A 57,671-nucleotide genomic window follows, 5' to 3' on the forward strand; every position below is an offset into this window, starting at 1 on the left:
AATGTTTTATCAGCAAATGCAAGATCCGAAAAATAAAGAAACGATTCTATAGAAAAAAAGCGCCTTCTGCTCAGAAGGTGCTTTTTATTTTTACAGAAAGGAGGCTGATTACCAGTGGCAACAATGTCTGGTGCGCTTCAATTGTACGACGGAGCATCCAATGCGTTACAAATGTATGACGAGTTGTCTTCGCGGGCCCAAAGTTATTCCCGGGAAGTGAGTCAGGCGTCGTCATCAATCAATGTAAACATTATGCGCACAACACAGCTTTTCCTGGCCATCGTGCCTATGCAGATGCGGGTTGCATCGGCGCAGACAGAGATTCAAAAAAGCACGGAAGGTGCGGTAGAGGCGCAGAACAGTTTCGGCGATAAAATCAAGAAAATGGGGATCAACGTCGTCGATGTTTTCAAAAAGGCCAAATCGGCCGTCGAGCAGTTGAAACCGGCAATGGATTTTAGCGACGCCTATGTAAATACCTTTTACCGTCTGGATTCCGTGAACGATAAGCTGCAAACCTCAAAGCAATTGCATGATAAGGTGTTTGCTGCGGCCCAGCGAAGCAGAGGCGATTATATGAGCATGGCTTCCAGTGTCGCCGAAATGGGAAAAGCGGCTCCAAATGCCTTCAAATCGAATGATGAAATGATTGCGTTCCAGGAACTGCTGAACAAGTCGTATAAAATCGAAGGGACAAGCGAATCCGATCAAAAAGGCGGAACAGGTAAGCTGACCCAGGTCATGGCCGCCGGGAAATTTGAGGGCAGCGATTTTAGTTCCATGATGGAATATGCTCCGATGCTGGCCGATGCCGTATCGAAATACACCGGGAAATCCAAACAGGAGCTTCAGGCTTTGTCAGGAAGTGGTGCTCTGTCATCGGATGTGATCAAGAATGCGATGTTTTCCGCAACAGAAGAGATTAACGGCAAGTTTTCTCAGGTGCCTAAGACGTTCGCCGACCATTTTACGAGCTTGAAGAACACGGCCATTCGCAACCTGGATCCGATCATTAGCAAGGTAAGCGAGATTTTGAACAGCCCGGCGGTCGCTTCTTTCATGTCGGGGTTGGAAACCGGACTGAATATGGTGTTCTCCTTATTTGATCCGTTAATCGCGGGAGCGGAGCAGTTTGCTGCCGTGCTGCAAAATAATTTACCTCTTGCGGCAGGGCTGCTGTCCGGGATTTCGGCATTATTAATTGGAATGGCTATGAAACATATTCCTAATTTAATACTAGGCTTGTGGCAAATGATTCCTCCATTGATTACGTCAGCAGTAAGTTGGCTTGCCTTAAATTGGCCAATACTGCTTGTCGCAGCAGTGATTGGAATATTAGTCGCTGCCTTGATGTACTTCGGTGTTTCTGCCCAAGAAATAGTCGGGTTTGTATTCGCGGTGTTTTTTGCGCTTTATGCAATATAGTTGCTTTATTGTATAACTTGTTTGTTTCCTATGCGGAATTCTTGATTAATTTGTTTATTGATCCGGTATATGCCATAAAAAAGTTGATTTATGATCTGGCAATGACTTTCGGAAATTATATGTACAATATGCTAAGGTCAGCTGAGGATTTTGCCGGGGGATTTATGAAGACAATTTTATCAGCAATTAATGGAGCGTTAAAAGGCGTAAACTGGTTGGTTGAAAAGATAAACGGCATGTTCGGAACAAAAATACCTACTGCTAAGTTATTTGACGAAACCAATATTCATGCCGTCAGCGATTCATTAAAGGGTATGATGGACAAGCTTGAGGAGCCGGTTAGCGATAAGAATGTCGTCCACCTGGAGCGGATGGAATATAAAAATATCAACGAATTCTCAAAAAAAGGTTACTCGGGTGGTTTGGAATTTTCAGACAAGATGATAAATGGTGCAGGCAAATTCGTAGACAAATTCAAAAATCCGTCTGACGAGCTCAACGTGGGTGCAAGTCCGTTTGCGGGCAACTCCTTCGGCGCCGGTTCAGGGTCCAATATCCCAAATGTAGGGAAGGTGGATCGTATCGGGGGCGTGGATGAAGAAGTGGCTATCAGCAGCGAGGATTTGAAAATGATGCGGGAGCTTACCGAGATGAAGTCGATTCAGAATTTCGTGTCCTTGACACCTACCGTACAAGTAACGACAGGGCCGGTTACCAATGGGGCGGACATCGATATGATCGTGGCAAAAATCGAACAGTCGCTGGATGAAGAGATCGCTTCGTCGGCTGCGGGGGTGTATGCATGAGCGAGTATTCGTTGACGTTGTCCGTGAATCAAGACGCGGAAGAAATTCTGCTTCCGGTCCTCCCGGAAAAAATCGAGTTTTCCGAAGCCGGGAACAGCAAAACCTATGAGATTTCCGGCCTGGGAGAAATCAATTTCATAAAAAACAAGAAGCTGACGGAGATTTCCTTCGAGGGGCTACTCCCTGCGAGCTGGTTTCCCGGAGCAAGCGTGCCACGAGACAACACTTGGCTCCCGCCTTCCCACTACCTCATCACGATTCGGGAGTGGCGCCGCCGCAAGCTGCCTGTCAAGCTTGTCGTCAATTTGTCAGCCATGGAAATCAGCCAGCACGTGAGCATTGAAAAATTCACCTGGTCCGAAAGCGGCGGCGCAGTGGGGGATATCCAGTACCAAATCTCATTCAAAGAATACAAATTCTATTCCGCCAAAAAAGTGCAGGTTTCCGAACCAAAAAAACAGCAAGCCGAAGGTACGGGAAACAACACCCCAGCCAATGCGGCCAGCAATGCTCCTCCCCGTCCGGATACTCGAATACCTCCGAAGACCTACACTTTAGTCGCCGGAGATTCGTTATGGAAGGTCGCCAAGCGATTTTTGGGAGACGGCTCTAAATACAAGCAAATTCAAAGTCTTAACGGGATCAAAGACAGCGAACTCAAAAAGCTGCCCGTTGGCAAAGTCATTAAATTGCCGGGATAAGGGGGATTCAGATGCTGGAAGTTTTACTAGACAACAAAGACGGAACCGTATGGGATATCTCCGAGCTGGTAAGTGATGCATCCTGGAAAACGTCCCGGATCGGCAAGCCGGGCAGTTTTGATTTTTCACTGATTGTCGATGATAACCTGAAGATCGGGAACGGGGATGTGATCCGGGCCAAATGGGACGGGGCGCCGATTTTTTATGGCTATGTTTTTACGATTAGCAGCAGTCAGGAAGAGAAGATCAGCGTGAAATGCTACGATCAGATCCGATATTTGTCCTCCAGCGAAACATATGTGCTGAAAAATATAACCGCTGCCGCGGTCATTAAACGGATTGCCGACGATTTCGGGCTAAAATGGGGCCATATAGTCGATACGAAGTACAAGATTGGGTCCCTAATCGAGGATCAGAAATTGATTGATACGATCTGCAAGGCATTGGACCATACGGTAGTCAACACGGGTATTATTTATAACTTCTATGACGATTTTGGCGCTTTAACTCTGCGCGATGCCAGGGAGATGAAGCTTGAGCTTATCATCGGCGACGAAAGCCTGATGTATGGATATTCGTACGAAAAAAGCATCGATAACGACACGTATAACCGCATCAAGCTGGTTAAGGAAAATCAGGAAACCGGGAGCAAGGACATCTATATAGCCCAGGACAGCGCCAATATTGCAAAATGGGGACGGCTCCAGTTGCTGCAAAAAGTAGATGCCAACAAAAATGAGGCGCAGATCGCGCAATTGCTCGACACGCTCAGCAAGTTAAAGAACCGGGAAACCAAAAAGCTTAAGCTGGATGCGCTAGGGAATCCTGCGGTCCGCGCCGGTTCCTATCTCAGGGTTCATATCTCGGCACTCGGCATCGATCAGTATTTTCTGGTGGACGAATGCTCGCACAGTTTTAGCGGCGAAGAATACACGATTAGCATGGAATTGAAGGTGATATGATGGCGCTTGGCGATAAAATACGTAAGCTCGGCAGTGAAGCGGTTGGGGCCGGCAATCCGGTGGCCGTCCTGTTTGGGACAGTAACTAATATCCATCCTCTCGAAGTGAACGTGGATCAGCGGTTCACACTCGATGAGGATTTTTTGATTTTAACGGAATCGTTGCAGAGGATTGAACTGGACTTGAAGCACACACATCTTCTACCGGGCAGTGAAGTGACGAAAGACGCTTTGATGGACAAAATCGTAGTCCGATCCGGTTTGCAAATAGGGGATATCGTGCTGTTGCTTCGTGTCCAGGGCGGTCAGAAATACGTCGTATGGGACAAGGTGGTGAAACCATGATTCCGATCGGCGGCAGTCTGACCGGCGAGACGCAGATTGTCCGGGAAACCAGCCGGACCTATCAATTTGATTTTCAGCGGAGCAAGATCGTCGGATTTACCGATGGCTTGGACGCAGTCAAGCAAGCGTGCATGAAAATCTTTCAGACTGAAAGATTTGCTCATTTGATTTATGAAAATAATTACGGATTCGAGAGCCGGGGCTTAATTGGACGGCCTCCGGGTTATGTTCGGGCCGAGCTTAAGCGGCGAATTACCGAGGCTCTGCTACAGGATGACCGGATATCCGAAGTTTCGGACTTTGAAATGATCATCCATGGGGATGAAGCCGTCGCCGGCTTCACGGTGCATACGATTTTCGGCGACTTTAGATCGGAGGTGAACAGCCATGGCTGAACATGGAACATATGAAGACATCTTGTCCCGCATGCTGGGGAGGGTTCCGAATTCGATAGATAGACGTCCGGGCAGCATTATTTATGATGCTCTGGCTCCTGCGGCCGCGGAATTGGCACAAATGTACATCGAACTGGAGAGTAATCAAAGTCTCTCTTTTGCCGATACGGCTACGGGCGAATATCTGGATCGCCGCACGCGAGAGTTCGGAATCCAGCGGGGGCCGGCTACGAAAGCGAAGCGCAAAGGCCTTTTTTTTGCATCGGGAAGTGTAAGCTTGGATGTGCCGGTGGGCACCCGTTTCTCATTGAATGACGTGAATTATTCGGTGATCGGTAAAATATCGCCCGGGGAATGGATGCTAGAATGCGAGACGGCCGGTACGCTGGGAAATCGCGATTTCGGCACGCTGCTGCCGGTCGACTATGTGGAAGGGTTGGCTCGTGCGGAGCTCTCCGAATTGCTGGTTCCGGGGGAGGATGCCGAAACCGACGAAGCATTGCGCCAGCGTTATTTTGAATACGTGAATGAACAGCCCTTTGGCGGCAATATTGCCGATTACAAGCAAAAGCTGAATGCGATCGACGGGGTGGGCGGCGTCAAAATATATCCGGCGTGGAACGGTGGAGGTACCGTGAAGGCAACTATCATTACGACCGACTATGCATCGCCTTCCGCAGCGCTGATCGCTGAAGTGCAGACCGCGATCGACCCGGAAGCGAACGGAGGCCAAGGCATCGGCCTAGCTCCGATCGGGCACCGGGTCACAATCACCGGCGCCCAAGGGCTAAGCGTGGCGGTTTCTGCCGTAATCACGCTGGCTGCCGGGACAACCCTTGGTCAGGTACGCGGTGACCTCGAAGCTTCCATGGCTTCGTACCTGCTCCAGCTCCGCCAAAATTGGGCGAACGAGTCGGCGCTTGTCATACGCGTCGCACAGTTGGAGGCACGGATGTTGACCGTTCCCGGCGTAGTCGATGTATCCCAAACAACGTTGAACGGATCCTCCGGGAATCTTGTCTTGGGCAGCGAGCAAATCCCTGTTCTCGGGGAGGTTGTACTCAGTGAATAGACTGATGGAGTATTTGCCGGAGTTTTATCATGACATTGTGGATTTCGTTGAGCTGACGAAGACAGAATCGCAGGAATTGATGCAGGTGCAGGAGGCCATGGACCATTTGTTGGATGATCAGTTTGTGATGTCCGCCTCAGAACAAGCCATCAAGCGCCGCGAAAAAATGCTCGGCATTCAGGCCGATCCGCAAAAGGAAAGCCTCGATTTCCGGCGGAAGCGCCTCATTAATCGTTATTCCACCAAGCCGCCGTTCACGATGCGTTATTTGCAGCAACGGCTCGATTTTTTGGTGGGTAGCGGGATGACTTTGGTCGGCGTCGATCATGCCAATTATGTACTGACAGTCACGGCAAAAATCGATAACGCGAATGTCTTCAAGGAAGTGGAACGAACCGTAAGCGTCATTAAGCCGGCGAACCTGATCTACCGGCAAAAGACTTCGCTTAACGATGATATTGCCTTTCAAGAGAAGATTTCCGCGCGGCCGATTACTTGGGTTTATAAATTGGACGGAACTTGGAAACTGGGCGACAAAGCCTTTACCGAGCTGGGTCCGGAGGTGACGGTTAGATGATAAGCCAAACTTTTTTTCATGAAATCGCAGACTATACCAAAGGCAGAATCGCTAAAGTTATTCTGAACGATACCGTAGAAATCACCGATTTCACACTCAAGCAGGTGACCGATTCGACCATCGGGATGCAGTACTTAATTTCCGCGTCCCAAATCGAGACCGTGACCAAGATCCAACTGGTCGATGCCTCGGGTCACCCGATCAGCACGAACGAAGTCTTCGTGCCGATCGCCTCGGACACCCTGCTGCTCCACACCATTCAAGTAAAGGAGGTTGCTTCCTAAATGGCAAAAATCGATTGGAACCTGCACGACACCGTGCTGCCGGAGGATATGAACGCGCTGGGAAGCGAAATCAATAGACAAGGTACGGGAATCTCCAAGTTGGAGGACCGCCTAAATATCGCAGAATATGAAGATATCACCCTGCAGCCCGGGCTGCAGGTGGTCAACGCCAAACGGGACTCCCGGTTCCGGCTGGGGGAGATTAAGGGGCGGACGTTGATTAATTTGTTGGGAAACTCGGGGAGTTGCGATACGTTGCAAGGATGGCCTAATAACGGACGGTTTACACTCGACTCGGCGAATAAGGTTGAGGGATCCGCAAGTATTAAGGGTACTATACTGACGGGGGATGCCTACGTCGATCTAAATCAGATTATTCGCTATGATCCCAGAAAATGTTACGTAGCTGTCGGGGAGATAAGGGCTTCTAGCGGATTACAGGCTAGGCTCCGGATGATCGAGTCACAAAGGCCGGGGTCTGAACGAGCATCCGAAGTTATTATATCGTCGACAGAAGGCAAGTTTAAAAAACTGTTTTTTACAGTTCCCCAAAACGCCTTTACCACGTCGGGAACTGTTTATTTTGGGGCCGTTCTTGTTGGGGCACAGGGGATATCCGGCAACGTTGACGCGCTGAGGTTGTATGAGATTTCAGTGAACGAGTACAACTCGCTTAACGGATTAACGGCGGAACAAGTCGCGGCAAAATACCCGTTCGTCCCTTCCGGAATCGTCGGCGTAGAAAATCCATATGCCATCGGCTACGGTGAAAACTTGTTGCCTCCGTTGCATGCGTGGACACCATTCGGAACAACAGTACAAAAGGTTATTTCGCCTTATGAAGTGGTTATACCGCAAACGGCCGCAGACAGTTATAGGTATACTACTTACATGCTCCAAGTTGCTCCGCATACAGATTATTGTCTTAGTGCGGATCATAATATGTTAATGTCAGTTGCCAGTGAAAACGGGCATACTTCTGGTGTCATTGTTTCCGATTACACCACAGCACAATCTATTAAATTCAACAGTGGTCCGCATAGTGAAATTTCCGTTTGGTTCAGAAGTCCGTCCATTGGACAGGCGGCGGAATACAGGATTAAGAATCCGATGCTCGTCATAGGTTCCGAGCCGAAACCATTCAAGCCGTTGCGGAATACGATGCTCGCGCTGCAAACGGAATTACACGCTAATCCAAATGACGGCAGCGAACCTGATGTATTGTTCGAGAAAGAGGGTCAATATTTCAAGCTGGCAAAGTGGGGAAAGAGGAATTTAGATTCTTCATACGCCCCTGCTTTGGGAGTCGCTCCTGCTGGATATAAAGTAGTTAGGTTAGATTATCCCGGTAAAGGCGGCATAGGAAATACGGGATTTATAACGAAGTACGAAGGTAAGCTACTAACAAGACTGAACTACGGAGCAAGCACAACGGCCGCAGATCAATTTGTTAGTGGTTCTAACGGCGACGTTCATATCGCAGTATCCAACGCAGACAGCGGATGGGGAGATTCTTACACGCCGACAGAGGACGAGATCAAGGCGTATTTTATGGGCTGGAAGATGTATGAATACGGTACACAGGCATCTAAAACGTCCGTATATAGCAGATCTGATGGAGCTAACAAAGGTTGGACGGCCGTAAATGGTGACTATACGGTAGGCTATAACGCACTACCAGCGAGTGTTGCTCCCGGATACTCGCCATACAACCTCCTCTATCGTCTCGCAAAGGAAACCGTAGAACCTGTCGTTTCCGAAGGTGCGCTGACGTTGCACGAAGGGGGCAACGTGGTTGAAGTTGGTACGGGGATTGTGTTACGTGAACGTGCAAATCCAAAACAACACACAAATACGAACTGGATAATTAATAGTATAGGGTCTGCCTATGGTCCATTACTCAATAAGGTTGAATATCTAAAATTTATTTATCGCAATTCAAATCGTGATTACGGCTGGTGTATTGAGTCTTCGGCTGGTGTATTTGGGAATCAATACGCGTATATCCCCAACTCTAACTTTGACCAATATGCAGCTTACAGCGTCACCTACACCAAACTCGACAAATTCCCGATCCGGCCGATCACTGGCACCTTGGCCGTGAATGAAAAGGCACTGCTCAGCGACCTAACGTCAGGAGTAGCCGAGGCGTTACAGCGGGTAAGTGTGGTCGAGCAGAAAAAGGTGGAACGTAATGCTCCGGGGTGGATTACGCCGACATTTTTGAATGGTTCTTCTCAATTTCCTGATGGTAGCTATGGACTTGTTGGTTATAGAAAATATGATGATTACCTTGAATTTAGAGGTCTGTTAAGCTCCCCAAATGCCGGAGTAGCTTTCAGACTACCCAAGGAATATTGCCCCAAAACTCCCGCCATTGTAAGTACCACAATTAGTAATGGAGTGACCGAAATCAGAATCGGTGGAGATGGGGCGTTTTTGGTTATGAACCCCGTTGCTGCTGGTGCATGGTTATCTCTTAGTGGCATCCGTATCCCATTAAATTAAGGAGTGATCACTTTGAAAGCAGTACCTAAAGTAAATGTAGACGGCTTTTATATCGAGGACACACTCGTGGACGATGCCTTTTCTGGTGTTGTCCCTTTTTATTCTGAGCAAGAGTATGGGTTTCTTAACAATGAGCTTGATCAAGAAAACACAGGATCAACTAAATCGGAGATTTCAGGATATACCGTAGGGATTCCGGTTATTCCTGGTTTGTTCATTCCACGTTTTGATATTAAGGCATGGAATGATTACCAGGATGCTATAAAAGAAGCTCAGGAGGCCTACCGAGAGCTATATTCTGATTGGTCTGCGAAGCCCGAAGACAAAAGAGGGGAGCCACCGAAAGCTAGCAATCCGATACAACCGACACTATGGGTTGAGGGTCTCTCGCCGGAAGAAATTGAGGAACTAACCAAACCGATTCCCCAAGAACCAACCGAACTTGACCGCATCGGTGCTGAGTTGGTGGCGCGCGAACTTGAAGCACTAGAGCTTAAACATCAGAACGAAGCGCTCGGAGCGCAGATTGTTGGTTTGGAACTGCGTTTATTAAGCGTAGAAAATCAAGGAGGGACGACGAATGTTTGATAATGATTTTGAGCGTTTGAAGTACTACTATGAGAAAAAATGGGCGAAGGAGCCTCAGCTCCGGCAATATGTTTCGTTCGGAGTAATTACTCCAACAGAATTTGAACTCATCACCGGTATTTCTTACTAATTGTTTGTTTGAATTTTGGGTTTTCATCTAGCCTATAGATGGCCGCTCATTTGTCCTTTTTCGGCCCGATGCCTGTCCATCTGTCAGGCTAGTGATGTGTTAAATTTATATTGTGGAAAACAAGTGAGAAATACACGATTTGATATAGCTGCTCAATAAGACAAAGTCGCAGATTATCTGGCGGCTTTTTTTGTTGACTGGAATAGTCAAAGGATTTCTCACAACCTCGCCACATCCCGGTGAAAGGAGGTGAAACATCATTCTAGACAAGACGATAACTGTCATTCGAACCAAACTGCTTGAATCAATTCCGGAGTTGAAAGAGGTTTACTATCTGGCTGCTCCGGATGGAGTTAATACCATCAAACCCTATGCAGTTCTGTCCCTTGAGGGAGACAGTGGGGGTAATCCCTGGAAGGGACTGAGGTATCTTTTTCAGATCGGCCTCTACGTTTCCATGATCGATGCTCCTACCAGTGAATTGGATTCATTGACCACGTCCATTGCTAATGCGTTGGACAAGCAGTTATTGGAAGATGAAGTGATAAGCAGTTGTGTTGCACTATTTCAAGGTCAAATCGGTATAGACATCATCGATGATCAACGCGATACGGTCCAACGGAATTTGCAACTTTCGGTACTATACCCAAAGCCTTTGGCTGAGGTCGTTCCAATCACCAGCGATCCGTGGCTAACGGCGCTCACGGCTTGGACACAGCAAGCATTAGGGGCGGATTGGTCCGTGTACAGCGGCAACTGGCCACCAGAGCCGAAGACCAATTCGATCCTATGGCGGATTACCGAAATGAATGCAACTCCTAGAGGGTCGTCGGCCTATGAGTTGCAAAAGAAAGCAACGGCTTTTATTCAAGCTAAAGATTCAAACCAGAAGCATGCGGCTTTAATGCAGTTGGTTGAGAGCTTGGCGGCGGCGGTAAAAATCCCGATCGGGGCGGATGACCGGAAATTTGCAAGGGTGATCACCCCACAGGTGAATACCAGAACCAGCGCGGATGGTTACGCCGCAACCGGCGAAGGGCCGCTTACCGTAACTTTAAGCCGGAGAGTTAGTTCTTTGGCCGAAGAAGCGGCGGCGCCACTTATGCAGTTTGTCCATTATGAATCCCATATTTGAGGTGAGAAACTTTGAAGGCTACCAAGAAAGGATCTATTAAATCCAAGACGGCTCCGGTAACGACTCCGGTTTATTCTCTTAATGAATTGGCGGAAAATAGCCAGTCTATCTTGGGCGTAAAGCCCGAAGTACTGACAGGAGCCGTTCACGGGACCACGCAAGAGTCCTTTGATGTTCAAGAGGCAAAACAGCTAGTCCAACAATTTTTGAAAAGGAAGGTGCTTTAAGATGGCAGGAGGAAATTGGAGTTTGACGAATCAGCCGGTGCTTCCCGGCCTGTACATGAATTTCGTAAGCGCGGCGGGATCGGCGATTCAGCCGGGTGCGCGCGGCGTCGTGGTTGCCCCGGTAAAATCCCATTGGGGACCGGTCAATCAATTTGTCGAGGTGGCGAATGAAGCCGCGATCAAGGAATTGTTTTCGGATGATGAGTCTGATGGTGCATCCGCTTTAACGACCTTGTATTTTGCATTGCTTGGCGGACCGAAAAAACTGCTTGCTTACCGGATCGCCGACAGCTCGGCGGCCGCGGCGGAATTGACGCTGAAATCTACGGTGGCAGCGGAGAGCATTGTTCAACTTAAGGCCGTTTACCCTGGCAAACGCGGCAATGGCTTCAAAGTAACGATTCAACCGAGCCTGTCCGTAGCGAACGCCAAAGAACTGAAGCTCTACGAGGGCGGAACATTGCTTCGTACGATTGCGATCGGTGACGGAGAAGCCGCCACGGCTGTCGAGGCTATTAACAACGATTCGGCAAACAAGTGGATTACAGCAGAAAAAATCGCCGACGGCGTACTCGCGGATGTATCCGGTGAGCCTTTTGCCGGCGGGGAGAGCGGTATTTCCGGCATCACGAATGCGGATTACGTGAAAGCGACCGAGGCGTTTGAAACGCAGGATTTCCACGTGCTTACGCTGGACGGCGTGACCGATGCTGCGCTCCGGACAAGCATTGTAGCCTGGTTGAAGCGTGTCCGCAATGAGGGCAAAGGTATTATCGCTACGTTGGGCGGTACCGCAGCCGAAGATACGGGTGCTGATGCCGTAAATAAGGCTGTCACACGAAGCACGGCCATCGATTATGAAGGTATTGTAAACGTTGGTACGGGTGCCAAAATGAACGGCAAGTCCTATTCCTCGGCTCAAGTGGCGGCTTGGGTTGCCGGGCTGATTGCAGGTCAGTCACTGAAGGAATCTTCCACCTATGCGGCTTCGCCTTTTGAAGATGTGACCCGCCGTTGGACCCGGTCCGAGCAGGAATCCGGCGTACAAAACGGCGTCTTTTTGCTGGTGCATGATGGACGGAAGGTAAAAGTTCTGCGGGGCGTGAACAGTTTGGTTACGCTGCGGGAAGGCCAGAACAAAGGCTGGAAGAAAATCCGCAAAATCCGGGTGCTGGACCAAATCAACGCCGATTTGCAGCGTACCGCCGAGGACAATTATATCGGCAAGGTGAACAACACCGAAGAGGGACGACTTGCCTTGATCAGTGCCGGGAAGCAGTATTTGCAATCCCTTGCGCTTGAAAACGTCATCGAATCCACCGGATTCGATGTAACGCTGGATCCGCGTTTTTACGGCAGCGCGCCGCAATTCCAACCGGAAGACGATCAGGTATTCCTTTCGTGGACGGCGGACGACACCGATGTGATGGAACAAATTTTCGGCACGTTTTACGTGCAAAAATTTTGAGGAGGAATAGCAAATGGCACAATATCTTGATCCGGGACGCATCATTATGGGGACGTTCGGCCAGATTTTTATCGATGGAGTTTGGCAGTCGAACCTGAACCATCTGGAAGCTAACGTTGAGGCGGAGAAACGCGAATTGAATCTTGTCGGCACGGATTACACCGTCTTTAAATTGGGACGCAAAAAAGGAACCGGCACCATGAGCGGCTACAAAATCTCGTCCGATATGATTGCGCGGGGATTCCAGAAATTTTCGATTATTCATAAGCTCGATGATCCGGAAGCTTACGGTTTTGAACGAATCGAGTTAGTCAACTGCATGGTTGACAAAATTCAGCTTGCGAATTGGACTGCAGGTGAAGAAGTGACGGAAGAAACGGCGTTTACTTTTGAATCGTATATCCTGAAAGACCCGATTGTGGCAACACTTTAAGGAGGATTTATCATATGAGTACTGAACAACTGAATGAACAGGATATTTTGGACGGTCTCTTCGAGACGGCAGCAAATTTGCCGGAAGAGGCCGTTTTTATTGGCCGCCTAAGCTTGCGGATTACCTTGCGGGGGCTGACCTCCAGCAAAGTCGATTCGATTCGTGAACGTTGCACGGTCCGCAAGACTACGAAAGGCCAGGTTTCGGAAAAGATCGACAGCGAGCTGTTTAACGCGGCATTGATCAAGGAAGCGACCGCAGCGTTGGAGGTTGTTAAAAAGCTGGAGCAAGGCGGGGAGCAAAGCGTCAAACTCAGCGGCTGGGGCGATGATCGGCTCATTAGCCGTTTGAAGCTGTCCGGCGGCGAAGAAGCAGTCCGCCGATTGCTGTTAGCCGGGGAACTGGATGCCGTGGGTGACAAGGTGCTTGAAATCTCCGGCTTTGGGGTGGACATCGACGACGTAAAAAACTGATCGACTCCGGTGGCATGACGACGCTGCTATACCATCTGTGGACGCGGCATCATCTTCGCCCCGGGGTGTTCTGGTCTCTCCCCAAAGGAGAGCGCCTGCTGCTGCGAGCTTTTTCGGAGAGGGAGCTGGAGATGATGTCTCCGCCTCCTTCGCCTTAAGGCTTTTAAAGTGGTGGCGCTGTACGGTGAAAGGAGGTGGCATATGGCTAAAAAAGAAATTTTGGGATTGGAAATCGAAGTCGACAGCGCTGAGGTCGACAAGACGGATAAGAAGCTTCGCAGCTTGGATAAGCTCCTTCAACAAACTCAGCGACGGGCCGCTGTTTTAGGCAAAACCAAGATTGCTCCGAAAATCACGTTAGACGATCGCTTTACTTCCGCCGCCGAAAAGGTGAAGCGTACATTGATTCAGATTCAACGGACTAAAGTCCGGCCAGTGGTGCATCTTGTGGACAATGTATCTGCGGCCGCTGCGAGAATCAGAGCTTCACTCTTAGGAGTAACCGCTACTCCATGGCGCGTCTCGGTAGAAGGAGTGGATTGGGAAGGGATCGTTAAAAAGCCATTAATTGAGCTATTGGAGGATGCAACTGCCTTCGCAGAAGCAGGTAAAAAAGCAGGAGAATCCTATTTTCAATCGTTATTGTCCGTGATCGATCCTCTGAAACTCACCGAAAAGTTAGGTGGGGCAGCAGAGGGTGGGACTGGAAAAGATGCCAGTTCAACTAATAAAGATAAAGGTCAGAAGAGCGAAGAAAAAGGAAACTGGATGGGAGACTTTGCAACGGATTTTACAAGAGATCTTATTAAGGATCTTTCAATAGAGTTCATTAAGGAAGCGGGCGTATTTGATAAATTACTCAAAAAAGAAGGCAGTCAGAAAGATGGCGCCTGCGTTTGCATCTGCAAGTGTAACTGCGGCGGAGGAAGCGGCGGGCTTTTAGGGGATGACTACGGCTCTGGTTCCGATGACGATGGGAAGAAGAAACGCAAAAAAAAGAAGAAAGGTAAGAAGAGACGGAGCAACTCCGGTGCCGGTAAAGGTACCTCGAATGATGATCCTACCAAATCATCTAATCGGAGTAAAGCGGAGCAAGGCGGAAAACCTAAATCTTCCGGAAAGGGACCTGGAAAAGGACTAGGTAAAGGCTTAGGGTCAGCTAGATCCAACGCGGCTCTCGGCTTCCGAGGGAATTCAGGACTCGGTTCATTGTTTAATTCCGGTTCGAATTTCTTAAAAGAAAATGGGCCGGCTTTATTGAATAGCGGAAAGAAGATTCTTGGAAATGGAGCATCCGGGGTAAAAGACAGCGGATCGAAACTGCTTAACAAAGGCGGGGAATGGCTAAGCAAGGGTGTTTCTTGGGCGAAGGAAGACGGTTCAAAGCTTTTGAAGAAAAGCGGAGGATGGTTCGGAAAAGGGGCCAGAATGCTTGGAAAAGCTGGAAAAATCATTCCTGGCCCAGTAGGTACGGTTTTTGATGTAGGTTCTATCGCTACAGCTGGCTCGAAACGGGATAAAGCGAAAGCTACCGCTTCGACCGCATTATCCATTGCTGGTGGGGCTGTCGGTGGAGTGATCGGCTCCGTAATCCCAGGTGCGGGAACAGCGATCGGGGCAACTCTCGGTTCCATTGCAGGGGATTTTATAGGAGACAAGCTAGGGGGCTTCTTTTTCGATAAATTCTCCAAAAAGAAAAAAGCTAAAAAATCACCAGCGGATACGCTTAACGCCCCTGAAAGCAATAAGAGATTTAGAGGTTTACAGGATAGATCGGCATATTCTAATAAATCTGAGCAAAGGGAATTTAAAACGGGGCGCGGAAGTGAATCCTGCTGTAATTGTAATGGCGAGGGGACAGGGGTGCCTCCTCAGATTAACGTATCTGTATCCCAAGGTGCCGTAAACCTGACCGTCAATAAGGATGAGCTCGATTACGAAGAGATTAGTAAAGTGACTGCCCGGAAGATCACTAACGAAATCCGCTTAGCCATGCAAAATATAGGATAAAGGAGGGAAGCGCGTGGATATTCACTTGAGGGACGGGGCGGGAAAAGACTTTCGCTTTCCGGTCAATCCCGAAGAAATTACGATCTCCAGAGGGAAGTCGCTGGAGACGGTTAATATTTTATCGCTCGGAGAATATGAGTTCCCTGGGGAGAGAAGGTGAAGGAAATCGCCTTCTCTTCTTTTTTTCCGGCGTCGTATGACGAAGGGTACTGCAAGTACAGCAAACTTCCCGACCCGCAGGAAGCGATGAATCAGCTCACCCGCATGATGAACAGCAAAACGCCGGTTCGGCTGATTATTACCGAAACCGCGGTCAACGTGCTGGTGATGATCTCTGCGCATAACACGACGTTTAAAGGCGGAGAGCCGGGGGATGTGTATTTTGAACTGACGGCACGCACTTGGCGGGACATGAAGGTTCATACGAACACGTCAGCTGCTCCGAAAACGCAAGGATCACGGCCGGATACCAAGCCGAAAGCCAAAACGTACACGGTCAAATCCGGCGATACGCTGTCTAAAATCGCTAAGCTCGAGCTCGGGAGCAGTGCAAAGTGGCAGGCCATTTACAATGCGAATGTCAAAATCATCGGCAAAGATCCGGGCAAGATCAAACCCGGGCAAAAGCTGGTGATGCCGTCATGAGTTACGAGGTGGTGCTGCAAAACAAGTATTATCTCCGCGAGTTGATCGAAAGTATCACGCTGACCGAATCGCTGGATCAAATCGCCTATCAGGCCTCCATCACCTTGAACATTCCGGGAGATTTTCCGGGGATCGAACCCGGTCAGGAAATCCGGATCAGCGGCGTGCCTTTTGGTGCAACCAATCAGGTACCTCTGCTTCATCCCGGCGTGGTTTGGGAGTGCAGCAGCACGGCTAGCCTCATCAAGAAGATGACGATTACGGTTTACGACCGTACGATCTATTTGGCGAAATCGGAGGATGAGTGTCTTTTTGCGGCGGGGGGGACGGCTTCTCAACGGTTGAAAAAGTATGCGACCGATTGGGAGATCAAACTGGCTACACTCCCGGATACGAAAACCAAGCTAAAGAAATCGGTGTATCGCGCTCAAACGATTTACAGCATGATTATGAACGATCTAAAGGAGACGGTGAAATCCGGTGGTGACATGTATATTCCGCGGATGACATCTTCCGGGCTGGAACTGTTCAAAATCGGCGGTAACAAAACCGTCTGGCGGTTGGAAGGCATCGAAGAGGCGACGCAGAGCCGTACGCTGGAAGAGACGGTGACCCGAGTCAAGGTACTGGGGACGGAGAGCGGAGAGGATGCCCCGTCCAAGGTTCTCGCGATTGCTTCGGGAGAGACGGCCAAGTTCGGCGTACTTCAGCGGATCGTTCAGGATGACGACGTCAATACCACGGAAACCGCAAAAAAACTAGCGGAATCGATGCTTACGGGAAAAGGAGTCTCCTACTCCGTATCCTGTACGGACCTTAACACGGTTCGAGCCGGCGATAAAGTGAATTTTAACGGGCTGGGATTGATCGTTACCTCGGTAACTCACCAACTTGGCGATCCCGGGCATATGACTCTGGAATTGTCTTCTTTCGAGGACGTGAAAAGGAGGTATTTTCTTGACGGTTGATCCATTCACAGCGCTCGCGGTTACCTTACGGGACAATGCCGTAAACAAGACCAAGGAAGTTCTCTCCGGTGTAGCCGTCGAGCTTGGCACGATTACGGCCTCCGGTTTGAAGCTGGACCGGTTCAAGCATGAAATCGGGGATTATTATGTGGCCGAATTTCCCGGAACCTTGAAGCTACCTGAGTTAAAATTGGCTGGCACCGTTACGGGACTTAAGGATAGCGGAGGAGGCGGCGTTCAGGGAAAAGGGAATTACTCTTTTGAAGCCTCCGAAACCAAGGAATCGTCTCTAAAATTGGAGTATAAGCCCGGCGACCGGGTTCTTGTAATCCCGCTGAACGGAGGGCATGACGCAATCGTGATCTGCAAGGTGGTGAGCAGAGGTGGCTAATCTTTTTCCGGAAAATACGGAACAGTCCTGGGGAGCGGAGCCGTTGTCCGAAGTGCAGGATGAGGGCGTGCGCTTTGGGAGAAGCTGGCGTTTTGATTTTGATGCAGGGGAATTCGTTATGACGCCCACACGAAAAATAGCTGTGGCCGAAGGCACGGAAGCCTGGATCCTATGGTGCCAAAAGGCGATTCGCACGCCGCGTTACAGACATCTCATTTATTCGCGGGATTACGGGCAAGAATTCGAGGAGCTTATTGGCAGAGGCTACAGCCGGGCCGTTCAGGAGAGCGAGATTCAGCGGATCGCCCGTGAAACGCTTATGGTTGACCCTCGAACGGCAAGCGTGGAGGATTTTGTTTTTGAATGGCAGGGGGAACGGTGTTCGTTTACTTGCCGGGTTATGAATATACACGACGAAGAATTGACTTTGGAAGGGAGCGTGAGCTGATGACGGAGCTGCCGCTTTTTTTGCAGGAACAAAGTGAAGAAGTGATTATGCAGCGGATGCTGGATCGAGTACCTTCGGATATTGATAAATCCGAGGGTTCTTTTATTTGGGATGCCCAGGCCCCGGTGGCTTTTGTGCTGGCGGAGGCAGCGGGTTGGGCTCAGCAGGTGCTGCAGCGGGGATTCGCGGGCACGGCCTATGGGGAATATCTCGACCTGCGGGCGGCCGAGCACGGGATTACAAGGAGGGCAGCCGTTGCGGCTACCGGAGCTGTCCGGTTCACCGGCGTGCCGGGAACGATCGTGCCAATCGGAACCGTAGTGGCCACGCCAGCCGACGAAATTACGGCGGAAGCCTCGATTGAATTCGAGACGACGGAGTCCGTCACTTTGGGAGCCAATGGCCTTGGCGTTGCATCGATCCGGGCTTCTGTGGCCGGTCGCATGGGAATTGTCCCGGCAGGAGTGATTACAGTCATGTCCTCGCCGGTTGGCGGGATTACAGCTGTAACGAATCCGGAGGAAACCCGCGGCGGGGCCGATACGGAATCGGATGAACTATTGTTGGAACGTTTTTATGCCCAGGTTCGCAATCAGGGGACCAGCGGCAACAAAGCCCAGTATTTGAAGTGGGCTGGAGAAGTTCCAGGTGTGGGCGGCGTTCAGGTGCGGCCGCTTTGGAACGGGCCGGGAACCGTGGGGATCTATCTACTCGACGCCGAAAAACGGGCTGCAAACGCAGGGATCGTGGCCGCTGTCCAAGAGTACATCGATCCGACGATGGACGGGCAAGGGGAAGGAATGGCTCCAGCAGGACCGATCGTGAGAGTGATGGCGGCCGAAGAGGTGCCTATTCATCTCTCTGTTCGTTTGACATTGGCTGCCGGGGCGTCGGTAGACGAGGTTCGAAAAAGCATCGAATCCGGCATTCGCGCTTATTTGAAGACGTTGGCTTTTTCCGATCCGCTTGTGCGTTATACACGGATCGCGGCGGTGCTGTTGGATCTTCCGGCTATCGTGGATTATGCCGATTTGACCGTAAACGGCAGAAGCGATGCCAATATCGAAATTTTGCCCGGGCAGGTCGCCGTGTTAGGGACGGTGGATGTCCATGAGTAGTACGGGTGTGATGACGAATCCAGTTGCGGCAAAAACAGGTTTATATGACATGGAAAGTCCTATCGGACGTGAAATGTTCTCATATCTGCCCGGATTCTATGAAAATTCGCGGATTATGCAATCTGACATGGCTGCCAAGGGTGCTGAGCTAGATGCGTTTTACGACACACTGAACGAGACGCTGGATCAGTTTTTCGTTCGGACGGCGAGCTGGGGATTGGATCGGTGGGAATCCGAACTTGGCATTGCGACGGATCAGACCAAGCCGCTTGAACAGCGCCGCGCCCTGGTCGAATCCAAGCTCCGCGGGGCCGGTCAGTTCTCGGGTCGACTCGTCAAGAACGTCGCCGAAGCGTATGACGGAGGTACCGTCGACGTAACTTTTCAACCCGCCGAATGGAGCTTCACGATCAAGTTCGTCGATACGATCGGCGTTCCGCCGAATCTGGACGACCTGAAGGCGGTCATCGAAGAGATCAAACCGGCGCATCTGGCTGTGGAGTACGAGTTCAGCTACTTGCTGATCAAGGACCTCCACGGCGTTTTATCGCTCCATGAGATGGAGCAGATTCCATTATCCAAATTTGCAGGAGGTGGTCACATTGGCTAGCAATACACCTAACCTTAACTTATTGAAAAAAGACCCTGTCACGGACGGAAACGATACGTTCAATATTCGGACGATGCTGAACGAGAACTGGGATAAGATTGATGCGGCGGTGGGAGAGGTTCGGGAGGAGTTACAGGATATTGAGATTCCGAATGCCTCTCTAAATAAAGCTGGCATCGTGCAACTTTCCAACGAGACAAGCGGCTCGCGTGAGAATGTTGCAGCAACTGAAAAGGCCGTCAGCCAGGCTTTTCAAGCTGGCAATGAGCGTAAAGCGGAAGTGGTTGCCGCGCTTGTTGCCTTAGGGGTATCGGCATCCACTAGCGAGACATGGGCGCAACTCATCCCGAAGATGGCCACCATTATTAAGGCGTCTGGTAACGCCACGGCGGCTGATCTATTGATAGGAAAGACTGCATCAAACGCCAATGGTCCCTTTACCGGCACAATGCCAGACCGAGGCGCGGCAACTATAAATCCAAGCGGCACGGCAGCAGTGACTATCCCGGATGGGGCTTACAAAGGGGCAAAGGTGGCCCAAGTAAGCGTACCGGCTGCTAAGGTGCTTAATGATACGACGATAGCCGGGGTAAAAGGCACTGTCCCTATTTTAACCGGGGTTCGTAATGCGTCAGGTGTAGCCCAATGGGGTGACGGAGCATTGGCTGTTTATCCAGAAGCTGGGTACCAAAAGGGTGGGGCTGGGGACGGAGAAATTAAGGTAAGCATCGGGCAGTTACAACAAGCAGAGCCAGATTTAAAGCCGGATAACATAATTAGCGGGGTAAATATTTTAGGAGTCACCGGCATTGCCCTGAAGATTAAGAACAAATTGTTTAGCATAGGCAGTAAAGTGTCGTCACTTCCGTCGAAAGCTACAAATAACTACGACATTACAGGGAAGGATGTAAACAAAGGATATATTTATCTAGCAAGCGCTAAAGCAATTTATAAAGTGGGTAGCGGAGGAAGTGTTACGACCGCTGTAAGTAATATCAATGTAATCGGCCATACGCAAAGTGTCGTATTTGGGTTCATTACCGTTAGTTCCACATACGTTGAAACACTTGAATATTGGGACCAATACGAATCGGCAAGGAATTCGTGGTACGGATATGTAGCCAGGGCGAAACATACTTATAACGGTTCACAGTGGATTAAAGAATATTTGTGGAACGTTGAAGTAATCAATGACAGTGTGCCCAATCAGGCGGCGCAATATTATAACAACGAAATATTCAATATATATATAGACCCAACAAGCTTGCGATCATATTTACAAAGAAGAAACATTGCTAACGGATCGCTTATTTCCTCTAAACAAATTAATTTCCCGTCTTCGTGGGCGGATTATGGTAGATATGCTAGTTTCATACCATTGCCGGGTGGGCTATTCTTACTTATAAACACATGGAGCTCATCAACTACGAAATATAGTTACATGGTTATAGACATTAACGGAATTATAATTTCGTCTTATGATCAAAGCACGACCGAGCTAGATATGATGGAAATTATATTGACTATATCAAACGAAACACTTAAGAATCTATATGATAATCTTCACGTGATTAAGGGGGATGATGGAGTTAATTACCTATATCCCTTTAATTTTGGCGGATTATACAAATTCAATATCTAAATCAAAGGAGAGGTGTCTTAAGCGATTTTTCTCAAAATGAGAATTTTTAATAATTTGGCGAACGTTTTGAATATCACTATGGAGGACTACGTGTCGAATATAGTTTCTCTACCTTTTATTCGCATGATAACCAACAGGAAGTTGGGTATGTTGCTTATTCTGGAGATGAAGCAATCCCGAGAAGCACTACGAAAATAACCAAAGAGGTATTCGACAACGAATACTAGAAGGTGAACGACACGGAAAAGGAAAATTAATGTTTCAGTCGTAACATAGTTGCCCGGAAACTTTCATGGTCGTGGATGTTTTTCTTGGCTTTAAAACCTAAAATTACACAATAGATAAAAAACATTGATAAGTATTAACCGCTTTTTATGCCCCCGACCCCGGGGGCATTTCTATTTCCAATTACCAACAAGGAGGCAACCAACATGAACGACCATATCAATCACATCATCACCAACACGGCCTCTATTTTCGGGGCGGTACTGGGCTACGCCGTAGGTGGTTTTTCTATCCTCCTACAAGTGCTGCTGGTTTTCGTGGCCGCCGACTGGGTTACCGGGTGGGTGGCGGCGTGGATGAACGGCGAGCTGCGCAGCCGGATCGGACACGAAGGAATTATTCGCAAGGTTACGATATTCATACTCGTGTCGATCGCGCATCTGATTGACGGCATTCTGGGGGAAGGGCATTATATCCGGGATGCCGTCATCTTTTTTTATCTGGCGACGGAGCTTCTGTCCATTATTGAAAACGTCGGGCGGATGGGCATACCGATGCCGGGGGTGCTGCGAAACGCGGTGAAGATTTTTCAATCGAAAAGCGGAGATAGCGAGGAGGAAAATAACGATGCAGGCAAGAAACAGCGGTAACGCACGGGGGATTGACGTCTCTCACTGGCAAGGGGGCATCAACTGGCCCAAAGTCAAGGCGGACGGGATATCTTTTGCTTTTGTTAAAGCGACGCAAGGAACAGCTTGGGTGGATCCGCAGTTTAAAACAAACGCCTCCGGCGCCAAAGCCGCCGGCCTGTTAATCGGTCCGTATCACTTCGTGGATGCGACGACGCCGGAAACCGCCATTCAACAAGCGCAGCATTTTGCGAAAACAATCCAGGCATCAGGCATTACCTTCGACCTGCCGCCCGTCATGGACTACGAAAACAACCCGAAGGGGCTTAGCAAAGCCCAGATCAATGCGGTGGCGGTCGCCTTTTTGAAAGAGGTTCAGAAATTGACCGGCATCGTCCCGATCATCTATACGGGAAATGCCTTCGCACAGCAATTTGAGCCTTCACTGGGCCAATATTCTCTTTGGATTGCACGTTACAGTTCCAATGTTCCTTACGACGTTCCAGCTTGGAAGCGATGGGATTTCTGGCAGTACAGCGACAGCGGCAAAGTATCCGGGATCGCCGGAAATGTCGATTTGAACGAATATAGAGGGAGCTTGAGCGATCTGAAAGCAAGCTTTTTCAACTCATCCAATGAACAAGTTAAGGAGGGGAATAGTGTGACGGAACGGGATATTCACCAGGTTAGCGAATGGGCGGCCAAAGATTGGGCAGAGGCTCAAACCAAAGGGTTGTTCGACGGAACGCGTCCAGGTGATCCCTTGACTCGGGAAGAGGCGGCAATTGCCTTGAATCGTCTACAAAAACAATGGTTATCCATGCATCAAAACTCCTGACAACTCCATGATTCGAACCAAGGAGGAACTCTTGATAGAACAGTATATTCGCGTATATTTTCCTCGTTTTATACAGCTTATTAATTGAAAAAGAGGCTAGCGCATTTACAATTGCCGGCCTCTTTTATCCATTTAGCACATTGATTCTCGGACCTATCCCCAATACACCGAAAACAAAGTATATACCACATACCCACAGGCCAGCAGGATAGCGAATGCGCTGATCCAGAGCACGGCTTTTCCCCAACTCCGATAACGTTCTTTTTCTTTCCACATATCGATTCGACCCCTTCCTGTAGAAAATCCGCATATGTATAACTTAAGTTATTATGGCCTCTTTTAAACGACTTCCTGGATAAGGAAAATCGATCCAATTGAGTTCGGACACGCAGCATACGCATTTAAGGTCCAGATTAACTCCGGAAAACAAGGATTTTTTTTCTTGTTGAATAAAGAACGAATGTTCGCATATAATACAAGCAAACGTTCTTATTTGGAGATGGTGCTGGTGGAAAAATACATCGGAAAATTGCTCGAGATTATTTATATTGATCGGGCGGGCAACGTGTCTCAGCGGCGGATTGAAGTTCATGCGGTAAAGGGGGACCTGGTGCGGGCGACCTGTTTAAAGACCGGAGAGCCGAGGGCTTTCCGGAAGTCCAATATTTTGGCTTATGCACCTGTGAAAGTGAAGGGCCGTGACAGCCATGCTTCCTGATTTGGAACGCAAACTGCTGCGTATTTTGTTCAATTTCTCGACGCAGCGGGGGCGAGTGCCGATGATGGGTGAACTGGAACGCATGACCGGTAGAAGAAAAGAGGATATTCTTGATGGGCTGCGAGCGCTGGAGCGTGAGCGATACATTCATTGGCCGGATTCGCCGGCATTGGCAGGCATTCAAGTGCTGGAAGCGTGGGATCGGGGAGCTCGTTAGAGGCCCTGATCTCTTTTTTTTGGATATTATCGTAATTTTATGGGATAGTCCTTTAATTCGGAGAGAGCTAAGATTATATTAAGCATATAAATTCCTGAAAGCGCTTAAATAATAATTTAATTAGTTGAACCGGAGGGGAGAATAATCATATGCCAAAAGTAGTCTACTTGCCGCTCGATGAAAGGCCGTGCAATTACCTGTTTCCGCGGCGGCTTGCCGAAATGACCGATTTGGAACTCGCGGTACCGGACATCCATCTGCTTGGCCGCAAAAAACAACCGGCCGATACGGCGGCGGTTCGGGAATGGCTTTTGCACGAAGCCGAGGGAGCGGACTATTTGCTTGTATCCATTGATTTGCTGATCTATGGCGGAATCGTACCGTCCCGCTTGCATCATTTGACGTTTGAGGAATGCTTGGACCGCTTGTCAGTGCTGACCGAAATCAAGGAGCGCCATCCGGGGATCCGGATTCACGCTTTTAATCTGATTATGCGGGTGCCGAACAACAATAAGGATGAGGAAGAGCCGGATTACTATAAATTTCATGGCGGCCAGATTTTTAAATACAGCTATTTGACCGATAAGGCGGAACGCGACCAACTGAATGATAACGAACGTATGGAGCTTGAACAGTTAAAAACATTGATCCCGGAGCCTTATCTGAATGATTTCGTCGGGCGCCGGGGCGTCAATCAGCAGGTGAATCATTACACGTTGAAGCTGGCGGAGGAAGGGATCATCGATCACCTGATCATTCCGCTCGACGATAATTCGGAGTATGGCTTTTCCCCAAAAGAGCAGCAGATGATGATCTGCCGGGTTGAGGAATTGGGCATCATGGACCGCGTGATGATATATCCCGGTGCCGATGAGATCGGCTGCACGATGTTTGCGCATATTTTTTGCGAATTGAAACAGTACAAGCCGGAGATTTATGTGCGGTATTCCTCGACAAAGGGGCCGTTGATCAAGCCGAAATATGAGGACCGCAGTCTGAACGAGAGTGTGAAATCCCATCTAACCGCTTCCGGGGCCGTGCTGGCGGATCATTCCGGCGATACTCCATTCGTGCTGATTGTCCATTCCCCGGCAGTCGATCAAGCGGGCATGGCGGAGCAGATTCCTTTTAGGGAGCGGCATCGTTCTTATTTTTCCGAAATCCATTATCGGGAGATCGTCGAAAGGATGGAAGCTTACTTGCGAAAGGGCAAGCATGTTGCTCTGGGTGACGTGGCGACGTGCAACGGTGGAGATCCGGTTCTAATAAATTTGCTGAAGAAAAAAGGTTTGCTAGACCAGTTGACCGCCTATGCGGGATGGAACACATCCGGTAATACGCTCGGTACGGTGATCGCCCATTTCGTGATCATTTCGTATTATTTGGAACGCCCGGAATCGGCAGCTTATCCCGAAATCGTTCGAGAGAGCCGGAAATTTTACTATGAGCGCCTGGTTGAGGATTTCATTTATCAGTCTATTGTCCGCCAGGATATGCTGGAACACGATCTGCCCCGGCTGGATGCAAGCTATTATGTGATCGGACATTGTTTGGACGAAGTGCATGGTATTTTGGCCGAAAAAATGAATCGGGCAGCTGAGCAGTACCTCGAGGATATTCCCGAAGGGCGGATCAGGCTCCAACGGCTCCATTTTCCATGGAAGCGTATGTTTGAAATCGGGTTTGAGCTTGACATAGAGACGGAGTCTACTACTATTGCTGCTGAATAGATTCAAAAGAGCAAGTTTAACTAAATCACAAACATTATAACGTTATATTTACTTAAGGTGACGATGGTGTTATTGTAAACATTATAATGTTATATCGAAAAGGGTGGAGATCATGACAGATTCATGGGTCCTGCGCCGCGTCAAACGCGTGAGCGGGGAAGAGATCGATATCGTGATCGAGAACGGGCTGATCGCGGAGATCACCGAGCCTGGAAAAGGCCGAGCAACGCGGGAGTATGACGGCACCGGCACGTATGTATCCAGCGGCTGGATCGATATGCACGTTCATGCGTTTCCCGAGTTTCATCCTTACGGGGACGAGATTGATGAGATCGGCGTCCGGCAGGGCGTCACGACGATCGTCGATGCCGGAAGCTGCGGATCGGATCGGATCGCGGATCTGATTCGGAGCGGGGAACAAGCCAAGACGAACGTACTGGCGTTTCTGAACATTTCCCGCATCGGCCTGCTCCGCATCGACGAATTGTCGCAAATGGCGTGGATCGACCGGGAACGGGCCAAACATGCCATCGCCAAATTCGGCGATTCCATCGTCGGCTTAAAAGCGCGCATCAGCCGGAGTGTGGTCGGTGAGAGTGGAATCGAGCCGCTTCGCGTGGCGAGGGAACTGTCCGAAGAAACGGGGCTTCCCCTCATGGTTCATATCGGATCGGGACCGCCGGACATTCGGGAGGTAATTCCGCTTTTGGCGCGAAAGGATATCATAACTCATTATCTCAACGGAAAAGCGAACAATTTATTTGATGCAGAAGGCCGTCCGCTCCAAGTGCTTACCGATGCGGTGGCGCGGGGGGTTCATTTGGATGTTGGGCATGGTACGGCAAGCTTTTCGTTCCGGGTGGCCGAGGCGGCCAAATGTCACGGGATTGCACCGGATACGATCAGTACCGACATTTACCGCGGCAATCGGTTGAATGGGCCAGTATACAGCATGGACAATGTGCTGTCCAAATTCCTGCTTCTCGGGTATTCCCTCGAAGAAATCATCGGCATGGTAACCGTCAATGCCGCTGCCTGGCTGGGCAAGCCGGAACTGGGGCGCATCCGGGCGGACGACACCGCGAATCTTACGCTGTTCACACTGGCCGACGGTCCGGTCATGTTGACCGATTCGGAAGGAGAACAGAGAACGGCGAATCAAATTATCCAAGCAAAAGGAGTTGTGGCAAATGGGGAATTCATTGAATGCGAAATACGGGCTTAAGCGAGTGATTAATGCCAGCGGGCGCATGAGTATTTTGGGCGTGTCCGCACCGACCGATACGGTAATGGAAGCGATGAGGCAGGGCGGACAGAGCTACGTTGAAATCGCCGATCTGGTCGACAAAGCGGGCGATCATATCGCTGGGGCGCTTGGTTCCGAAGCGGCCGTCATCGTCAACTCCGCTTCCAGCGGGATTGCATTGTCCGTTGCGGCTGTTGTGACACGGGGGAACCGGCGGCTTAGCGAGCGGCTGCATCAAGAAATTATTCCCCGTAATGAGATCATCATTTTGAAAGGCCACAATGTTCAGTACGGCGCTCCGGTGGAGACGATGGTCTATTTGGGCGGCGGGCGGCTGCTGGAAGTCGGCTACGCCAATGAAGGCCGGGCCGAGCATATCGAAGACGCCATCTCGGAGAGAACAGCGGCGATTTTATATGTAAAATCTCATCATGCGGTTCAAAAGAACATGATTTCAGTCGAGGAAGCCTGGGACGTGGCACAAAAGAACGGCGTTCCGCTCATCGTGGACGCGGCGGCCGAAGAGGATCTGCACAAATACGTGACCTGTTCCGATCTTGCGATCTACAGCGGCTCCAAAGCGATTGAAGGACCTACCTCCGGAATCGTAGCGGGGAAACGTACTTATATCGATTGGCTCAAGGTTCAATTGCACGGCATCGGCAGAAGTATGAAGGTAGGCAAAGAAACAAGCTTTGGCCTGCTTCAGGCACTCGACGAGTATCTGGTCAAAGTAGACAAGAGCGAGCAGGAAAAAGCCTCTCTCGAAGCGCTGTCCCCGCTAAACGACATACCCGGCGTGAAGGTGACGATCGTTCAGGATGAAGCGGGCCGCGCGATCTACCGGGGCCGCATTCATATCGATCCGCAGCAGGCGGGAACGACCGCCAAAGAAGTTGCGGCGGGACTCCAAAATGGTGAAATAGCGATTTATACGCGGGACTATGGGGTTCGTCAAGGCTATTTTGACATCGATCCGCGGCCTCTGCTCGGGGACGACATTCAGGTGATCGAGGAACAATTGCGCAAATTATTGACGGGGGGAAAATAAGCATGTCACAGATTGAAAAGCGTTTTTACAAAGGTCGCGTCGCCTTGAACGTGTTGGCGAAGGATATCGCCAATGCCAAGGAAGTTTTTGAAGCGGCGGAGGGGCATGTTCTGGTGGGCGTTCTGTCCAAGGCTTATCCTACGGTAGAGGAAGCCGTGACCGCCATGAAAGCCTATGGCAAGGAAATCGACGAAGCGGTATCGATCGGGCTCGGCGCCGGCGATAATCGTCAGGCTGCGGTTGTGGCCGAGATCGCGAAGCATTATCCGGGCAGCCATATCAACCAGGTGTTTCCGGCCGTAGGAGCGACCCGCGCCAATCTCGGCGACAAGGTCAGCTGGATCAACAGTTTGGTGTCCCCGACGGGACGCGTCGGATATGTGAACATCTCCACAGGGCCGGTCAGCGCGGCGCAAAGCGAGGCTGCGATTGTTCCTGTGGCGTCGGCGATTGCACTGGTGCGCGACATGGGCGGAAACGCGCTGAAGTATTTTCCGATGCAAGGCCTTAGTCGGGAAGATGAGTACCGCACCGTTGCGGCGGCATGCGCCGAAGCTGGCTTCGCGCTGGAGCCGACGGGCGGCATCGACATGGACAATTTCGAGCCGATTTTGCGCATCGCCCTGGAAGCGGGAGTGCAGCAAGTTATCCCTCACGTGTATTCTTCCATCATCGATAAGGAATCTGGAAATACCAATATTCAGGATGTGCGGGACTTGCTCGGCATCATGAAAAAGCTGGCGGAAGAGTATGCCTAAGCGGGTAGCTGCATTTGGCGAGGTAATGATGCGTCTCCAGGTGCCGGGGCATGATATGCTGTCACAGGCCAGCACCTTGAAATATTCGTTCTCCGGTACCGGAGTGAATGTCGCCTCGGCCTTGGCCCGCTTCGGGCATACGGGAATATTGGTAACCCGTTTGCCTTTGGGCCCGCTAGGCGACGCGGCTGCAGCATATTTGCGGAAGCTAGGCATTGAGGCGGAGTTCGTTCTTCGCGGTGGAAACTACTTGGGATTGTATTTTTTGGAGAACGGCTTTGGGGCTCGTCCAAGCCGGGTAACGTATACGAACCGGTTGGAAAGCAGCTTCAATACGTCGCCGGAGGGTACTTACAATTTTGAAGGTATTGCCGAGTCGATTGATGCGGTACATTTCTGCGGTATCACGCTGGCTATGAACGACGGAGTCCGGGGCCACATGATAAACCTGGCCAAAGAAGTCAAGGGTCGGGGAGGCAAAGTTATTTTTGACTGCAATTTCCGTCCTTCCCTTTGGGGAGAAAAAGGCCATAGCGCGGCCAGACCGCATTATGAGGAAATGCTCCGGCTTGCGGACATTGTGTTCATGAACGAAAAGGATGCTATGTTCACGCTGGGAATGGTCAGCACTGCCGAGGGTCGGGAAGAGAGATTAGCCGAGTTGATTCCGGCGGTGGCGAAACAATACGACATCACGGCGATTGCCGGGACGCACCGGGATATCCACGGTGATAACTCTCACTCTTTGCGCGGTTTTTTGTTCAAGGAAGGGCGCTTTACGTTTTCGGAGAGACTGACATTTTCCGTCTATGATAGAATAGGGGCAGGAGATGCCTTTGCCAGCGGCATTATTCATGGCGAACTGGAGCAATTCGAGCCGGAGCGGACCGTGAATTTTGCGGCGGTGGCGGGCATGCTGGCCCATACCGTGGCTGGAGATACGCCGATGGCTTCGGAGGGAGATGTTTTCCGGGCCATGGAGAGTACGATAGGCGATGTGGAAAGGTAGTGGATTTTAAAGTGAGCTTGTCCCGAAAAGACCGGCCGTTATATTTGCAGATCAAACAAATTTTGAAGGACCGGATTTTGCACGGCGTGTATCCTTTGGGAAGCAACATTCCGTCGGAGCCTCTTTTGGAGAGGGAATTCGCGGTCAGCAAAATTACCGTTCGCGGCGCGATTCAGGAGCTCGTCCAGGAAGGCTATCTGGAAAAAGGCAGCGGCAAAGGCACAAAGGTGATCCGGAATAAAGCGGCTTCCAAGCTGTCGAAATGGAAACATTTCACGGAGATTCTGGTCGAGTCCGGCCACCGGATCAAAAAGAAGTGGCTGCGGGCGGAAGGTGTACAGACTGTGCCGGGAACGGAACAGCATCGGCTGTTCGGCGAGACCTGCCTGAAGCTGGAGCGTCTCTATTATCTGGACGATGCCCCATATATTTATTACGAGCATTTCTTGAGCAGCGATCTGGAAGAAGGTCTGACGTTGTCCGACCTGAATGATCAATCGCTCTACGAACTGCTCGAAGAACAAGGATTGTCCCTCGACAACCTCCGGGACGAGTTCGGCGTGGCAGCCGCTAGCCGCGAAATCGCGGAGATCCTGGGCTTGTCCGAAGGGGCGCCGCTGCTCAAGCGCAGCCGTTATTCCCGTGATGAACAAGGCAACATTATCGAATACAGTGTCGGCTACTATAACACCGAGCTGCAGAGCTACATCGTTAATTATGACGCATAGTTTGCGTTGGACTTAGAAGTACCGTTGGACAGTCGGGATGGGATGGCATTTTTGCCTCTCGTTCCGGCTGTTTTGGTTTCTAACGTACATCACCGAGACGGCATATTTTACCACTCCTCTCGGCTGTTTCTTTCCTAACGGACGTGAGAGCCTCTAAACTCCGAAAAATCACCGTTTTAGAAATTTAACGGACACCAGAGCCTTTAAATGGTCGCGATGTCCCTGTTTTCCTACGAAAAAGGGTGTTTAACGTCTTCTGTGTCCGTTAGCCGATCAAACCTCTGTTTTTTAGCCGAATAAGGTCTTCTGTGTCCGTTAGAAAATTCCTGCTGTGGTGGTCTCGTAGCCTAGTATTGCATCGTTATAAAATGACGCGTTTAGGTGCAACCATCTAAAAATATGCCGAGTTACGATATTTTCATCGTCGGAAGCCGAGGTGGAACGCCATTTTGCCACTTATCCCGGCTGTTTCTTTTTCTAACGGACATGAGAGCCGTTAAACTGCGGAAAATCACTGTTTTGGAATTTTAACGGACACCAGAGCCGTTAAATGGCTAGGATGTCCCTGATTTCTTGCGAAAAAGGGTATTTAACGTCTCATGTGTCCGTTAGCCGATCCAACCTCTGTTTTTTAGCCGAATAAGGTCTTCTGTGTCCGTTAGAATCTGCGAGACCCGGCGTGACTGATGTGACTCATGTTACCTAAGTGACCAATGTTGATCAATGTGACTAATCCGTCAAAGTTACCGATGTGACCAATGTGATCAATCTGACTTATGCGACTAATGCGACAATGAGGCCAATGTGACCAATGCGATCAATCTGACTAATGACTAATGCGATCAATGTGACTGACGTGACCGACATGCCTGACGTGACTGCCCCGACTACCCAAACTATCCCAACTCCTACAACTGCCCCAAACGTGTGATTCATCGTATTCTAGTTGATTTTGGTTAAAGTGAGCGGAAGATTACTGAAACAGGTTGGATGTCATTAGATCAGTCGTGCCAAGTATTTTCGGCATTTGGGCTAGTGACAGAGGCGCTTAAGGTTACTCATGATTAATAAGGTAATTTTGAATTTAGAAGGTTAGTTTTAAAGGCGGAGTTACTTTTATTCATCGGAAGTTGGTTTGTTTGTAATAAGGGTTACTACCTCGGATTATCTCGAAACCACTGACGTGCCTGCCACGCCAAGTAAATTAATAGCCCCGTGTCAATCACCATCATGTCATCGTTTGTACGAAACGTTCGGTCTGACTCATACACCGCTTTGCCTCCCCAGCCTGCAACGTCTCGAATTAAGCCTGCATCGGGCTCCATCTGCCAAAGTTATCCTCGATCCCCTTACTTTTTGTGGCTCTTCTATCACCGGTTCGGAGCGCCCGAAAACCAGCCCTATTATTCAGATGTTTTCTAAAGTTCACAGGATATTTTGCAATAAGAAAGCGTTCTATAATAACCCTATAAGACATTGCCAAGCTCACGCGGTGCCGATAATCGACCTTTTCGGCGGGTGCTGCAGCGGTTTGGCTCATAGAACTTTTATGGTTTACATGAGGAGGCATACAGATGAAGATTGAGAGACATCCGGACAATCCGATTGTGGTACCGGGGGGTTACGAATGGAGAATGGTAACCGTTTTCAACCCTGCGGTCATTATTGATAACGGAAAGTTCTACATGATCGAGCGGACGGCCGGGTCGTTGACCCCGTGCAAAAACTTTCTCGGCTTGCTGGAAAGCGAAGACGGCGTGCATTTCACGCATGTGAAGGACGAGCCGATCGTTACGCCGGACATGCTCGGATTCCCCTACGGCAGCGTCCAGGATCCGCGCATCGTCAAGATCGATGATACGTTTTATTTGAACTACGCGCTGCGTCCTTGCGCCATGAGTTACTATCCGACTGGCAGAGGCGTGCCCGAACGTTCGATTCCGGAATATCCGGACGGTTGGGGCGAGCAGGAAGGCCATTGGCTGACCCGTTCCTCGATCCTCACCTCCAAAAATCTGGTGGACTGGGAGTTCCTGACGGATACGACACCGCTTGATATTAACGACCGGGACAATATTTTGTTCCCTGAAAAGATAAACGGCAAATATGTGCTTCTGCGTCGGCCGGAGGAATATGTAGGCGAAGCATACGGTACGGAAAAAGCGGGCATGTGGATTACCTATTCCGACGACCTCATTCATTGGGAAGAGCCGAAGCTGCTCGCCAAAGGCGAAAACCCGGCTTGGGAATGTCGCAAAATCGGCGGATCGACGCCGCCGGTGAAGACGGACCGCGGATGGCTGGTGCTGTATCACGGCGTGGACGACGAAATCGTATACCGCGTGGGAGCGATGCTGCTCGATCTGGACAATCCGGAAAAAATCATTGCGCGGACGAAGAATTTCATCATGGAGCCGGAGACGTACTACGAAAAGTTCGGGTTCCAGATTCCTAACGTAATTTTCCCGACGGGGAACGTGGTAAAAGACGGCTTGCTGTATATCTACTATGGAGTTACCGATACGGCGATCGCCTTGGCGACGGTGCCGCTAGAGGAACTTGTGGATTATATTCTCAACGAGCCGGAAAACTAAGAGAAACGGAAGCAGGGAAAGACCGCGGCAAGCGGTTCTTCCTGAAAGTAACTTGAAAACGCTTACTATATTACATCTGTTTTCATGATTATTACACAATGTGTTACATTATATAACGTAGAACCACGAAACGGCCATTCTAAAGTCGCCGAAACTTCCACATTCATCTTGATTTTTCGGATATAATCAAAGATTCATGGGATATAGAGCGAATAACAGACCATTTATAATAGAAACATAACGAGTCAAGACAATAAATAGATCATGGCTTGTTAGGTTCTAAACCGAATTTCATTATTAAGAAAAGAGGGTTGGTTATGAACAAAACAAACAAAGGCAAAAAGGCGGTAATTTTGGGACTGGTCGCGTTGCTGGCGATTTTTACGGCAGCTTGCGGAAAAGGAGACAATGCTTCCTCTAAAGGCGGCTCGGAAACGGAAACCATCACATTGAACATGATGCATCCGTGGACATCCCCGAACGTCGATAACGAAGTGTATAAGGCGCGGATCGCTGAATTCGAGAAACAGCATCCGAACATTGTTATCAAACAGGACGGCGTACCTTCCGCTCAGTACAAAACGAAGCTCCGCACGCTCGCCGCGGGCAATAACCTGCCGGACATCAACGTAGTATGGCCAGGCGCGGACCTGGATCCGCTAGTTGATGGTAACTTGCTTGAGCCGATTAACGACCTGATGGAAAGTTGGACTTCCATTTTGCCGGAGAGCGCGTTGGCCGGATTTAATGTTGACGGCAAACAATATGCGGTGCCGACCAAGCAAACCTTTGTCGATATTATTTACTACAACAAAGAAATGTTTGCGCAAATTGGATACGATACCTTCCCTGACACCTATGACAAATTCATCGACGCGGTCAAAAAGCTGAAAGAAGCAGGCATTACGCCGATTTCCCTCGGCAACAAGGAGCAATGGCCGCTGCAATCTTCCTATATTTCGATCATCGGAGACCGGTTTACTGGCAGCGATTTCTTGCCGGCTGTTCTGGAGAAGAAAGCAAAATTCACCGATCCGGAATTCGTCAAGGCGCTCTCGGTCATCGACGAACTGACCAAACTGGGTGCGTTCAATACCGATGCCAATAACATGGACTCCGTACAAGGGCAGGATTATTTTATCCAGGGTAAAGCGGCCATGCATATTTCTTCCTCCACTGTTGATGCCCGGGTGCGGATCAACAACGATGAAGGGGACAAGTTCGGTATTGCGCTGTTCCCGAGCGTAGAGGGCGGAAAAGGCGAACCGGCCAAGAGTGCGGGCGTCGTTCAATACGGCATTGCCATCAAGAGCGGGCTTAACGAGAAAAAACGGGCTGCTGCCGAAGAATTCTTGAAATTTTTCGTGAGCGAGGACTTGTATAAAGAACTGATCCGTAACGGCGTTGTCGTGCCGGCAAAGGTTGATGTGCCGGAAGATGCGAGCAAGTACCTGAAAGAGATGCTGGAATTGACGGGTAACGGTACGGCGCCGGTATTCGACAGCGTGATTCCGACTCAGGTCGTCGATGTGCTGCAAAACGGGCTTCAGGCTTTGACCGTAAAACACGGTACGCCTGAAGAACTGGCCAAGGAAGTCCAGGAAGCTTTTGACAACATGAACTAAACAACGGACATATCCATCACCCTGACGTTTGAATCCGAGGGGCAAGAAAACCCGAACATTCCGGGTTTTCTTGTTTCATCGGGCTTGGAGGCCAAGGGTGCGAAGAAAAGGAGGAATCCCCGATGCAAACGCTAAGAGGGACCAAATTTGCCATTTTCCTCGGTTTGTTTCCGGCGCTGATCATCTATCTGGGTATTGCCATCGTTCCGATCGGGTTGTCCTTGTACTACTCTCTGATGAATTGGAACGGAATCGGCTCCATGTCTTTTGCCGGACTTGATAACTATGTGAAAATTTTGAGCGACGACACCTTCTGGCTGTCGGTAAAAAATAATGTCATCATCATGGTGACCGGCCTGGTCGGTCAAATTCCGCTGGGCCTGCTGCTGGCTCTGCTGCTCAACCGCGGGTTGAAGGGCTCGGGAATTTTCCGGACCATCGGATTTATGCCGGTCGTTATTTCTTCGGTCATGGTCTCCCTGATCTGGGGGATGGTGTACAATACGGAATACGGCTTTCTGAATAGCCTGCTGGGGATGATCGGGCTGGACGGCTGGCAGCAGAACTGGCTCGGTGATTCGAAATGGTCGATGCTGTCGATCAGTATTGCGTATATTTGGCAAAATTGCGGCTTGTACATGGTTATTTTCCTGGCCGCGCTGCAAAATATTCCGGAAGAAGTCAACGAGGCCGCCGAATTGGACGGGGCCACCGGATTGAAACGGACCCTGCGGATTACGATCCCTATGGTCCGGGGAACGATTATGGTAGGCGTAGTTTACAGTATAAGCAACTCCTTCCGCGTCTTTGACCTGATTCAGATTTTGACGGGCGGCGGACCTGCGCATCAGACGGAAGTCATGACGATCTATATGTACAATAGCGCCTTTATCAACATGCGCTACGGCTACGGCAGTGCGGTGTCCATTCTGGTATTGCTGTTCAGTCTGATCGTCATTTCACTCATCAACCGGCTTGGCCGGGAGAAAGATGCATAAGGAAGGGAGGATTGCGCCATGAGGAGAAAATCCGGGCTGTTTCAGTTTTTCGCATACACTTTTTTAAGCCTGTTCGCTATTATTAATATAGTTCCTCTCTTTTGGATGGTAGTCAACTCCTTCAAGAAGGAACAGGAATATGCGGCAGATCCGTTTTCGTTCCCGAAAGTTTTGCAGTTTTCGAACTATGCAAAGGCTTGGGAAGTCGCTAATATGAACGTGTACTTTTTAAACAGTTTGATCGTTACGTTTGTCTCCTTGCTTGTTACCGTGCTGCTGGGGGCGCTTGCCGCCTATTTCCTGTCGCGGTTCAAATTCAAGCTTCAGGGAATGACCTACGGACTATTCTTGTTGGGGATGCTGGTTCCGATCCATGCTACCCTGATTCCAATATTTTTGATCATGCAAAAACTGCATTTGCTGGATACGTACTGGTCGCTGATTTTGCCTTACACGGCATTTCACTTATCGTTGACCGTATTTATCCTGGAAGGATTCATGCGGGGGTTCCCCAAAGATTTGGAGGAATCCGGCGTCATGGACGGCGCGGGGGTATACCGCATCTTTTGGTCGATTATTTTGCCGATTACTAGGCCGGCCTTGGCCACGGTTATTATATTGAACTTTATCTATAACTGGAACGAGTACTTATTTGCATTAGTGCTGATCACCTCGACGGAACTCAAAACGCTGCCGCTTGGCCTGGCGAATTTCGTCGGTATTGAAACGGCCAGCCTCACCTTGCAGATGGCCGCGCTGACGATTGCGCTGATCCCGATCCTGATATTCTACCTGCTGCTGCAGAAACAACTCGTTAATGGTATGACGGCGGGAGCGGTTAAGGGCTAGACCGGGCGAAAGTGAGAGGGGAAGATACGACATGAAGATACGCTACAGAAAATACCTCGGAAACTTCGGACTGAAGCGTAAAGCGCTCGTCATCTTCCTGCTCTTTGTCATTTTGCCGACCTTTGGTGTCGGTGTCGTCGTTCAATACAAATTCAATCAGGTGTTAAGAGATCAATTTATTAATTCTACCAAGCGCAATCTGGATAACGTGACCAGTCAGCTCGGAGAACAGACGAAGATGGTGGAGGATATCGCCAACTATCTGATTCTAAGTCCGGATATGAGGAATTTCCTTAGAACGTCTCCGCCCTTGAACACCGACCAGAGAGCCAACCTTCAAAAAAATATCGAGGAGTTTCTCACCTTCCAACTGATGTCGCGCAGCTATATCCGATCCATCGAAATATCCGGTTATAACGGCAGTTCCATCGAGATGGGTGAACCGTTCAGCGGGGACGAATCCAAATGGGAGCGGCAGGCTGAAGCCGGTAAAGGCTCGATTATTTGGACGGAGGGCTACAACTTGAATAGCGATTGGTACGGCGAAGTGCAGCTGATTTCGATGTTCCGGATTCTGAATTCGTACAACGAAATTACCAGACCGCTAGGAAGGTTGACGATCAGGATGGATGAAGCCAGCATCCTCCACCTGCTGGAAAAAGGCATATTTGAGGACGGAGCGGGCAGCGTATTTATCATCGGAACGCAAGGGCAGATCGTATTGGGCTCCAAAGACAAGCTGAGCGAGAATTTCAAACCGGACGAAATGCTGCTCGGCAAGCTGGCAACCGGAAGAGAAGGTTTTTTTAATTATTCGGTAAAAGATAGCCGGTACTTGACGCTGTACAAGCCGATCAATAATACAGGCTGGAATGTTGTAGCCATGATTCCCGAGGCGACGGTCGCCGATGAGTTTCGGGGTATCAAATGGTTGATGCTGTTTATTCTGACCGCAATATTGCTGCTCGGCCTGACGGCGCTGATCGGGTTTCATTATACGATCATTACTCCGATTTTACGGCTGAAAAAAGAGGCGCACCGCGTTACCCACGGAGACTTTAGCGCACGCGTACCTATCGAATCCAGGGATGAGATCGCGGAGCTGAACCATAAGTTCAATGAAATGGTCGCTACGATTGAGCAGCTTATCGAACACAAATACAAATTAGAGCTAAGGGAACGCGAATCCGAGTTGAAGCTGATGCAGAACCAGATGGATCCGCATTTTCTCTATAATACGCTGGACATGATCCGCTGGACGGCCCGTTTGGAAAAGGCGGACAAATCGAGTCAGCTGATCGAGATGCTTTCGAAATTTTTCCGTTCCAGTGTGAATAACGGCAGTTACGAGACGACGCTGCGCCGGGAAATGGATTTTGTGCAATCCTATTTGTATCTGCAACAGCGCCGATTAGGGGACAAGCTTAGCTATAGGTTGAATATGGAATCCGGTCTGGAAAATACATTGATCCTCAAAGCTACGATTCAGCCGTTGGTGGAGAATTTTATCAAGCACGGGTTTGACCGTTCGAAACCGGTCAATGAAATTTTAGTCAACGCTTATGCCGCCTTCGATGAAATTTGGATCGATGTGATCGACAACGGGAAAGGGATGTCTCCGCTCCGGAAAAAGGAAATTCAAGCCTTGCTTCAAGGCCGGAATAAGGACGACAACGTGGGTGGAGCCATGTCCAACATCCATGAGCGGCTCTCGATCTTTTTCGGACAGGGCTATGGCCTTGAAATCGTAAGTACCTCTCCGCAAGGAACCTGGATACGTCTGAGAATTCCTTTGGGAGAAAGTCAGGATCATGGTGGTGAACAGCATGAACAGTAAATTGGAGCGTAAACATAATTGGATCAAGATGCTGATCGTGGATGACGAGCCCATCATCTGTGCAGGGCTTCGGCATACGATTGATTGGGATGAACTCGGCATTCAAGTCGTTGGCGAAGCTTATGACGGCGCGGAAGCCCTGCGATTGGTCGAAGAACATGAGGTTGACGTGGTGCTTTCCGATATCCGGATGGAAGGCATGGACGGGTTAAAGTTGGCGGAGCGTCTGAAGGAACAATTTCCTGAAGTTCGCGTCGTCATGATCAGCGGTTATGAAGATTTCGAATATGCGCGTCAAGCCATCCGTTTGGGAGTTAGCGATTATTTACTCAAGCCGGTCGAAATCGAGGAATTGACCCGGGTTGTAGAAAAGATCGTCAAAGACCTCCAAGCCGAAACGAAGGACGGGGGCGTTCAGGAAGCGAAGCTGTGGTTGTCGAATATGGCCCGTCATGGCATTGCTTATGGCAAAGAAGCTCCTCCATCCCTGCGTGGTGTTCAATTTCGCGTGCTGATTACCCAGTTGGATCGTTTTGTCGAGCGGTTTGGAGAGCGGCCGCCGGAGCGCTACCGGGAAATCCAGGATAAGTGGATTCAAACGCTGCATACGGAACTCAGTCACCCGTTCCTGCGCGCGGTTTCTGTGTTTGATCATGAAAACCTCCTCGTCACCCTAATCATGTCCGACACCCGGTTGGATCGAACAACATGGGACGGGCTGCTGGAACAAGCGCTGCCTGAACTTGGGGAGGGCGGTCTGTATTGCGCGGCTTCCGAGCCTTATGACGATCTCGAAGAGACGGCAAAACACTGCGCCGAGGCAAACGGGCTGCTTCCATATCATGTAGTGGAGGACAAGGTCCTGCTGTTGCCGGAATACCGGGAGTCTGTCGAGCAGGGGCGGAATCTGCCGGCCTTCGATGCTGCCGAAATGGCGAAGAGCTTGCTGGCGGCCATGTTCAAGCAAGATCATGAAGAAGTTACCTCCCGGGTGGAGAGAATGTTCGGTTTTTTCCGGAAAGAAGTCTTTTTGCCGGGGGATATTTTGCTTGCGGTTGAGGAATTGTCGGCCCTGCTCCGGCAGCGACTGCGAAAAAGCGGCATGACCGAGCTGGACTACGGTCACAAAGCCAACCCGGATTTGAACCTTTACAATTCGTATGCTTCGCTGGAGGCATTGGTCAGGGAAGAGATGCAGGAGTTGCTGCGGCAAATTGACCGCCATGGTATCGATAAATCGTACTGGATCATTGAGAAGGCCAAAAAATATATGGACGAGCATTACCGTACGGATCTGAAAGCTTCTGAGGTGGCAGGTTGGCTGAAAATCACGCCGAGTTATTTCAGTTATATTTTCAAGCAGAGCACGGGCAAAGGTTTTACGGAATATATGAACGAAATGCGGATGGAGCAGGCGAAAGCCCTGCTGGCCACCACGCATGACAAAGTTTTTGAAGTAGCGGATAAAGTGGGGTACAAGGAGTACAAGTATTTCGTTTCCGTGTTCAAATCGTATACCGGAATGACGCCAAAGGAATACCGCGGGCTAAGCGCAACGAGGGACACGGGCAGCCAGAGAAATTAATAAGCCCGTATCATTAGTATGAAGCGGGGGAAATGCGGGATGGAAAAATATAAAAAGGCACATGTGCCCATGGAAGAGCGAATCAGCGACCTGTTGGAAAGAATGACGCTTGCGGAAAAAGTAGGACAGCTTAATCAGCGAATGTATGGATGGAACGCTTATGTCAAACGGGAGGACGGTTTTGTCCTGACCGATGAATTCAAAGAGGAAGTCGCCCGGGGAGGCGGAATGGGTGCACTCTATGGCTTGTTCCGCAGCGACCCCTGGTCCGGCGTTAATTATAGCAACGGGATTACGGCCGCTGATAGTGCAAAGGCGGCCAATATGGTGCAAAAGTATATCATCGAGCATACCCGGCTCGGAATCCCCGTCTTGTTATCGGAGGAATGTCCCCATGGACATCAGGCGCTGGATGGCACGATGCTTCCGGTGAATCTGGGCGCCGGGGCAACCTGGAATCCGGCGTTGATGGAAGAGGCTTATGGCTATGTGGCTTCCGAGATCCGCAGCCGCGGAGCGCATGTGGGACTGGTGTCCGCGCTGGACATTCTCCACGATCCGCGCTGGGGCCGGTCCGAGGAATGCTTCAGCGAGGATCCGTATCTGGCGGCGCGTTTTACGGAAGCCGCCGTGCGGGGGATGCAGGGCGACAACCCCCAGGACCTCTCGGGCATGGGGAAAGTCGCGGTGGTTCTTAAGCATCTTTGCGCCCAGGGCACCGCTCAGGGCGGGCGTAATGCCGGTCCCGCACCAATCGGCGAGCGGGAGCTGCGCGAGATCCACCTTCCCGCGGCCAAGGCCGGGAAGGAGGCTGGGGCCGCCGGATTCATGGCGGCGTATAACGAGATCGACGGTGTGCCATGCCATGCGAACAAGCCGCTGCTTACGGGCATATTGCGCGACGAATGGGGCTTTGACGGCATCGTCATGGCCGACGGCTGCGCGATAGACCGGCTGCTGGCACTGACGGGCAGCCATGAATCCGCGGCGGCCCTCGCACTGGAATCGGGCGTCGATCTGAGCCTGTGGGACACGGCATTTACGACGCTGGAAGCAGCGGTCCAGCAAGGGCTCGTGCCCGAAGAGGAAGTCGACCGGGCGGTGCGGCGGATACTGCGCCTGAAATTCAGGCTTGGGCTGTTCGACCGCCCGTATGTCAATGAAATGACTCCGATCGCTATGGTCGGCAGACCGGAGTTCCGTGAAGTGAATCTGCAGTTGGCCCGCGAATCGGTCGTGCTGCTCAAGAATGAGGGCGGCTTGCTGCCGCTGGGGGGAGACCGGAAGCGCATCGCAGTGATCGGTCCCAATGCCGACCGGCTGTATAATCAACTCGGCGATTATACGAGCGTCCAGCGCGAGGGCAGCGGGACTACGGTGCTGCAGGGCATCCGGTCGACAGCGCCTGCGGGCGCAGAGATCGTGTACGCACGCGGATGCGGCGTTCGCGACCTGTCGGCGGACGGCCTGGCGGAAGCGGTGGAGGCCGCGAAGAACGCGGACGTGTGCGTGCTGGTGCTGGGCGGCAGCAGCGCCCGCCGGTTCGACGGGGAGTTTGACAGCAATGGCGAAGCCATCGTGTCGAACGGCAACCCGTCGGAAATGGATTGCGGCGAGGGAGTGGACCTCGCGGACCTTTCGCTCGGCGGCCTGCAGCGGCGGCTGGTCGAGGAAGTGGCGGCCACCGGGACGCCGGTGGTGGCGGTTATCATACAGGGCCGGCCGCATGCCCTGACCGGTGTCGACGAGCATTGCGGCGCGGTGCTGTGCGCCTGGTATCCGGGACCGGAAGGCGGCCGTGCGATCGGCGAGCTGTTGATCGGCAAGGCAAATCCGAGCGGCAAGCTGCCGGTATCGCTCCCCAGGTCTTCGGGACAGCTTCCCGTTTACTACAATCAAAAAGATCCCGGACGCCCGCGGGTTTATGTCGACATGCCTTCCGCGGCGCTCTATCCTTTCGGTTACGGGCTGAGCTACACGCAGTTCGAATACATGGAGGTTGGCTTGTCCCGGCATGAAATTACCGCAGCCGAGCTGGAAGCGGGCCGCAAAATAACGGTAACGGTGCGGCTCAAGAACACCGGGAGCCGCGCCGGAGCCGAAACCGTTCAATTGTATCTCCGTGCGAGCGAATCGGGGATCACCCGGCGTTTGGCGGAGCTGAAAGCTTTTCAAAAGCTGGAACTGTTCCCCGGCGAAGAGCGGGTCGTCAGTTTTACCTTGGGCCGGGAGGAACTTGCCATATGGAATCGGGAGATGAGATTTGCGGTGGAACCGTGCCGTGTCTCCGTGCTGGTCGGAGGCAACTCCAGAGATACCATCGGTAAGGAGTTGACGATTACGGCTGTCCGATCGGAAGTGTAGTCTCATCTTTGCTTCATTTTGTTCATTCCTGCCTGTTGATACCTGTTCAAGCCTGTTGCCTCACCCTTCGGGGTGGGGTTTTTCTATAGCTGTGTTTAATTTAAATCTTTAAAAATAAAGCGGTTGCATAAAGTCTCGGGAACAGGGACAATGGGAGTTGTATGAAACTTGGTCCTCGTTGGAGTGGATGAGCAAAGGAGTGTGAGCAGCATGGGATTGACGGCTCTGGTTACGGGAGCGGATCACGGTGTCGGGCTGGCGTTGGTCGAGACGCTGCTGAAACAAGGCAGCCGGGTATTTGCCGGCAGATATCAAACGGAGGAAACTGCGTTGGAAGAGCTGCAGCTTCGTTATCAAGGCAGCTTGACTCTGATTCCGCTCGATATCGGCAGCGATGAAAGCGTGCATGAAGCGGCGAAGACCGTCCTTGCGCATACTGACCGCCTTGATATCCTGATTAACAATGCGGGGATATTGGGTGATATCGAAGCAACGGTTATGGACGAGTTGAATTACGACGAGATGCTGAAAGTATTCAATGTGAATGCGCTTGGCGCATTGCGGATGACGCAGGCTTTTGTGCCGCTGGTGTTGAACAGCGCCTCGAAAATGATCGCCAATATTTCTTCGGAGGCAGGCAGCATCGGACAGAATGAACGCAGCAGCTGGTTCGGCTATTGCATGTCGAAGGCCGCGCTTAATATGGGCTCCAGCCTGGTATACAACGGATTGAAGGAAGCGGGCGGCCGCGTACTGCTCATTCATCCCGGCTGGGTTCAGACCTTCATGCGCGGTGAAGTGGATGCGTCCGCAGACTTGACCCCGGCGGAGTCGGCCGGCAAAATTATCAGCTTGATAATGGACCGGATCGGACAAAGCAACGGAAGAGGGTTGGGATCGAGCGTGGACAACGCACTTGATGGTGCATCCGGTAAAGCTTTTAGCAACGCACATGATAGCGCTAACAGCAGCACATTCGGCAACGTCTCTGGCAACGGTCCGGAATATATAGATGTTTACGGCAATCCATTGCCTTGGTAAGTTACTATTCCGCTGAAGGAGGACAATGAAATATGCATACAATTCTAAAACCAAAAGCATTGCTGATCGGTGATTACATCGAGGCGCCATACCATCCTCTGGGGGCAGTGGAGGAGCGGCTGCGCGAAATTTTGGAGGCGGAGTGGCAGGTGACGGCTACGGATGATTACGATTCTCTTCAATACGAAAACATTTCTGCCTATCAGCTCTGCATTTCCTATGCGGATCGTTGGGATCATCCCATAACCTCCAGTCAAACGGCGGGATTGATTTCGTACGTCGCCGGAGGAGGCGGGCTGTTGGCATTGCATAACGGCATATCTCTTCAAGCCCGGCCTGAAGCCGCACAGCTCCTCGGAGCCCGGTTTACCGGACACCCCGCTTATCAGGAGCTGGATTTTCGCGTCGAAAATACCACCCATGCGATGATGAGGGACGTTTCGCCGTTTACCCTGGAAGAGGAGCCTTACCGCTTCGACATCGACGACTTTAGCGACCATGAAGTGCTGCTGACCTACCGGCACGAAGACCGGGATTGGCCTGCGGCTTGGGTTCGCCATTTTGGTCTGGGCCGGATCGCCTACTTGATGCCGGGGCATCATCTGGACTCCTTCATGCATTCCGGGTACGCCGACCTTGTACGGAACGGGGCGCGATGGGCGGGACAGTCCCGCAATAGATCGGTTTAGTTGCGCGCTCTCACTTCGACTGAATATAGAAATAAGGGTCTTTTAGGGCGCTATTTGCGTGATTTTCAACCGCTAACTGGAAATAAAGGACTTTTAGGACCCTATTTCCGCGCTGGGGGTACTAGAATGCCCATTTTACGCAGGTTTGAGATAAATAAGGCCCAAAAGGCCCTTATTAACGGGAAAAAGCGCAGATTTGCGAGGATAAGGCCCAAACGGACCTTATTACTGCGCACAATCCCAAATTTGTCGGAACAAGTCCAAATAAACAAGACCGAATTCCCCGACCTAAGGGAGTTCGGTCTTTTGCCTTTATTTTTACGCTTGATATTTGGCCGGAACCGGAATAGAATGAATCTAGAATCACTTGTACGTACGAGAATAAGGAATGTCGATTTATATAAGTGTTGTATGTACAAGTTACTTGGCAACTTAAACTTTTGGGAGGCGTTAGAATCATGAACTTGAAACCGCATTCATTTTGGTTTGTAACCGGAAGCCAGCACTTGTACGGACCTGAAACTTTGGAGCAGGTGGCTGAGCATTCCCGCATTATCGCGGAGCAATTTGATAAAGACCCGGTGTTCTCCTATCCGGTCGTATTTAAGCCGATCGTAACGACGCCGGACGAAATATACAACCTGTTGCTGCAAGCGAACGGCGACGCATCTTGCGCGGGTGTGATTACGTGGATGCACACCTTTTCTCCGGCAAAAATGTGGATCGCGGGCCTGTCCCAGCTGCAAAAGCCGCTTTTGCATCTACACACGCAATTTAACCGGGACATTCCATGGGAATCGATCGACATGGACTTCATGAACTTGAACCAGTCCGCCCACGGAGATCGGGAGTATGGACATATCGGCGCGCGTCTTGGGATCGCCCGTAAAGTTGTTGTCGGCCATTGGGAAGACGGCGAAGTGCGCAGCGACATTGCCGGCTGGATGCGTACGGCGGCATCTTATGCCGAAAGCCGCAGCCTGAAGGTAGCGCGCTTCGGCGACAATATGCGCGAAGTGGCTGTTACCGACGGTGACAAGGTATCCGCGCAAATTCAATTCGGCTGGTCCGTCAACGGTTACGGGATCGGCGACCTGGTTCAAATCATGAATGAAGTAAGCGACGCCGAGGTGAAGGCGCTGCTGAACGAATATGCGGAGCAATACACAATTACTAAAGAAGGTCTCAGCGAAGGAGCCGTTCGCGATTCGATCGCCTATCAGGCACGGACGGAAATCGCCTTGAAGCGTTTCCTTGAGGCGGGCAACTTCGGTGCTTTTACGACGACTTTTGAAGACCTGCACGGAATGAAGCAGCTACCGGGACTTGCGGTACAGCGTCTGATGGAAGCCGGGTACGGCTTCGGCGGCGAAGGAGACTGGAAAACGGCCGCTTTGACCCGTGTGCTGAAAGTGCTCGCCGACAACAAGAGCACCTCGTTCATGGAAGATTACACATACCATTTCGAACCGGGCAACCATATGATCCTCGGCGCGCACATGCTGGAGGTATGTCCGACGATCGCGGCTACGAAGCCTTCGATCGAAGTGCATCCGCTCGGTATCGGCGGCAAAGAGGACCCAGCCCGCATCGTATTCGACGGACAAGACGGCCCGGCGGTCAACGCTTCGCTGGTCGATCTTGGCCATCGTTTCCGCCTGCTTGTCAATGCGGTTGACGGCGTCAAAGTCGAGAAGCCGATGCCTAAACTTCCGGTAGCCCGCGTTCTATGGAAGCCGCAGCCTTCCCTGCGCGAATCCGCGGAAGCCTGGATTTTGGCCGGCGGTGCGCACCATACGGTCCTGTCTTACACCATTACATCGGAGCAACTGACCGACTGGGCTGAAATGGCGGGAATCGAGGCTGTGATCATCGATAAGGACACTTCGGTGCGCCAGTTCAAGAACGAGCTCCGCTGGAGCGACGCGGCTTATCGTTTGCGGTAGCATTCACTCCCTCCGGATTTGCCCGGCCTGTGATACAATAGCGGTTAGAGTGCAAGGTGCGCCTTAACACATAATAAAGGTAGTTCAAAAAGTCATCTTTTGATCACGAAGTTCCTCAGGTGGCATATCGGCATCGAATCTTGAATTCAGGCGGGCCTTCCGGTGCTCACGTAGGTTTTGCCTACGCTCCGCTCCTCAGTCCCTCCTTCATCCAACCTTCTCGGTGCTGAAAAGTCGACTTTTTGAACATACATTAATAAAAATGTACGGCGGCTGGAGTAAATGAAGGATGGATAATAGATGAACAATCGGAAAATTCCAAAATACATGCAATTGAAGCAGGAATTGCTCTCGTGGCTGCAATCGGGCAAGCTGCAGCCCGGGGCGCAATTTCCTTCCGAGAATGAAATCTCGGAGCAGTTCGGCCTTAGCCGGCAAACCGTCCGGCAGACCTTCGGTGAATTGGAGAAGGACGGCTGGCTGGAGCGGATTCAGGGCAAGGGAACCTTCGCCCGGAACCCGCAGCGGCGTGAAGGCGAGCAGGTCAAGACGATCGGAATCATTACGACGTATATTTCCGATTATATTTTTCCGCACATCGTTCGCGGAGCGGAGGCGGAGCTGCGCAGCAGAGGATACCGGCTCCTTCTCAGCAGTACGGACAACACGAAGGAGAAGGAGATGGAAGCCCTGCAGCTGATGACCAGTCAGCCGCTTAGCGGGCTGATCATCGAGCCGACGCGGAGTGCCGAAGGCAATCCGAACCTGCGTTATTTTCTCGATCTTCAAGAAAAGGGCATTCCTTACCTGATGATTAACGAGAAATACCGGGAATTGGAGTGCCCCTGCCTGAAGGTAGATGACGAGAGCGGAGGGTATAAGGCGGCGCGATATTTGCTGGATGCCGGGCACCGCTATATCGCCGGATTTTTCAAAACGGACGATTTGCAAGGTGTGGGACGGTTGAAAGGTTTTTTGGCCGCTCATAAGGAGCAAGGAATATCGGTTGCTTCAAACCGGGTCGTTACTTACACGACTGAACAGAAACAAGAACTCCCGTATCGGGAAGCTGTTAAGCTGCTGAAGGCGATGAATTCGCCTGAAGGGGAGCGCCCGACGGCGTTTGTCTGCTACAACGACGAATTGGCTTTGCTGCTGATGGAAGCGGCCGCCGAGTGCGGGCTGCGCGTTCCGGAGGACTTGTCGCTGATCGGCTTTGACGATTCCAGCCTGGCGGCGGCCTCGGGGACGAAGCTTACGACGCTCACCCATCCCAAGACCGAGATGGGGATTGCAGCGGCAAGGCAGCTCATCGGCATGATCGAACAGGGGGCTCTTTTTGAAGATACGGTTTACGAGCCTGAGTTGATTGAACGGGATTCTGTAGTCAGACGTAGCTGAGAGAAACGGCAGGGCTCGCTTGGTAATGGTAGAGGGAGTCCCTGCTCCTCAGCAGGGTAACTTGTACGTACAATTGAATTGAACTAGTGGATTAAAAGAAAATAGAAAGGAAGTGCCGCAACATGCTGGAAGCATTAAAGCAGCAGGTGCTGGAAGCCAACCTGGAATTACCCAAACACGGGCTGGTCACTTTTACGTGGGGAAATGTGAGCGGGATCGACCGGGAAAGCGGGTTGTTCGTCATTAAGCCTAGCGGGGTGCCTTATGAAGAGCTGAAGGCCGAGCATATGGTCGTTATGGATCTCGAAGGCAACGTCGTCGAAGGAAATCTTCGCCCTTCTTCCGACACTCCGACTCATATGGTGTTGTACCGTTCGTTCCCGGATATTGGGGGCGTAGTACACACGCATTCTCCTTGGGGTACGAGTTGGGCTCAGGCTGGACGTTCACTGCCGGCTTACGGGACGACGCATGCGGATTATTTTTACGGGGAAATCCCCGTGACGCGTCCGATGACCAAGGAAGAAATCGAAGGCGCTTACGAACTGGAAACGGGAAATGTGATTGTGGAGCGGTTCGCTGACCTGGGCGTGGATCCGAACATGGTGCCCGGCGTGCTGGTGCATGCTCATGCGCCGTTTGTGTGGGGCAAAGATGCACATAATGCGGTGCACAATGCCGTAGTTCTTGAAGAGGTAGCGAAAATCGCCGCCCGCATGCTGCAAATCAATCCCCATACGCCGCCGATGGACCAGACTTTGCTGGATAAACACTTTTTGCGCAAACATGGGGCAAACGCTTATTACGGACAAAAGTAAAAATAATACGATTCGATCTCTTCATCATTTATTTCATAATCTGGAGGGTTAGTTATGAGCAAAAAATATACGATCGGGGTCGATTACGGAACCCAATCGGGCCGCGCCGTACTGGTGGACTTGTCGAACGGGCACGAGGTTGCCGACCACGTTACTCCATATCCGCATCACGTCATCGACGAGGAGCTCCCGGGTTCGGGCCTCAAGCTGGAATATGATTGGGCGCTTCAGCATCCGGACGATTATTTGGAGGTATTGAGAAAATCGGTGCCTGCGGTAATCCGGGAATCGGGGATTGATCCGGCCGAAGTGATCGGGATCGGCATCGACTTTACGGCCTGCACAATGCTCCCGGTGGATGAGCAGGGCGAGCCGCTATGCTTTGACAGCCAATATAAGGATTTGCCGCATAGCTGGGTAAAGCTTTGGAAGCATCATGCGGCCCAGCCGGAAGCCGACAAGATCAACCGGATCGCCGAGGAACGGGGAGAGGCGTTCTTGCCTCGCTACGGCGGAAAGATTTCTTCCGAATGGATGATCGCCAAGGTATGGCAAATCCTCGACGAAGCGCCGGAAATTTACGAGCGTGCGGATATGTTCCTGGAAGCGACGGATTGGGTCATCTCGCAAATGACGGGTAAGATCGTGCGCAACAGCTGCACCGCCGGTTACAAGGCAATTTGGCACAAACAAGACGGGTATCCGAGCAAGGATTATTTCAAAGCGCTCGATCCGCGTCTGGAAAACTTGACGGAAACCAAGCTGCGCGGAGAGGTCATTGCGCTCGGGACGAATGCCGGCGGCCTTACGCCGGAAATGGCCGAGATGATGGGGCTGACGCCAGGCATCGCCGTGGCGGTGGGCAACGTGGACGCGCACGCGGCTGTTCCTGCCGTGGGCGTCGTAACGCCGGGCAAATTGGTCATGGCGATGGGAACCTCGATTTGCCACATGCTGCTCGGCACGGAGGAGAAACAGGTGGAAGGCATGTGCGGTGTCGTGGAAGACGGCATTATTCCGGGGCTTTACGGATATGAAGCCGGGCAATCCGCCGTTGGCGATATTTTTGAGTGGTATGTGGAAGAATCGCTGCCGGCTTACGTCAAGGAAGCGGCATCGGCGGAAGGCATCGGCGTGCATCAATGGCTGGAGAGAGAAGCGGCGAAGTACAAACCGGGCCAAACCGGACTGCTTGCCTTGGATTGGTGGAACGGGAACCGGTCCGTCCTGGTGGACACGGATTTGACAGGGCTGATCCTCGGCATGACGCTGTTGACCAAGCCGCAGGAAGTTTACCGCGCCCTGCTGGAAGCGACCGCCTTCGGCACACGTAAAATCGTCGACGCGTTCCATTCGAACGGCGTAGCGGTGGATGCGCTGTACGCTTGCGGCGGCCTGCCGCAGAAGAACCGGCTGCTCATGCAAATTTATGCGGACGTGACGAACCGCGAAATTTTTGTCGCCGATTCGAAGCAGACGCCGGCGCTCGGTGCAGCCATGTTTGCAGCCGTTGCAGCCGGACAGGAAGCCGGAGGCTATGACACGATCATCGACGCTGCGGCTCAAATGGCGCGGGTCAAAGAAGAAACGTTCAAGCCGATTCCGGCCAATGTGGAAGTGTATAACCGCTTATATGAGGAATATAGCAAGCTGCACGATTATTTCGGCCGCGGCGAGAATGATGTCATGAAACGGCTGAAGAATATTAAAAAATCGGCGGAATAAAGGAAATAAGACAAACTATAGAGAAGAAGCTTTACATCGCCGAGGAACTCAAAACATAGGAGTGGGAGGAACAAGCGATGTCGAAGATTAGTGAGTTGCCCTTTTTTGAAAGTCTTGTCCTGGAGGCCGGAGCGCTGAACCAGGTGGCGCCGTTTCTTGTGAAGCACGGAAGCAAACGGCTGGTACTTGCCGCGGACGGGAATACGTATGAAGCAGCCGGCCGGGATCTGGAGCTCATGCTCCGGGAGGCCGGCTTGGAAGTAACGCTCTGTTTGCTTGAGCCGGCCGGGACCGGCGACGTGGTCGCGGACGAGGCGGCAATCGTACAACTGCTGCTGGCGATCGAACCGGGATTGACGGATGCGCTGATCGCAGCGGGTTCCGGAACGATCCACGATATCGTCCGGTTTGCCGGGCATAGAAGCGGCATTCCGTTCATCTCGGTGCCGACAGCGCCTTCGGTGGACGGGTTTACGTCGGCCGGGGCTCCGCTCATCATCCGCGGAATCAAGAAGACGGTTCCAGCCGTGCCGCCGACCGCCATCTTCGCCGATCTGAATATCCTGATGAAGGCGCCGCAATCTCTCGTTGCCGCCGGATTCGGAGATATGCTCGGCAAATATACCTCCCTGTTCGACTGGAAGTTCTCCCGTCTGACGGCGGGAGAGCCGTACAATGAACAGGCGGCGCTGATCACCGAGCGGGCGCTGAATTCCTGCGTGAAGCATGCCCGGGAGATCGGGCAGCGCACGGAGGAAGGGATCACCGTGCTGATGACCGCGCTGATCGAGTCGGGCATCGCCATGCTTCTGTTCGGGCAGTCGCATCCCGCCTCCGGCGCCGAACACCATCTCTCCCATTACTGGGAGATGGAATTTTTGCGCCGGGGTCACCGGGCGCTGCTGCACGGCGCGAAGGTCGGCGTGGCCTGCGCCGAGATCTCGCGCCTGTATCATGCCGCCGCCGACAGCGGCATGTATCCGGCCGGCGAGCCGGAAGCGCTGCGGCAGCACGGGGAGCAGGTTCGCGCCTGGCTCGCGGACGTGCCGTCCGAGGCTGAGATCCGCGAACTGCTCCGGCAGGCAGGCGGCCCGTCCAGCCTGGAGGAGCTCGGCATCGACGGCGAGCTGTTCACGCGCAGCCTGAACGAAGCTCATATTGTACGCATGAACCGGCACACGCTGCTGCGGGCACTGAACGAAGCCTAGAAAACGCATAACAAAGAAGCCCGGCAGGTGCCGGTCAAGCCTTCTTTTAGTGGACATCAATAAAAAGCCCTAGGCAACAAGCTGACTTCGGTACTCAACCGGAGTCAGCTTATTTAGTTTAGGCTTTGCTCGATTGCACGCTTGCATTTTCGTGAGATTTTAAAATAAATCGTGCATCATCCTCATATAAACTCCATTTCCAAGATGGTACGATAACGAATGAGCAAGACAATTAGAGTTCAAGTAGGAGGGTTAAAATGATTAAATGGAAGCGTTCTCTTTCCCTTTTGGCGGCGACAGCTTTGATTGGAATCCTGGCTGCCTGCGGAGGAAACGGAGAGACAAAGAACAGTGCCGATTCCGCTGGAAAACCCGCTAACAATACGTCTACAGAACAGCAGGCGCCAAGTGATGAACCTGTAAAATTGCGCATTATGTGGTGGGGGTCCCAACCGCGGCACGAGGCTACCTTGGCTGCGTTGGATTTGTACACCAAGAACAATCCGAACATTACTTTCGAACCGGAGTATTCGGGGATGGACGGATATTTGGACAAACTTTCCACTCAGGCTGCCGCTAAAAACGCACCGGATATCGTTCAGCTGGATCCGGGCTGGATTCCGGACTGGATGTCCCGTGGTCAATTGCTGGATCTGGCTCCCGAAGTGGATGTAAGCAAATTCGACGAAAAGTTGGTGTCCGCCGGCCAGCTTGACGGTAAACAGTATGCCATGCCTCTGGGTTCGGTAGCATTTGGGATGGTATATGACAAGGCCGCTATGGATAAGCTCGGCATCGAAAATCCGCAAAATGGCTGGACTTGGGATGAGTTTTTCGCTCTGGCCAAAGAATCCAAATCCAAACTGCCGAAAGGCCAATATTTCTCTCTGGACTATGGCGGTAATTACTTCATGTACTCGGCTTATCAATACGCCAAGGGCAAAGGACAGGTGATCACGGATGAAGGCCATTTTAACGTGGATCAAGCGACTTTCGTGGAATGGGCAGCCCAATTCGAAGAGCTTCGTAAGGAAGGATTGGTTCCGCCTGCAGATGTGAATGCCTCCGACAAAGAACACGATCCGCAAATGGATTTGATGGCCGCAGGCAAAGTGTTGATGCGTTACAGCTTCTCCAACAACCTGGGGACTTGGGATAGCATCAAGCCGGGGGCGTATGCACTCGTAACCATGCCGCGTGCCGAGGAAGCGGGCGGATGGCTGAAGCCATCCATGTTCCTGGGTGTGACGAACAACTCCAAACATGCCGTGGAAGCGAAGAAATTCGTGGATTGGTTCGTGAATAGTCAAGAAGCGGGAGATATTCTGCAAACGTTCCGCGGGCTGCCGGCTAACAAGGAAATTGCCACCGCTCTGGAAGCGAACATGAGCGATTTGGATAAGGTTGGTCTGGGACTTCTGCGCGCGACGGAGCCGGACGGGCAAAAATGGTCGGCCGGTGCGGGCGGATGGACGAATTTTATCGATAAAGACTGGGTACTTGTCCGCGATCAGCTGATGTTTGGCAAAGTGTCACCGGAACAAGCCTTTGAACAGTTGAAGGAAGCTTCGCAATCCTACGAAAAATAAATTAATGATTGCGGCCCGGGACAGTTTTGCCCCGGGCCTTATATTTTTCATCATGAGGAGGACTATGAATGAGCCGTTATTTTGAGTACCGTCCGGGTGATGGTTATGAGGCTTGGCTGCAGTACCGCCGAACGGATCAGGGGACTAAATTGAAACAGTATGCGCCCTATTGTCATATCGCTGCCGTGATTCAAGATGAAGTGATGCGGACGGCCGTGAACGAGCTGTCACAAGGTCTGGAGGCCATTACAGGCCATTTGGTTGACGTTGCTGAAACTTTGGGAGAGTCTTCAGGCATCCTATTGGGCATCTTTGGAGCAAGTCAAGCGATTGACGAGGCTATCCATGCCGATGTTGCCGGTTCCGTCAGAACCGAGGGCTATGCGATTCAATTCGACGGCAGGACGGAGCAAATAGCGATCGGTGCAGCGGACTCCGCAGGCTTGTTGTATGGCGTGTTCCATTTGCTGCGGATTATGGCGGCGGGCGGCGACGTGAAGTCTTTGAATCGGGTCGAAAATCCGGTCAATTCGCTGCGCATGATCAATCAATGGGATAATATGGATGGCAGTGTGGAACGGGGGTATGCCGGGTCGTCGATCTTCTATCACGATAACCGGGTTGCCAAGGAGTATCAACGAATTCAGGATTATGCCCGGTTGCTGGCTTCTTGCGGAATCAACGCTATTGCGATCAACAATGTCAATGTTCATCGGGTGGAGAGCCGCCTCCTGACCGATTTCCTGCCGGATGTGACTAAACTGGCAGCGATCTTTCGTCAATATGCCATTAAGCTCTACCTAAGCATTAATTACGCCAGTCCCATGGAATTGGGAGGCCTCGCAACCGCGGACCCGCAGAATCCGTCCGTCCGTGAATGGTGGCGTGAAGCCGCAGCGAAAGTTTATGAAGCTATTCCGGATTTCGGCGGATTTTTGGTGAAGGCCGACTCGGAGCATCGCCCGGGACCGTTTACCTACGGACGGGATCATGCCGACGGCGCCAATATGCTGGCCGAGGCCGTGAAGCCGTATGGCGGTGTCGTGATCTGGCGGTGCTTCGTGTATAACTGCAAACAGGACTGGCGCGATCGCTCCACCGACCGGGCAAGAGCTGCCTATGATCATTTCCGGCCGTTGGATGGGCGTTTCTTGGATAATGTTATTCTGCAGATCAAGAACGGACCGATTGATTTTCAGGTTCGGGAACCCGTCTCTCCGCTGATCGGGGCCATGCCGCATACCAATCAAATGATCGAGTTCCAGATTGCCCAGGAATATACCGGACAGCAAAGACATGTCTGTTATCTGGTTCCCCAATGGAAAGAGGTTCTGGACTTCGACACATACCTTCAAGAGGAAGGTACCCCCGTTAAACGCATTGTGGATGGTACGGTGCACGGAAATCCCTGCAACGGCTTTGCCGCTGTTTCCAATATCGGAAGCGACGCCAATTGGACCGGTCACTTGTTGGCACAGGCCAACCTGTTCGGTTACGGCCGATTGGCCTGGAATCCGGAGCTGTCCGCAGAGGAAATTGCGAAGGAATGGATTAGGCTAACTTTTGGCAGCCGGGAACCGCTATTCCAAACCATTTATGATATCCTCATGAATTCGTGGGAGATTTATGAATCTTATACTACTCCGCTGGGGGTCGGTTTTATGGTCAATCCGGACCATCATTACGGACCAAACGTGGAGGGATATGAATACTCGCCATGGGGGACCTATCACTATGCGGACAACCATGGTGTAGGGGTAGACCGGACGACGGCCACCGGAACCGGATATACTTCGCAATATGCCGATGCCAACAAGCAAAGGTATGAATCTCTGGCGACTTGTCCGGATGAACTGCTGCTTTTCTTCCATCATGTTCCGTATACCCATAAGCTTCATTCCGGCAAAACCGTAATTCAGCATATTTATGATACTCACTTTGAAGGAGCGGAACGGGCAGGCCAATTGCTGGCGGTTTGGGAGCGGATGCGGGAGCAGTTGGACGAACAAGCATACCGGCAAGTGGCGGACCGTCTTGAGGAACAGGCTGAGCATGCCAAGGAGTGGCGTGACCGAATCAACACGTATTTTTACCGAAGAAGCGGAATTCCCGACGAACAGGGAAGAACGATTTATTAAGGAGCATGCAAAAAAAGGGGCGAGTTGATCGCCCTTTTTTTTCGTTATATTTTGAAAGAAATCGAGCATTGCCCTCATTTAGCAGGAATTGTGCCGGCGGTATACTTGATCTATACCATATTGACACACGAGGTGACTGTCATGAATCGTACCACAGCCGCTACAATCCCAGCTGCCCCGGAAACGAAGAAGCCGAAGAAGACGAAGCCTTCGTTTCTAAGCCGATGGAACGCTCCCTTAGCGGGCTATTTGTTTATTTCGCCCTGGCTGATCGGGTTTCTTACGCTGACTGCTTATCCTTTGTTCCTTTCGTTATATTACTCTTTTACCGATTACACGCTAATGAAACCGATGGAGTGGATCGGAACTCGGAATTACGAGCGTATCTTTACCTCGGATCCGAAGTTCGTGGATTCCGTGAAGGTTACCTTCACGTATGTGCTTGCCTCTGTGCCTTTGAAGCTGATCGCCGCCCTGTTAGTAGCAATGGTTCTTAATAAGGCGATAAAAGGAATCGGTGTTTACCGTACGGCGATTTACTTTCCTTCCCTGATCGGTGGCAGTATCGGAGTTTCCCTGCTCTGGAGGAACATTTTCGGAGTAGACGGGATCTTCAACAAGATAATCGGGGTTTTCGGCTTTGAAGGAAAGGGCTGGATCACTAGCCCCGACACGGCCCTTGGCACGCTAATCCTGCTAACGGTTTGGCAATTCGGTTCGACCATGGTCATTTTCCTGGCGGGGCTGAAGCAGATCCCGAATGATTTGTACGAGGCCTCCGCGGTTGACGGTGCCAACAAGGTTACTCAATTTTTCAAGATCACCATGCCGATGCTTTCGCCGATTCTTTACTTCAACCTGATAATGGGCGTAATTGGAGCTTTTCAAATGTTTACTTCGGCTTTCGTCATCACCAACGGCGGACCGATGAACGCGACTTATGTGTATGCCTTGTATTTATATGAAAGGGCTTTCAGTAGATATGAGTTGGGATACGCATCCGCGCTGGCCTGGATTATGCTAGTGATGATCGTACTGGCTACGATTCTAATCTTTTACACGTCAAAATACTGGGTATTCTATGAAACCGAAACGGGAAAGGGGAAACGGAAATGACACTACGTAAATGGAAACCGGCACTCCGGCATCTTTTCATGATCCTTTTCAGCTTGATTATGGTGTATCCGGTTCTCTGGTGGGTCGGAGCCTCGCTCAAACATAGCACGGAGCTAGGCTCGCCGGGCATCTTCCCGTCCGTTCCGCAATGGAGCAACTACGTCAAAGGCTGGAACTCTATTCCGGGTCACACCTTTACGGACTTTTATCTCAATACTTTCGGACTGGAAATAGCGGTCATCGCTACGACACTGATATCTTGTACATTGGTAGCCTTTGGTTTTGCAAGACTGGATTTTCCGCTCAAGGGCTTCTGGTTCTCGATTCTGATGCTGACCTTGATGATGCCCGGACAGGTGCTGATTATTCCGCAATACACTTTGTTTCACCAACTGGGATGGGTTAATACGTATTTGCCGTTCATTATTCCCCATATGCTTGCGGGTGGGGCGGGAGGCACCTTCTTCGTCTTTCTGCTGATTCAATTCATACGCGGGCTTCCGAAAGAACTGGACGAATCCGCCAAAATCGACGGATGCTCCTGGTTCGGGATTTACTGGCGAGTCATTATTCCACTGACGCTGCCGGCGATTATTACCGTAATGATTTTCTGTTTCCTCTGGAACTGGGATGATTTCTTGGGGCATCTCCTTTATATCAACTCGGTGGAAAAATATACGGTCGGCTTGGCTCTCAGAATGATAAACGACTCTCAATCCGCCCAGGAATGGGGACAATTACTCGCCATGTCGCTGGTTTCTGTCCTTCCGGCTACGTTTATTTTCATGTTTTTACAAAAGTATTTTGTGGAAGGCATTGCAACTACAGGAATAAAAGGATAAGATTTAAATTTAAAAAACATTTATCGGTGACGGTAAAGCGACGATTTCTTCGCCGTTTTACCGTTTATTTCGCCTGAATCGCCAAGGGGAAGGAAGGGAACACGCTTGACCAATCCTTTTAAAAAATTCAGGATTGATCGCCTGTTTTTTAATAGCTATGCAACAGTCCTTATAATAGTGATCGCTGTCACCGCGTGGACAAGTTACAGCAATTCGTCGAAAGCGCTCGTACAGACGACCTCCCATTATCAGCAGCAACTGCTGGATGAGCTGAATAATGAGATTACTACCCGATTGGTCATGATCGAACAGATTTCCCTGTCCAGTTCCCGAGACAACGAGATGACCCATTATCTTCTGAACCGGCAGGATGAGTTCGAACGGCACCGTAGTCGAGTCGGAGTTGAAAGCGCTCTCGGGAATCTCACGTATGCGATCCCTCTAATTCAAGGGATCGATCTCTATATGAACAATCCGATCCCGAGCGAGAGGCAAAGTTATATTCAATTCAGGGATATTAACGATTTGACGCGGCAGGTATATGCCCAGTGTCTGGATAAAAATGATTTCTGCTGGTCGAAAGAGTATAACCTTTCCAGCCAGCAGGGGGAAATCCCCGTTTTGAGCTTCGCCCGAAAAATTGTTTATAACGATGACTATTTAGGTACGCTCGTCATTCACATCAAGGCGAACGAAATCCGGAGATTGCTGACCGGCAATACGGCTGGGTCCAACCGTATTTTGGCGGACAGTGAAGGTCAACAAATCATGAAAATAGGCGATCCTTTGGAGCAGAA

Annotated in this window: 54 protein-coding genes and 1 pseudogene (1 of these 55 cut by a window edge); 54 read left to right on the forward strand and 1 reads right to left on the reverse strand. The window is 51.1% G+C overall.

From position 1 onward, the window contains the following. Positions 1-123: 123 nt before the first annotated feature. The 27 genes and pseudogenes from KJS57_RS16945 (at position 124) to KJS57_RS17075 (ending at position 23,052) form a co-directional block, all read left to right on the forward strand. Positions 124-1,425: a tape measure protein gene (locus tag KJS57_RS16945; protein WP_244861605.1), complete on the forward strand. Its 1,302-nt coding sequence runs from the start codon at positions 124-126 to the stop codon at positions 1,423-1,425. A gap of 164 nt (positions 1,426-1,589) precedes the next feature. Continuing rightward, positions 1,590-2,231, forward strand: coding sequence for a hypothetical protein (locus KJS57_RS16950; RefSeq protein ID WP_213655700.1), 642 nt, complete (start codon positions 1,590-1,592; stop codon positions 2,229-2,231). After that, a complete protein-coding gene (locus KJS57_RS16955; protein ID WP_213655701.1) occupies positions 2,228-2,932 on the forward strand; it encodes a LysM peptidoglycan-binding domain-containing protein in 705 nt (234 codons plus the stop codon). The genes KJS57_RS16950 and KJS57_RS16955 overlap by 4 nt, the downstream gene beginning before the upstream one ends. 11 nt (positions 2,933-2,943) lie before the next feature. Then, the gene (locus KJS57_RS16960) at positions 2,944-3,894 is read left to right on the forward strand and encodes an XkdQ/YqbQ family protein (protein ID WP_213655702.1); all 951 of its coding nucleotides are present in this window, start codon (positions 2,944-2,946) and stop codon (positions 3,892-3,894) included. Next, positions 3,894-4,238 (forward strand): DUF2577 domain-containing protein, encoded by a 345-nt coding sequence (locus tag KJS57_RS16965; RefSeq protein ID WP_306434244.1) that lies wholly within the window; start codon positions 3,894-3,896, stop codon positions 4,236-4,238. Before KJS57_RS16960 ends, KJS57_RS16965 begins: the two co-directional genes overlap by 1 nt. Then, on the forward strand, positions 4,235-4,633 hold the full coding sequence (locus KJS57_RS16970; protein ID WP_213655704.1) for a DUF2634 domain-containing protein: 399 nt from the start codon (positions 4,235-4,237) through the stop codon (positions 4,631-4,633). Before KJS57_RS16965 ends, KJS57_RS16970 begins: the two co-directional genes overlap by 4 nt. Next, a complete protein-coding gene (locus tag KJS57_RS16975) occupies positions 4,626-5,705 on the forward strand; it encodes a baseplate J/gp47 family protein (protein WP_213655705.1) in 1,080 nt (359 codons plus the stop codon). The genes KJS57_RS16970 and KJS57_RS16975 overlap by 8 nt, the downstream gene beginning before the upstream one ends. Beyond that, complete coding sequence (locus KJS57_RS16980; RefSeq protein WP_244861599.1) at positions 5,698-6,282, forward strand: putative phage tail protein; 585 nt, start codon at positions 5,698-5,700, stop codon at positions 6,280-6,282. The genes KJS57_RS16975 and KJS57_RS16980 overlap by 8 nt, the downstream gene beginning before the upstream one ends. Then, entirely contained in the window at positions 6,279-6,566 is a 288-nt protein-coding gene (locus KJS57_RS16985) for a ketopantoate hydroxymethyltransferase (RefSeq protein ID WP_213655706.1), read from the forward strand. The genes KJS57_RS16980 and KJS57_RS16985 overlap by 4 nt, the downstream gene beginning before the upstream one ends. Continuing rightward, positions 6,567-9,074 (forward strand): hypothetical protein, encoded by a 2,508-nt coding sequence (locus KJS57_RS16990; protein WP_213655707.1) that lies wholly within the window; start codon positions 6,567-6,569, stop codon positions 9,072-9,074. A gap of 3 nt (positions 9,075-9,077) precedes the next feature. Continuing rightward, a complete protein-coding gene (locus KJS57_RS16995; protein ID WP_244861600.1) occupies positions 9,078-9,662 on the forward strand; it encodes a hypothetical protein in 585 nt (194 codons plus the stop codon). Continuing rightward, on the forward strand, positions 9,655-9,792 hold the full coding sequence (locus KJS57_RS17000; RefSeq protein ID WP_213655709.1) for an XkdX family protein: 138 nt from the start codon (positions 9,655-9,657) through the stop codon (positions 9,790-9,792). The genes KJS57_RS16995 and KJS57_RS17000 overlap by 8 nt, the downstream gene beginning before the upstream one ends. A 490-nt stretch (positions 9,793-10,282) precedes the next feature. Beyond that, positions 10,283-10,927 (forward strand): hypothetical protein, encoded by a 645-nt coding sequence (locus KJS57_RS17005; protein ID WP_213655710.1) that lies wholly within the window; start codon positions 10,283-10,285, stop codon positions 10,925-10,927. A gap of 11 nt (positions 10,928-10,938) precedes the next feature. Continuing rightward, on the forward strand, positions 10,939-11,154 hold the full coding sequence (locus tag KJS57_RS17010) for a YqzN/YkzM domain-containing protein (RefSeq protein ID WP_244861601.1): 216 nt from the start codon (positions 10,939-10,941) through the stop codon (positions 11,152-11,154). 1 nt (position 11,155) lies between these two features. Beyond that, complete coding sequence (locus tag KJS57_RS17015) at positions 11,156-12,622, forward strand: phage tail sheath family protein (protein WP_213655711.1); 1,467 nt, start codon at positions 11,156-11,158, stop codon at positions 12,620-12,622. A 13-nt stretch (positions 12,623-12,635) separates the two neighbouring features. Beyond that, complete coding sequence (locus KJS57_RS17020; RefSeq protein WP_213655712.1) at positions 12,636-13,055, forward strand: phage tail tube protein; 420 nt, start codon at positions 12,636-12,638, stop codon at positions 13,053-13,055. Between the two features lie 14 nt (positions 13,056-13,069). Then, positions 13,070-13,528: a phage tail assembly chaperone gene (locus KJS57_RS17025; protein ID WP_213655713.1), complete on the forward strand. Its 459-nt coding sequence runs from the start codon at positions 13,070-13,072 to the stop codon at positions 13,526-13,528. 201 nt (positions 13,529-13,729) lie between these two features. Then, positions 13,730-15,538: a hypothetical protein gene (locus tag KJS57_RS17030; RefSeq protein WP_213655714.1), complete on the forward strand. Its 1,809-nt coding sequence runs from the start codon at positions 13,730-13,732 to the stop codon at positions 15,536-15,538. Positions 15,539-15,551: 13 nt separating this feature from the next. Further along, positions 15,552-16,183 (forward strand): annotated as a pseudogene (locus tag KJS57_RS17035) (LysM peptidoglycan-binding domain-containing protein). Then, positions 16,180-17,151, forward strand: a complete 972-nt coding sequence (locus KJS57_RS17040) for an XkdQ/YqbQ family protein (RefSeq protein WP_213655715.1) — start codon at positions 16,180-16,182, stop codon at positions 17,149-17,151. The pseudogene KJS57_RS17035 and the gene KJS57_RS17040 overlap by 4 nt, the downstream one beginning before the upstream one ends. Then, a complete protein-coding gene (locus KJS57_RS17045; RefSeq protein ID WP_213655716.1) occupies positions 17,141-17,542 on the forward strand; it encodes a hypothetical protein in 402 nt (133 codons plus the stop codon). The genes KJS57_RS17040 and KJS57_RS17045 overlap by 11 nt, the downstream gene beginning before the upstream one ends. Continuing rightward, positions 17,535-17,990 carry a DUF2634 domain-containing protein gene (locus KJS57_RS17050; protein WP_213655717.1) on the forward strand — a complete coding sequence of 152 codons (456 nt, stop codon included), beginning with the start codon at positions 17,535-17,537 and terminating at the stop codon, positions 17,988-17,990. Before KJS57_RS17045 ends, KJS57_RS17050 begins: the two co-directional genes overlap by 8 nt. Beyond that, positions 17,990-19,108: a baseplate J/gp47 family protein gene (locus tag KJS57_RS17055; protein ID WP_213655757.1), complete on the forward strand. Its 1,119-nt coding sequence runs from the start codon at positions 17,990-17,992 to the stop codon at positions 19,106-19,108. Before KJS57_RS17050 ends, KJS57_RS17055 begins: the two co-directional genes overlap by 1 nt. Next, positions 19,101-19,718, forward strand: a complete 618-nt coding sequence (locus KJS57_RS17060) for a YmfQ family protein (protein ID WP_373316831.1) — start codon at positions 19,101-19,103, stop codon at positions 19,716-19,718. Before KJS57_RS17055 ends, KJS57_RS17060 begins: the two co-directional genes overlap by 8 nt. Further along, complete coding sequence (locus KJS57_RS17065; protein WP_213655718.1) at positions 19,711-21,360, forward strand: phage tail protein; 1,650 nt, start codon at positions 19,711-19,713, stop codon at positions 21,358-21,360. The genes KJS57_RS17060 and KJS57_RS17065 overlap by 8 nt, the downstream gene beginning before the upstream one ends. Before the next feature lie 431 nt (positions 21,361-21,791). Next, positions 21,792-22,235, forward strand: coding sequence for a phage holin family protein (locus KJS57_RS17070; RefSeq protein WP_213655719.1), 444 nt, complete (start codon positions 21,792-21,794; stop codon positions 22,233-22,235). Next, positions 22,213-23,052: a glycoside hydrolase family 25 protein gene (locus KJS57_RS17075; RefSeq protein WP_213655720.1), complete on the forward strand. Its 840-nt coding sequence runs from the start codon at positions 22,213-22,215 to the stop codon at positions 23,050-23,052. Before KJS57_RS17070 ends, KJS57_RS17075 begins: the two co-directional genes overlap by 23 nt. A gap of 153 nt (positions 23,053-23,205) precedes the next feature. On the opposite strand, the gene KJS57_RS26625 is transcribed toward KJS57_RS17075, so the two are convergent. Further along, positions 23,206-23,328 (reverse strand): hypothetical protein, encoded by a 123-nt coding sequence (locus KJS57_RS26625; RefSeq protein ID WP_280520391.1) that lies wholly within the window; start codon positions 23,326-23,328, stop codon positions 23,206-23,208. Positions 23,329-23,494: 166 nt separating this feature from the next. On the opposite strand from KJS57_RS26625, the gene KJS57_RS17080 reads away from it, so the two are divergent. The 27 genes from KJS57_RS17080 to KJS57_RS17210 form a co-directional block, all read left to right on the forward strand. Continuing rightward, positions 23,495-23,770 (forward strand): hypothetical protein, encoded by a 276-nt coding sequence (locus KJS57_RS17080; protein ID WP_244861602.1) that lies wholly within the window; start codon positions 23,495-23,497, stop codon positions 23,768-23,770. Then, entirely contained in the window at positions 23,760-23,987 is a 228-nt protein-coding gene (locus KJS57_RS17085; RefSeq protein ID WP_213655721.1) for a hypothetical protein, read from the forward strand. Before KJS57_RS17080 ends, KJS57_RS17085 begins: the two co-directional genes overlap by 11 nt. Positions 23,988-24,136: 149 nt before the next feature. Next, positions 24,137-25,717: a DUF4127 family protein gene (locus tag KJS57_RS17090; RefSeq protein ID WP_213655722.1), complete on the forward strand. Its 1,581-nt coding sequence runs from the start codon at positions 24,137-24,139 to the stop codon at positions 25,715-25,717. 112 nt (positions 25,718-25,829) lie between these two features. Continuing rightward, positions 25,830-26,942 (forward strand): amidohydrolase/deacetylase family metallohydrolase, encoded by a 1,113-nt coding sequence (locus tag KJS57_RS17095; protein ID WP_213655723.1) that lies wholly within the window; start codon positions 25,830-25,832, stop codon positions 26,940-26,942. After that, positions 26,908-28,014, forward strand: coding sequence for a DgaE family pyridoxal phosphate-dependent ammonia lyase (locus KJS57_RS17100; protein ID WP_213655724.1), 1,107 nt, complete (start codon positions 26,908-26,910; stop codon positions 28,012-28,014). The genes KJS57_RS17095 and KJS57_RS17100 overlap by 35 nt, the downstream gene beginning before the upstream one ends. Before the next feature lie 2 nt (positions 28,015-28,016). Next, on the forward strand, positions 28,017-28,772 hold the full coding sequence (dagF, locus tag KJS57_RS17105; protein WP_213655725.1) for a 2-dehydro-3-deoxy-phosphogluconate aldolase: 756 nt from the start codon (positions 28,017-28,019) through the stop codon (positions 28,770-28,772). Continuing rightward, on the forward strand, positions 28,765-29,781 hold the full coding sequence (locus tag KJS57_RS17110; RefSeq protein WP_213655726.1) for a sugar kinase: 1,017 nt from the start codon (positions 28,765-28,767) through the stop codon (positions 29,779-29,781). Before dagF ends, KJS57_RS17110 begins: the two co-directional genes overlap by 8 nt. Next, a complete protein-coding gene (locus tag KJS57_RS17115; RefSeq protein ID WP_213655727.1) occupies positions 29,781-30,509 on the forward strand; it encodes a GntR family transcriptional regulator in 729 nt (242 codons plus the stop codon). The genes KJS57_RS17110 and KJS57_RS17115 overlap by 1 nt, the downstream gene beginning before the upstream one ends. A gap of 1,574 nt (positions 30,510-32,083) precedes the next feature. Continuing rightward, entirely contained in the window at positions 32,084-33,103 is a 1,020-nt protein-coding gene (locus tag KJS57_RS17120) for a glycoside hydrolase family 130 protein (RefSeq protein WP_211019996.1), read from the forward strand. Between the two features lie 317 nt (positions 33,104-33,420). After that, complete coding sequence (locus KJS57_RS17125; protein ID WP_213655728.1) at positions 33,421-34,728, forward strand: extracellular solute-binding protein; 1,308 nt, start codon at positions 33,421-33,423, stop codon at positions 34,726-34,728. A gap of 122 nt (positions 34,729-34,850) precedes the next feature. Continuing rightward, entirely contained in the window at positions 34,851-35,726 is an 876-nt protein-coding gene (locus KJS57_RS17130) for a carbohydrate ABC transporter permease (RefSeq protein WP_211019994.1), read from the forward strand. Between the two features lie 18 nt (positions 35,727-35,744). Beyond that, positions 35,745-36,575 (forward strand): carbohydrate ABC transporter permease, encoded by an 831-nt coding sequence (locus KJS57_RS17135; RefSeq protein ID WP_211019993.1) that lies wholly within the window; start codon positions 35,745-35,747, stop codon positions 36,573-36,575. A 31-nt stretch (positions 36,576-36,606) separates the two neighbouring features. Then, on the forward strand, positions 36,607-38,412 hold the full coding sequence (locus tag KJS57_RS17140; protein ID WP_213655729.1) for a sensor histidine kinase: 1,806 nt from the start codon (positions 36,607-36,609) through the stop codon (positions 38,410-38,412). Beyond that, positions 38,402-39,997 carry a response regulator gene (locus tag KJS57_RS17145; protein ID WP_213655730.1) on the forward strand — a complete coding sequence of 532 codons (1,596 nt, stop codon included), beginning with the start codon at positions 38,402-38,404 and terminating at the stop codon, positions 39,995-39,997. Before KJS57_RS17140 ends, KJS57_RS17145 begins: the two co-directional genes overlap by 11 nt. A gap of 39 nt (positions 39,998-40,036) precedes the next feature. Continuing rightward, positions 40,037-42,361 carry a glycoside hydrolase family 3 N-terminal domain-containing protein gene (locus tag KJS57_RS17150; protein WP_213655731.1) on the forward strand — a complete coding sequence of 775 codons (2,325 nt, stop codon included), beginning with the start codon at positions 40,037-40,039 and terminating at the stop codon, positions 42,359-42,361. Between the two features lie 210 nt (positions 42,362-42,571). Next, the gene (locus KJS57_RS17155) at positions 42,572-43,402 is read left to right on the forward strand and encodes an SDR family NAD(P)-dependent oxidoreductase (RefSeq protein WP_213655732.1); all 831 of its coding nucleotides are present in this window, start codon (positions 42,572-42,574) and stop codon (positions 43,400-43,402) included. Between the two features lie 32 nt (positions 43,403-43,434). Further along, the gene (locus tag KJS57_RS17160; RefSeq protein WP_213655733.1) at positions 43,435-44,091 is read left to right on the forward strand and encodes a ThuA domain-containing protein; all 657 of its coding nucleotides are present in this window, start codon (positions 43,435-43,437) and stop codon (positions 44,089-44,091) included. 458 nt (positions 44,092-44,549) lie between these two features. After that, on the forward strand, positions 44,550-46,037 hold the full coding sequence (gene araA, locus KJS57_RS17165; protein WP_213655734.1) for an L-arabinose isomerase: 1,488 nt from the start codon (positions 44,550-44,552) through the stop codon (positions 46,035-46,037). Positions 46,038-46,337: 300 nt separating this feature from the next. Continuing rightward, positions 46,338-47,438, forward strand: a complete 1,101-nt coding sequence (locus KJS57_RS17170; protein WP_213655735.1) for a GntR family transcriptional regulator — start codon at positions 46,338-46,340, stop codon at positions 47,436-47,438. Positions 47,439-47,560: 122 nt separating this feature from the next. Further along, the gene (araD, locus tag KJS57_RS17175; protein WP_280520392.1) at positions 47,561-48,256 is read left to right on the forward strand and encodes an L-ribulose-5-phosphate 4-epimerase; all 696 of its coding nucleotides are present in this window, start codon (positions 47,561-47,563) and stop codon (positions 48,254-48,256) included. A gap of 54 nt (positions 48,257-48,310) precedes the next feature. Beyond that, positions 48,311-49,981, forward strand: a complete 1,671-nt coding sequence (locus KJS57_RS17180) for a ribulokinase (RefSeq protein ID WP_213655736.1) — start codon at positions 48,311-48,313, stop codon at positions 49,979-49,981. A 77-nt stretch (positions 49,982-50,058) separates the two neighbouring features. Further along, on the forward strand, positions 50,059-51,189 hold the full coding sequence (locus KJS57_RS17185) for a sn-glycerol-1-phosphate dehydrogenase (protein WP_213655737.1): 1,131 nt from the start codon (positions 50,059-50,061) through the stop codon (positions 51,187-51,189). Between the two features lie 257 nt (positions 51,190-51,446). Continuing rightward, positions 51,447-52,778, forward strand: coding sequence for an ABC transporter substrate-binding protein (locus KJS57_RS17190; protein WP_213655738.1), 1,332 nt, complete (start codon positions 51,447-51,449; stop codon positions 52,776-52,778). Positions 52,779-52,846: 68 nt separating this feature from the next. Beyond that, complete coding sequence (locus tag KJS57_RS17195; RefSeq protein ID WP_213655739.1) at positions 52,847-54,916, forward strand: alpha-glucuronidase family glycosyl hydrolase; 2,070 nt, start codon at positions 52,847-52,849, stop codon at positions 54,914-54,916. A 141-nt stretch (positions 54,917-55,057) separates the two neighbouring features. Beyond that, positions 55,058-56,032 (forward strand): carbohydrate ABC transporter permease, encoded by a 975-nt coding sequence (locus KJS57_RS17200; RefSeq protein WP_213655740.1) that lies wholly within the window; start codon positions 55,058-55,060, stop codon positions 56,030-56,032. Next, positions 56,029-56,874, forward strand: coding sequence for a carbohydrate ABC transporter permease (locus KJS57_RS17205; protein WP_213655741.1), 846 nt, complete (start codon positions 56,029-56,031; stop codon positions 56,872-56,874). Before KJS57_RS17200 ends, KJS57_RS17205 begins: the two co-directional genes overlap by 4 nt. 105 nt (positions 56,875-56,979) lie before the next feature. Continuing rightward, positions 56,980-57,671, forward strand: the 5' end (the start) of a protein-coding gene (locus tag KJS57_RS17210; RefSeq protein ID WP_213655742.1) for a sensor histidine kinase. 1,048 nt of this gene lie beyond the right edge of the window; the window shows 692 of its 1,740 coding nt (coding positions 1-692); its start codon is at positions 56,980-56,982; its stop codon lies off the right edge, out of view.

The sequence above is a fragment of the Paenibacillus vini genome, assembly GCF_018403325.1.
GTDB classification, from domain to species: Bacteria; Bacillota; Bacilli; order Paenibacillales; family Paenibacillaceae; genus Fontibacillus; species Fontibacillus vini.

What these genes read in the sequence shown, in the direction of transcription:
- KJS57_RS17085 (WP_213655721.1), top strand. Translation starts at nt 23,760, where the DNA reads ATGCTTCCTGATTTGGAACGCAAACTGCTGCGTATTTTGTTCAATTTC.
- araD (WP_280520392.1), top strand. Translation starts at nt 47,561, where the DNA reads ATGCTGGAAGCATTAAAGCAGCAGGTGCTGGAAGCCAACCTGGAATTA.
- KJS57_RS17180 (WP_213655736.1), top strand. Translation starts at nt 48,311, where the DNA reads ATGAGCAAAAAATATACGATCGGGGTCGATTACGGAACCCAATCGGGC.
- KJS57_RS17095 (WP_213655723.1), top strand. Translation starts at nt 25,830, where the DNA reads ATGACAGATTCATGGGTCCTGCGCCGCGTCAAACGCGTGAGCGGGGAA.
- KJS57_RS16945 (WP_244861605.1), top strand. Translation starts at nt 124, where the DNA reads ATGTCTGGTGCGCTTCAATTGTACGACGGAGCATCCAATGCGTTACAA.
- KJS57_RS17140 (WP_213655729.1), top strand. Translation starts at nt 36,607, where the DNA reads ATGAAGATACGCTACAGAAAATACCTCGGAAACTTCGGACTGAAGCGT.
- KJS57_RS17040 (WP_213655715.1), top strand. Translation starts at nt 16,180, where the DNA reads ATGAGTTACGAGGTGGTGCTGCAAAACAAGTATTATCTCCGCGAGTTG.
- KJS57_RS16975 (WP_213655705.1), top strand. Translation starts at nt 4,626, where the DNA reads ATGGCTGAACATGGAACATATGAAGACATCTTGTCCCGCATGCTGGGG.
- KJS57_RS17000 (WP_213655709.1), top strand. Translation starts at nt 9,655, where the DNA reads ATGTTTGATAATGATTTTGAGCGTTTGAAGTACTACTATGAGAAAAAA.
- KJS57_RS26625 (WP_280520391.1), bottom strand. Translation starts at nt 23,328, where the DNA reads ATGTGGAAAGAAAAAGAACGTTATCGGAGTTGGGGAAAAGCCGTGCTC.
- KJS57_RS16960 (WP_213655702.1), top strand. Translation starts at nt 2,944, where the DNA reads ATGCTGGAAGTTTTACTAGACAACAAAGACGGAACCGTATGGGATATC.
- KJS57_RS17155 (WP_213655732.1), top strand. Translation starts at nt 42,572, where the DNA reads ATGGGATTGACGGCTCTGGTTACGGGAGCGGATCACGGTGTCGGGCTG.
- KJS57_RS16985 (WP_213655706.1), top strand. Translation starts at nt 6,279, where the DNA reads ATGATAAGCCAAACTTTTTTTCATGAAATCGCAGACTATACCAAAGGC.
- KJS57_RS16950 (WP_213655700.1), top strand. Translation starts at nt 1,590, where the DNA reads ATGAAGACAATTTTATCAGCAATTAATGGAGCGTTAAAAGGCGTAAAC.
- KJS57_RS17075 (WP_213655720.1), top strand. Translation starts at nt 22,213, where the DNA reads ATGCAGGCAAGAAACAGCGGTAACGCACGGGGGATTGACGTCTCTCAC.
- KJS57_RS17205 (WP_213655741.1), top strand. Translation starts at nt 56,029, where the DNA reads ATGACACTACGTAAATGGAAACCGGCACTCCGGCATCTTTTCATGATC.
- KJS57_RS17025 (WP_213655713.1), top strand. Translation starts at nt 13,070, where the DNA reads ATGAGTACTGAACAACTGAATGAACAGGATATTTTGGACGGTCTCTTC.
- KJS57_RS17110 (WP_213655726.1), top strand. Translation starts at nt 28,765, where the DNA reads ATGCCTAAGCGGGTAGCTGCATTTGGCGAGGTAATGATGCGTCTCCAG.
- KJS57_RS17060 (WP_373316831.1), top strand. Translation starts at nt 19,101, where the DNA reads ATGAGTAGTACGGGTGTGATGACGAATCCAGTTGCGGCAAAAACAGGT.
- KJS57_RS16990 (WP_213655707.1), top strand. Translation starts at nt 6,567, where the DNA reads ATGGCAAAAATCGATTGGAACCTGCACGACACCGTGCTGCCGGAGGAT.
- KJS57_RS16965 (WP_306434244.1), top strand. Translation starts at nt 3,894, where the DNA reads ATGGCGCTTGGCGATAAAATACGTAAGCTCGGCAGTGAAGCGGTTGGG.
- KJS57_RS17145 (WP_213655730.1), top strand. Translation starts at nt 38,402, where the DNA reads ATGAACAGTAAATTGGAGCGTAAACATAATTGGATCAAGATGCTGATC.
- KJS57_RS17130 (WP_211019994.1), top strand. Translation starts at nt 34,851, where the DNA reads ATGCAAACGCTAAGAGGGACCAAATTTGCCATTTTCCTCGGTTTGTTT.
- KJS57_RS17160 (WP_213655733.1), top strand. Translation starts at nt 43,435, where the DNA reads ATGCATACAATTCTAAAACCAAAAGCATTGCTGATCGGTGATTACATC.
- KJS57_RS17190 (WP_213655738.1), top strand. Translation starts at nt 51,447, where the DNA reads ATGATTAAATGGAAGCGTTCTCTTTCCCTTTTGGCGGCGACAGCTTTG.
- KJS57_RS16970 (WP_213655704.1), top strand. Translation starts at nt 4,235, where the DNA reads ATGATTCCGATCGGCGGCAGTCTGACCGGCGAGACGCAGATTGTCCGG.
- KJS57_RS17120 (WP_211019996.1), top strand. Translation starts at nt 32,084, where the DNA reads ATGAAGATTGAGAGACATCCGGACAATCCGATTGTGGTACCGGGGGGT.
- KJS57_RS17150 (WP_213655731.1), top strand. Translation starts at nt 40,037, where the DNA reads ATGGAAAAATATAAAAAGGCACATGTGCCCATGGAAGAGCGAATCAGC.
- KJS57_RS17070 (WP_213655719.1), top strand. Translation starts at nt 21,792, where the DNA reads ATGAACGACCATATCAATCACATCATCACCAACACGGCCTCTATTTTC.
- KJS57_RS17135 (WP_211019993.1), top strand. Translation starts at nt 35,745, where the DNA reads ATGAGGAGAAAATCCGGGCTGTTTCAGTTTTTCGCATACACTTTTTTA.
- KJS57_RS17195 (WP_213655739.1), top strand. Translation starts at nt 52,847, where the DNA reads ATGAGCCGTTATTTTGAGTACCGTCCGGGTGATGGTTATGAGGCTTGG.
- KJS57_RS16955 (WP_213655701.1), top strand. Translation starts at nt 2,228, where the DNA reads ATGAGCGAGTATTCGTTGACGTTGTCCGTGAATCAAGACGCGGAAGAA.
- KJS57_RS17090 (WP_213655722.1), top strand. Translation starts at nt 24,137, where the DNA reads ATGCCAAAAGTAGTCTACTTGCCGCTCGATGAAAGGCCGTGCAATTAC.
- araA (WP_213655734.1), top strand. Translation starts at nt 44,550, where the DNA reads ATGAACTTGAAACCGCATTCATTTTGGTTTGTAACCGGAAGCCAGCAC.
- KJS57_RS17125 (WP_213655728.1), top strand. Translation starts at nt 33,421, where the DNA reads ATGAACAAAACAAACAAAGGCAAAAAGGCGGTAATTTTGGGACTGGTC.
- dagF (WP_213655725.1), top strand. Translation starts at nt 28,017, where the DNA reads ATGTCACAGATTGAAAAGCGTTTTTACAAAGGTCGCGTCGCCTTGAAC.
- KJS57_RS17185 (WP_213655737.1), top strand. Translation starts at nt 50,059, where the DNA reads ATGTCGAAGATTAGTGAGTTGCCCTTTTTTGAAAGTCTTGTCCTGGAG.
- KJS57_RS17015 (WP_213655711.1), top strand. Translation starts at nt 11,156, where the DNA reads ATGGCAGGAGGAAATTGGAGTTTGACGAATCAGCCGGTGCTTCCCGGC.
- KJS57_RS17055 (WP_213655757.1), top strand. Translation starts at nt 17,990, where the DNA reads ATGACGGAGCTGCCGCTTTTTTTGCAGGAACAAAGTGAAGAAGTGATT.
- KJS57_RS17100 (WP_213655724.1), top strand. Translation starts at nt 26,908, where the DNA reads ATGGGGAATTCATTGAATGCGAAATACGGGCTTAAGCGAGTGATTAAT.
- KJS57_RS17030 (WP_213655714.1), top strand. Translation starts at nt 13,730, where the DNA reads ATGGCTAAAAAAGAAATTTTGGGATTGGAAATCGAAGTCGACAGCGCT.
- KJS57_RS17170 (WP_213655735.1), top strand. Translation starts at nt 46,338, where the DNA reads ATGAACAATCGGAAAATTCCAAAATACATGCAATTGAAGCAGGAATTG.
- KJS57_RS17020 (WP_213655712.1), top strand. Translation starts at nt 12,636, where the DNA reads ATGGCACAATATCTTGATCCGGGACGCATCATTATGGGGACGTTCGGC.
- KJS57_RS17200 (WP_213655740.1), top strand. Translation starts at nt 55,058, where the DNA reads ATGAATCGTACCACAGCCGCTACAATCCCAGCTGCCCCGGAAACGAAG.